The following is a 57,671-nucleotide window of genomic DNA, read 5'->3' on the forward strand; positions in this document are numbered from 1 at the left end:
GGCGGATGAGGGTACGGGCGCAGCCGCATGCACCCGGCTCAGAAGTCGTAGCTCAGCGTCATCCGTGCCGAGCGCGGCGCCTGGTACGCCACGGCCTGGTTCCACAGCGGGTTGACTTCGCCCGGATTCAACTCGGAGAACGGATAGACGTTGACCGCCGTCTGCCGGTTGGTGACGTTGAACACGTCCAGGCTCAGCGCCAACTTGCCGGCGGCGAACTTCGGTTTGTAGCTCACGCCCAGGTCGAGCTGCGCTACCCAGCCCAGGGTGCCGTGCGAGCCCGGCGGCGACGGCTCGCCGGTGCCGGTGCTGGGGTTGTAGCAGAAGTGGTAGGGGCCGCCGGTGACGCTGGGATTGGCGTAGCCGGCCGGATCGCGGTCGCCGGCGTCGTAGTTGTCGCCGTAGTAGTAGCCCAGGCAGGGGCGCGGCGCGCCGGAAATCAGGCTCAGGTTGGCCGAGGTGCCCCACTCCTCGGTCAACTGGTAGAACCCATAGGCCTTCAACTGGTGGCGGCGGTCGTTGGACTGGTTGCCGTTGAAGTGCTCCATCAGCGCCGCATGGTCCCAGCTCTGCGTGGTCGAGGTCGCCGCCTGGCCCTGGTAGCTGCCGAGCGCGCCGCCGGTACGCCACAGGTCCGAGCGCAGTTGGCCCTCGGTGGTGCCATAGCTGTGCGACCACACGTAGCTCATCTTGGTATACCAGCGGCCGTCGAACGGACGTTCCAGGTTGAACTCCAGCGCCGAATAGCGGCGCTTGAATTCGGGATAGCCGCCCTGCTCGCGGGTCACGGTCAGGGCGTGGATCTGGCCGTCCGTGCCGATCACCCGGTAGGTGTTGGTCTTGCCCGGGTTGACCAGCGCCGCGCTGGCGTTCTTGGTCCAGTCGATGTCCACGCCCGCCGCCGCGGCCGCGGCCAGCAGGCCGGCATTGGAGTTGTCGAGGTTGGTGTCGTCGATGCCGTCGTTGAGCCGGCGATGTACGCCGCGCACGCCGAGCACCCAGTCGTGGGGCAGCAGCTTGCTGAAACCGAGGATGAGTTCGTCCTGGTTCTCGCCCTTGATGTCCTCGACGACCGCCGTGCGCACGTCGGCGAGCCGGCCGAAACGCGAGTTGGCCGAGACCGGCGGGGCCAGTTGCCGGGCCAGGATCGGCGTGCCGTCGGCATTGATGCCGCTGTAGGTGTAGTAGGTGCTGGTGGACACCGCCGGGGTGAACAGGCCGGCCGGCGACAGCGGCAGGCCGAGGTAGTAGCGGCCGAGGTTGCCGTAGACCTTGAGGCTGGAATCGCCGTTGACGTCCCAGCTGAAGCCCAGCCGCGGCGCCCACTGGTTCTTCAGCGCGATGTAGGCCTGGCCGAATGGGGTGTAGTTGGTGAAGCTGTCGTTGCGCACGCCCAGCGACAGCAGGAGCGTGTCGGTCGCCTGCCAGTGGTCTTCGATGTAGTAGGCGGTCTGCTTGGCGTCGTAGGAATACAGGTTGGTGGCGATGTCCTTGGTGACGTAGTAGCCGGTGCTGCCGTAGGTGGGATCGGCCAGGCCGGGGCTGGGCACGCCGATGCTGCCGTCCTCGGCGACCGAGCCGCTGACCAGGCCGCCGCTGTTGCGCCCGAACGGATCCGGGGTGTAGCCGTAGGTCCAGGCATAGCCGGGGCCGGAACTGTACGAGCCGATGTTGATCGCCTCGCTCTTCTGGTTGTCGATGCCGATGTCGAGGCTGTGTTCGCCGAGTCGCCAGTTGAGATTCAGGCGCAGGTTGTCCTTCTTGTATTCGCGGCCCGGATCGGTGATCGAGCTGACCGTCTGCGCGTTGCCGATCGGGGTGCCGCCGGTGTAGGCCGGATTCTGGTTGGAGACGCTGTTGAGGAACGGGCCGTTGCCGGCGTCGTAGCCGATGGCGGTGAGCTTGTTGGGCAGGCGCTCCTTGCCGTACAGCGCGGTCAGGGTGACGTTGTCGCCGAAGTAGCCGGTGTACTTGCCCAGGAACAGGGTCGGGCCGAACGTGTTCTTGGCTTCGCGGCCCTTGTAGCTGCCCACCTCGCGGTCGACGTAGTCGTAGCGGTAGATGCTGCCGTTGGTGCGCGCCTTGTCCTCCGCGCCGGTGAATTCCAGCAGGTGGTTGTCGCTGATCTGCCAGTCGATCTTGGCGTAGGCACGGGTCTGCTTGTAGTCGTAGCGGGTCCACGGCGAACCGGAGATGCCACCGGAGGTGACCCGTGCGTCGGCGACGCGGGTGCCGCTGGAATCGACCTGTTCCAGGGCCAGGAAGAAGAACAGGCGATCGCGGAGCAGCGGGCCGCCGAGATAGGCGCTGTAGGTGGTCTGATCGGCGCTGGTCTCGCTCAGCGCCTGGTAGTTGCCGGCGGTGTACTTGGCGTTGCGCGGATCCCAGTAGACGCTGTCCTTGCGGAAGTACAGGTCGCGCTGCCTGGCGCTGAGGCTGTCCGGCAGCCAGATCACCGCCGCGCCGAAGTGCCAGTCGTTGCTGCCGCGCTTGCCGACCTGGCTGATCACGCCGCCGTTGGAGCGGCCGTACTGCGCGCCATAGCCGCCGGTGAAGATTTCCTGCTGGTCGATCGCGCCGTACGGCAGGGTCAGCCCGCCGAGGCTGCTGGCCGGGTCGGTGGTGTTGAAGCCGTTGAGGTAATAGGCGTTCTCGCTGGCCGCCGAGCCGCCGAAGCTGGCCAGCGAACCGCCGAGGGGGCCGTTATCGTAGCCGCCGCTGTTGTTGACCACGCCCGGCGCCAGCAAGGCGATGGCCTCGGCGCTGCGGCCCAGCGGCAGCACCGCCAGCTGCTCGGCGGTGATCACGGTGCGGCTGTCGACGCTGGCCACGTCGATCCGGGCCACGTTGCCTGCCACCACGTTGACCGCGTCCAGCGTCTGCGCCGGGCCGCCGAAGCCGACCTCGGTGCCGGCGCCGACCACCAGGCTGATGTTCTCGCGCGTCTGCACCACCTTGCCGTCGCGCTTGAGCGAAACCGTGTAGGTGCCCAGCGGCAGGTTGCCCTGCGCGTAGCGGCCGCGTTCGTCCACCTTCACCTCGCGGCTGAAGCCGCTGGTGTTGGTGATCAACACGCTGCTCTCGCCCGGCCCCGGCGGCACGCTGCCGACGATGCTGCCGGTGGTGGACTGGGCTTGGACATGGCCGCCGGCAAGCGCCAGCGCGAGCGCCAAGGCGCTCCTGCGGATCGTACGATGCATGCTCTCTCCCGAAGACGAACAGCGTTGGCACGCCAACGCCACTGCAGGCGCACCGCCGGATGGCGATCCCCACGCCTGCGCTGGACACTCCGCCCATCGCATGCCCGATGCCCATCGGCAATCGGGTCATGCGCCCCTGGACGTTCCGATCCTAGGCAGCGGATCGCGGCGCGGCGCCGGCCGCGACGGGTAGGTGGCCCCTGGCCGGGTAGGCGACATGGCGCAGGCCGGCGGCAGCCGCGACAATAGACGGCCTCGCTCCGCGCCCGGCCGGTCGGCCCGGCCAGCATCGCCAAGGATTTCCGCTCATGACCCATTCCCGCTCGCACGCCCTGTTCGCCCAAGCGCAGTCGCTGATTCCCGGCGGCGTCAATTCGCCGGTGCGCGCCTTCAAGTCGGTGGGCGGCGAGCCGTTCTTCGTGCAGCGCGCCGATGGCCCGTACCTGTACGACGTCGACGGCAACCGCTACATCGACTACGTCGGCTCGTGGGGGCCGATGATCGCCGGGCACAACCATCCGGCGGTGCGCGAGGCGGTACAGCGCGCGATCGGCGATGGGCTGTCGTTCGGCGCGCCCTGCCCGGCCGAGGTGACGATGGCGCAGACCATCACCCGGCTGGTGCCGTCCTGCGAGATGGTGCGCATGGTCAACTCCGGCACCGAGGCGACGCTGTCGGCGGTGCGGCTGGCGCGCGGCGCCACCGGGCGCAACCGCATCGTCAAGTTCGAAGGCTGCTACCACGGCCACGGCGATTCGTTCCTGGTCAAGGCCGGCAGCGGCATGCTGACCCTGGGCGTGCCGACTTCGCCGGGCGTGCCGGCAGGCCTGAGCGAACTCACCGCCACCCTGGCCTACAACGATGCCGAGGGCGCCACTGCGCTGTTCGAGGAGATCGGCCATGAGATCGCCGCGGTCATCATCGAGCCGGTGGTCGGCAACGCCAACTGCATCCCGCCGCGTCCGGGCTATCTGCAGCACCTGCGCGACCGGTGCACCCGGCACGGTGCGCTGCTGATCTTCGACGAGGTGATGACCGGCTTCCGCGTCGCCCTGGGCGGCGCGCAGGCGCACTACGGGGTGACCCCGGACCTGACCACCTTCGGCAAGATCATCGGCGGCGGCATGCCGGTGGGGGCCTATGGCGGGCGCGCCGAGCTGATGCGGCAGGTGGCGCCGTCCGGGCCGATCTACCAGGCCGGCACGCTCAGCGGCAATCCGGTGGCGATGGCCGCGGGGCTGGCGATGCTGGAGCTGATCCAGGCACCGGGCTTCCACCAGCGCCTGGACGCGGCCACCGCGCAGCTGTGCGCCGGCCTGGAAGCCGCTGCGGCGGAAGCCGGCGTGGCGGTCACCACCAACCAGGTCGGGGCGATGTTCGGGCTGTTCTTCACCACCGAGAAGGTGGAGACCTATGCGCAGGCCACCGCCTGCGACACCGCCGCGTTCAACCGCTTCTTCCACGCGATGCTGGAGCGCGGCGTGTTCCTGGCACCGTCGGCGTACGAGGCCGGTTTCGTGTCCAGCGCCCACGACGACGCCGTGCTGGAGGCCACGCTGGCCGCGGCGCGCGAGGCGTTCGCGGTGGTCGCCGCCGGCTGAACGCACGCCGGGCCGCGGTGCGCGGCTTTGCTTTTGTGGCGGCGCTGGCATAAGTTCACCAGACAACGCCAGCGGACGGCGCCAGGGTGGGGACCCGTGGAACCTACGCGGCGAAGACCGTTGCGCGCTCCGCGCGGCACGGTGGCGCGCGTGCGGTTCCGTCCCGTCGACCGAACCGCCGGAGGGCGCAAGGGCGACCGCTGCAGACGACACCGCTGGCGACATGCTCAAGCCCGTGACGCTGTTGAACCCGCGCCCTCCCGCGTCCTCGCACGACGGCCCTGCCGTGCCCGACTGGGTGCTGGCCGACAAGCTGGCGCCACCGCGCGCACGCGTGGCCACGGTGCCGCGCGAGGCCTTGCTGCAGCACCTGGACCGCGCCGCCGAACTGCCGCTGACCGTGTTGCTGGCGCCGCCCGGATTCGGCAAGACCACCCTGCTCGGGCAATGGCACCAACGCCTGCGCGAGCGCGGCGATGCCGCGGTGGCGTGGCTGTCGCTGGACGAGGACGATGCCGACCCGGGGCGCTTCCTCGCCTACCTGGCGCTGGCAGCGCGCGAGGCCGGGATCGAACTCGGCGCGCCGCTGCAGGCCGCGCTGCAACAGCAGGGCCAGGACCTGGACGTGGCCGCCACCGTGCCGGGCCTGATCCGTGCGATCCGCGCCGCGCCGCGGCGCCTGCGGGTCATCCTCGACGACTACGACCGCAGCCAGGCCGGCGCGCTCGACGAGGTGGTGACGCGACTGGTCGAACATGCCGGCGGCCAGTTGCACCTGCTGCTGGCGACTCGGCGCGCGCCGGCGCTGCCGCTGGCGCGCTGGGCGCTGCAAGGGCAGTTGGAACGCATCGGCGCGCGCGAGCTGGCCCTGGACGAGGCGGAGACGGCAGCGCTGCTGGGGCCGCAGGTACCGATGACGATGGCCTGCCAGTTGCGCCGCCAGACCGAGGGCTGGGCGGTCGCGCTGCAGTTGGCCGGGCTATGGCTGGGCGGCGACGAGCGCCGCCGCGACGACCTGGGCCGTTTTTCCGGACGCACCGCCGAGCTGGCGGCGTACCTGGCCGAGCAGGTGCTCAACGACCTGGATCCGGCATCGCGCGCGCTGTTGCTGCAGCTCTCGCCGCTGGAACGGTTCAATGCCGCGCTCGCCGATGCGGTGCGCGAGCGCGACGACAGCGGCCGCCTGCTGGAACGGCTGGCGCATTTCCAGGGCCTGCTGGTGGCACTGGACGGCGAGCACGAATGGTTCCGCTTCCATCCGCTGTTCGCCGACTACCTGTCCCAGCAGCTGGAGCGCGAGACGCCCGGGCTGGCACCGCAGCTGCACCGGCGCGCCGCGCAGTGGTTCGACGCGCACGGGCAGTTGCCCGAGGCGGTGCGCCACGCCGTGCGCGGCGGCGCGATCGACAGCGCCGCCGACTGCATCGCCCGCGCCGGCACCTGGCAGTTGCTGCTGCGCCATGGCACCGCACCGGTGCGCGCGCTGCTGCGCCGCTTCCCGCGCCAGTGCATCGGCGAGCGGCCGGCGCTGGCCCTGACCCAGGCCTACCTGCACATGAAGCTGGGCGAGTTCGCGCATGCGCAGACGCTGCTGGAACGGTTCCGCGATTTCCCCGAGCAGGCGCGCGCGCCGTTCGAGCGCGACTACACGGTGGTGGTGGCGTTGCTGCGCGACCTGCTCGACCAGGTCTGCGCCAACCGGCGCGGATTGGCGCAGATCGCCGCACAGGCCGCCGCGCTGGACGAGGACGACAGCCTGGGCCGCGGCACCCTGTGGTGCATCTGCGCCACCACCGCACTGGGCCGCGCCGATTTCGCCGGCGCCGAACGCTATGCGCAGTTGGCCGGTACCGCGATGCACGCCAGCGGCAGCGAGGTCGGCGTCAGCTACGCGCTGACCCACCTGGCGCAAAGCCACTTCTACCGCGGCCAACTGGACCGGGCCGAGGCCACCTGCCGCCAGGCGCTGGCCATCGCCCAGCGCCAGCAGCAGTTCGATCCGACCCTGCAGGCGGTCGGCCAGTGCCTGCTGGCGCAGTTGCAATGCGAACACGGCCGCTACGATGCGGCCGCCGACTGCCTGCAGCCGGCGCTGGAGTTCCTCGAGCAGCACGACGGCTGGCTGGACGTGTATGCCGCCGGCTACGAGACCGCGCTGGTGCTGGCGCGGCAGCACGACCGCAGCGGCCGCGCCGCACTGGACCTGCTCGACCACGTCGACCGGATCGCGCACGCCCGGCACCTGGGCCGGCTCGCCGACCTGGCGCTCGCCTGGCGGCTGCACGTGCTGCTCGACCAACCGCCGTCGCCGGCGCTCGACCTGCTGATCGCGCGCGCCAGCGGCGAGGCGCGCTTCACGCACGCGCTGGCGCAGCCGCAGGATTGGCGCTTCCTGACCGCGCTGGGGTTCGCCCTGGCCCGCTGGCATCGCCTGGGCGGCCGCACCCGCGCCGCGCTGGCGGTGCTGCAGGGCGTCGAAGCGCGCTGCGTGGCCGCCGACAATCAGACGCACCTGGCCCGCGCCCGTGCGCGCATCGCGCTGGTGCTGCACGACCGCGGCGAGTCCGACGCCGCCCTGCCCTACCTGCGCCACGCGCTGCAGCACGTGGCCAGCACCCAGGCCTGGCAGTGCCTGCTGGAGCTGGGCGTGCCGGGCAAGGCGCTGCTGCGCATGGCGCGCCAGCAGGACCCGCAGGCAGCGCCCAACACCACGCTGGCGATGACCATCCAGGCCTTGCTCGACAAACTGCGGCACGACCAGGACAACGGCGCCGAACTGTTCAGCGAGCGCGAACTGGAGGTGCTGGCGCTGCTCGCGCAGGGCGCCGCGAACAAGCAGATCGCGCGGCGCCTGGCGCTGTCGGAGAACACGGTCAAGTTCCACCTGAAGAACCTGTACCGCAAACTGGACGCCGGCACCCGCGAAGCCGCGCTGGCCAGCGCGCTGCAACGCGGCCTGCTGCAGCGCATAACGCCGCCGGATGCCGCATCGGAGTGAGTGCCGCGGTGCGATCCGCACCGTCGTCGTCTTCGTGGATGCCGTCGGCGCTTCCGCAGGCCGCCGCCTGCGGAACCCGCATGCCGGCACGACACCGCAGCGCGATCGCGGGTCGCAGACCGACGCGCGGCGCCGCTCAGCCGAACACGAACTTGCCCTTCATGACCGCCCAGTGCCCCGGGAACGAGCAGAAGAACGTGTAGTCGCCGCCCTTGCTCAACTTGGCGGTGGAGAACCTGACCGTATCCGATTGCCCGGCACCGATCACCTTGGTGTGCGCGATGATCCGCGGATCGTTCTTCGGCAGGTAATTGTCGGCCAGGCTGGAACTGGTGCCGGCATTGGCCACCGCCTGGAAGTCCGCGGTCTTGGTCAGCACCCAGTTGTGGCCCATCACCGCGGCGGCGAGCTTGCCGCTGTGCTTGAGCGTCAGCGCCACTTCGGTGCAGTCGGCGGCCACCTTGATCTGCTGCTGGTCGAAGGACATCTGGTCGGTGCCGGTGATGGTCACCGCACAGGTCTTGGCCCAGGCCGCCGGCGCGAACGCGAGCGCGGCGAGGACCAGCAAGAGAGACAACGGTTTCGCTTTCAAGACGGACTCCTTGGCAATGGGAACGGCACCAGCGCACGCGCCTCGCCAGCATGCGCTGCGCGCGCGGCGGCGCCGCCACGACTGTCTGCCTTTGCGCAAATGGTTGTCAACGACAAGCCCTCGTGCACTGCAACATCCGGCGCAGGCAACCCTAGGGCGTGTCATCAATCCCCGAGCATGCCGCGCCGCGGTTGCGCGTGCTTGTGGCAAGGAAGAGCGAGGAAGTGGACGTGCGTCCATGCCCGAGCGATACGCGGCCACGGGCGCGCACAACCGCGGCCCTTCGGGTTGGGCCTGGCAGGCGCGCTGCCGGCGCCACGCGGCTTGACCTGACGGCCAGTCAGGCGCTGCGCCACGCAACGCCGGCAGCGCGCCTGCCAGACCCAACGCGGCATACTCGGGAATTGGTGACACGCCCTAGGCATTGCGGAAGAATCCGTGCAACGGATCGTGCGCTGCGAGCGGCGGCGGCACCGGCAGCGGTCCGCGCTTACCGGCGGCCACCTGCGCGAACGCCTGCTTGAACCGCGCCATCTCCGCGGCAGTGCCGACGGTGATGCGCGAGCGCTCCGGCCATCGCGCCCAACTGCGGCCGACGAAGACGCCATAGGTCGCCATCGCGTCCATGAACTCTTTCGCCGGGCGCTTCACGTCGACCATGAAGCAGTTGCTTTCCGAGGCGGTGCAGGCGTATCCCTGCGCGTCGAGCCAGCGCACCACGTCGCCGCGGATGGCGCTGTTGAGCGCGCGCCGCTGCGGCACCAGCGCCGGATCGCGCAGGCTGGCCAGGCCGGCGGCGACCGCGGTTACCGGCAGGCTGTTGACGCTGTAGAACTGGAGCCTGGCCAGCAGTTCCGGGCGCGCCACCGCATAGCCCAGGCGGATGCCGGCCATGCCATAGAGCTTGGAGAAGGTGCGCAGCACGATCACGTCGTCGCCGGCGGCGACGCGGTCGACCATGCTGCTGGCGCTGTCGGAGAAATGCAGGTACGCCTCGTCGACCACCAGCACGCTGCCCTTGGGCTTGTGCGCCAGCGCGTAGTCCAGGTCCTTGCGTGGGGTAACCGAGCCGGTGGGATTGTTGGGATTGCAGAGGTAGATCACCCCGGCATGGGCGTCGGCGGCGCACATCGCCTGCACGTCGTGCGCATCGTCCTTGCGCAGCGGCACCTTGATCACCTTGGCGCCGTTGCGTGCAGCGGCGCGCCAGCCGGATTCGTAGGTGGGATCGGCGGTGACCAGCGACGCGCCGGGCGAGGTGAACGCCAGCATGGCGTAGTCCAATGGCTCTGTGGAACCGGCGTAGGCCATCAGGTGGTCCACCCCCACCCCGAGCTGGGTGGCGAGGGTCTGCAGCAACTCCAGTTGCAGCTCGCCCAGGTAGCGGCCGCCGCTGGATGCGATCGCGGCGATCGCGCGCTGCGCTGCCGGCGAGGGACCGCCGGGATACTCGTTGGCGTTGATCAGCACCGGCGCCAGCTCGGTGCCGGCCGCCGGCGCCGCGGTGGGCACGGCCTGCGCCAGCCACGACGTGCCGAGACCGGCCGCGGCGACCAGCGCCGATTGCTGGAGGAACCTGCGGCGCGAGGGCGACGACTGCTGCATGAGGAACTCCTGACAAGAACGTGGCGAAGGCACTACGGACGCACCGCGACCACTTCGATCTCGATGCGATACAGCGGATTGCCCAGCGCGGCGATCTGGAACGCCGAGCGCGCCGGCAGGTTGGGCTGCTCGGGCGTGCCGAAGAACTGCCGGTAGCCCTCCATGAAACCGGCGAAATCCATCTTCCCGCCCAATGCCGGGTCGCCGACCAGGAACGCCTGCATCTTGACCACGTCGCGCATGCCCAGGCCCATGCCTTCCAGTTGCGCCTTGATCTGCGACAGCACGCTGACCGTCTGCGCCTTGGTGTCGCCATAGGCGGCGGGCGTGTCCTTGGGCGCGTCCGGAGCGATCGGCCGCGGCACCGCGCCGCTGAGATAGACCGTGGTCTTGCCGGCCGGGACCTCCACCGCCGCGGAGATCGGGAAATCGCTGTTGGGAATCTTGTGCCGCACGACCTCGGCGGCGCCGGCCAGCGTGGGCAGCCACAGCGCGGCGCACAGGCCGGCACGGAGCGAACGGGAAACGACACGATGGCGCATGCGGAACTCCTTGCGATCGGAACGGAAAGGGAAGCGAGGCGGGCTCAGTGCCGCAGCGCGTGCACGTCCTCGGCGCTGAGCCGGCCGGGATAGTCGTTGCCGAACTGGCTGCGCACGTAGTGCACCACCTCGGCGACCTGCCGGTCGTTGAGCGTGTCGGCGAAGCCGGGCATGCCGCCGCGGCCGTCGAGCACCATCATCGCCACGTAGGGCGCGGCGGCCACCTTGGGATTGCCGGCCAGCGCCGGATACTCGCCACCGCCGCGCGCGCCCTGCCCGCCCGGCATGTGGCAGCTCTGGCAGATCGCCGCGTACACGGTGGCGCCCGAGGTGGTGGTGAACTCGGCCTGCGGATACAGCGGGGTGGCATCGGAACTCTGCGCCACGGCCGGGCCGATCCCCGGCGGCAGCATCAGCGCGACGAGTGCGACGGCGATCGCCGCGGCGAGCATCCAGGAACGATCCGGTTTCATGCGCGGGCTCCGTTGACGACGCGCCGATGCAGGCGCTCGATCGCGTCCAGCGCCGAGGTGATGGCGCCTTCCTGCCAGGCGGGGATGTAGGAGGCGTGCTCGCCGGCGAGGGCGATGCGGCCGTCGATCTTGCACAGGTTCTCGTAGTGCTCGGCGCGCGCGGCATCGCTCCACACGCCGAAGCAGCCGTGGGTGAACGGCACCCGGTGCCAGCCCACGGCGATGCCGTTGTCGAATTCGCGTGGATATTGCGGATGCAGCTGCGTGCCGTACTCCACCGCCTTGGCCACGCGCTGCGGCGGCGTCATCGAGGTGAACTCGAACGCCTCCAGTCCCCACACGTAGGCGCCCAGCAACACGCCCTTGCCGGCGCTCTGGAAGCCGGTGCTCGGATAGCTGATCAGGGTGATCGGCAGGTCGGTGTAGCTGATGCCGCCGTAGATCGCCTCGTCCTCTTCCCAGAAGCGGCGCTTGAACTGCAGCCCGACCTTGACCGAGGCCGCGTAAGGCACCTGGCCGATCGCCGCGGCCATCTTCTCGCCGACCGCGATCGGGATGCGGCTGAGGATCGACAGCGGGATCGTGCACACGCACCAATCCGCCTTGGCCAGCTGTTCGCTGCCATCCGCCTCCTGGTAGGCGACGCTGACCCCGTGCGCGTCCTGGTCGATGCGGGTCACCCGCGCGTTGTAGCGGATCGCATCGCCCAACTGGCGCGCGAAGGCCTTGCCGATCTGGTCCATGCCGCCGACCGGCTGGAACATCGCGGTCTGCATCTCGTAGTTGTTGCCTGCCGCCAGCGTGGTCCACAGTCGCGAGCGCAGGATGTCCTGGGCGGTGAACGGTGTGGAGAACTGCGGCTTGCCGGACAGGCCGCCGCCGGGATACTTGGCGAAGCCGCGGCGCTCGCTGCTCTCGCGGCCCTCGACGTAGCCGAAGTCCTTGTCCAGCGCGCCCCAGTTGCGCAGCGACTCGAGCAGGATCTCCTGATCCTCGCGCTGCAGTTGCGCATCCAGCGCGCCCTGCCTGGTGCTCTTGGCCAGCAGTTCGGCCACGTGCCCCTTGTAGTCGGCGTCGATGTCGCGGAAGCGCTGCGGCCTGCCGCCGAAACCGGTGCGGCTGTGCAGCAGCGCGTTGAAGTTGACCTGCACGAACGGCTCCAGCGCCACCCCGAACTGCTTGCAGTAGGACAGCACCGCCTTGTGGTGGTGCGGGATGCGCCACGGTCCGGGGTTGAGGTACATGCCTTCGTCGAACCCGCACTGCTGGGTGAAGCCCCCCAGTTCGGTGTAGCGGTCGCCGCCGCGCAGCGTCCAGTTGCGGCCGCCCGGGCGCGCGTTGTACTCGAGCACCTGCACGCGGTAGCCGGCCTTGCGCAGTTCGAACGCCGCGGTCAGGCCGGCCAGGCCGGCACCGAGCACCAGCACCGAGGCGCCCCGGGCGTCGCCGTCCAGCCGCGGCACGCCGGTGAAGCGCGATTCGGCGGCCAGTCCCAGGCTGTGCATCGCCTGGTACATCATCGCGCCGCCGCCGGCCAGGCCGATCCTGGCGAGCAACTGGCGGCGGGTCATGGCTCCCTTGGGGGCTGCGTGCATCATGGACATCGCCTCGCGGATGGCGGGTCGACCATAGCCGTCGCGGCGGCGACGCAGGCCGGATGCGGCGGGTAGGCCGCGATGGGGTGGGTAGGTGGGTGGGTGATATCGGGAGGACCGCGGCGGTCGGACCCTCACCCCAACCCCTCTCCCGGCGGGAGAGGGGCTTCAGCGCCGGCGCTCAGAAGCGGTAGGTGAGCTTGGCGTAGTAGCGCGCGCCGAAGTAGCCGATCGGGCTGCCGGTCAGGTACGGCGAGTTGTAGTAGCTCAGGTAGTTCTTCTCGAGGTAGTCGTAGGCCGCCGCCGGGATCTTGTCCGGATACGTGTTGAACACGTTGTCGCCGCCGACGCTGACCGTGAGCCGTTCGGTGGGCCGGTAGGTCAGTTCGACGTTGGTCAGCGCCAGCGTGCCGATCTCCTGCTTGTAGTACGGCGCGCCGTTGACGTCGACCACGTCGAGCTTGCTCAGCACGCTGGCGGGGAAGATCTCGCCGTTCCAGTCGTCGTACGGCGTGACCAGTTGGTATTGCGGCCCGTAGACCGCCTCGGTCACGCGCAGGCTGAACTTGCCGATGTTGAGGGTGGCACCCAGGTTGACCCGGTACTTGGGCGCGTTGTTCTCCAGGTTGATCAGGGTCGCCGCGCTGTACATGGTGGCGCCGCCTAGCACCTGCGGCGCCGGCTTGGCGTCGAGCACCTCGGTCTTGTTGTAGTTGGCCGCCAGGATCCAGTCGATCGAGCCCCAGTCGAACTCGCTGATGTAGTTGGTCACCCAGTCCACGCCGCTGCTGCGGGTCTTGAGCGCGTTGTTGAAGATCGCCACGGAAATGTTCTGGCGTGCGGTGGCGTCGAGCGAGCCGCCCGGCGCGGACGGGTCGATGCCGCCCAGGTAGCCGAAGTCGACCAGGGCCTGGCCCAGCGCGGCGTTGTAGGTCGCGTCGGGGACGCCGTCGCCGTTGGTGTCGCCCGGCTCGCCGGCGCGGGAGTATTCGAAGGTCCCGACGCCGATGCGGTCGGAGATGGTGATGCGGTAGACGTCGAGCGTGCTGTCGAGGTTGGACATCGGCCGGAACACGAAGCCCAGGCTGTAGTTGGTGCTGGTCTCCGGTTTCAGGCTGCCGAAGCCCAGCGCGGCGGCGGCGGCGCTGTTGGGCTGCAGCGTCGGCGTGGCGCTGGTCGGGCCGACCTGCACCGCCGAGTAGTAGCCTTCCTGCAGCGTCGGCGCACGGAAGCCGGTGCTGGCGGTGGCGCGCACCGCGAACGTGTCGCTGAAGTCGAAGCGGGTGGTCAGCTTGCCGACCACCTTGCTGCCGAAGTCGCTGTAGTTCTCGTAGCGCCCGGCCACGTCCAGCAGCCACTTCTCGGTCGGATTGAACACTGCGTCGGCGTAGGCGGCATAGCTGTGGCGGCTGTAGGCGCCGGTGTTGAACAGCGGGTTGTAGCCGGGGAAGGACGAGGCACCGGCGCCGTAGTACGAGGCGGGGTCGCCCGCGTCGATGCCGTAGCGGTCGCGGCGGTACTCGATGCCGGCGTTGAAGGTCAGCGGCTGCGACAGACCGACGTCGAAATCGTGGGTGGCGTTGAGGTTGGTGGTCCACTGGCTGGCCCAGAAGCTGCCGTCGTAGAAATCCTCGGGCGAATAGCCGTCCTCCTGCCACAGGCTGAAGTTCATCGAGTTCAGCGTGTACACGTCCATCGTGTTCTTGCCGTAGCTGCTGGAGACATCCCAGGACCAGTCGGCGAGTACCCCTTTCAGGCCGGCGGTGAGTTCGTAGTCGACCTCGTCGGACGCCTCGGACGGATTGAAGCCCAGCGGATACTTGTGGCTGACCGCGCCGGTCGTCGGATCGACATAGCCGCCATCCTGGCTGGGACGCCGGTAGTTCTCCTCCGACTGCGCGGTCTTCTTGCCGAAGCTGCCGAACGCGTAGAACTCGAGCGCGTCGCCGAGCACCGCGCCGGAGTTGAAGAACAGCGCCTTGCGGTGCACTTCCGGCGGATTGAGCCAGGCGTTGACGTTGGGAAAGCGCGGGTTGAGGGTCATGCCGCGGACGTCGTCGGCGAGGAAGTCGGCCATGCTCGGATTGACCGCCGAGCAGTCGGCGTAGTTGGCCACGCAGTCGGCGTAGCTGTAGGAGCCGAGCCGGTACACGGTCTTGCGGTTCTCGACCTCGGCGCTGAGGCTGAAGTACGCCGCGTCGCTGCCGAAGCCGATGTTGGCGCCCCAGGAATCGGTGCCGCCGCCCCCGTCCTTGTAGCCGGCGTAACCGGCATCCAGCTCGCCGCCGTCGTGGTTCTTCTTCAGGATGATGTTGATGACGCCGGCGATCGCGTCCGAGCCGTATAGCGCCGCGGCGCCGTCGGTCAGCACTTCCACGTGGTCGATGGCCGCGGCCGGGATGAACGACAGATCCGCCGACGCCGCGCCGGTGGTGGTGTTGACGTTGGAGGTGATGTGCCGGCGCTTGCCGTTGACCAGCACCAGCGTGTGGTTGGGCGAGAGGTTGCGCAGACTGGCGGTGAGAGTCTGGCTGGCCATGTCGTTGCCGGTCTGGTTGGCGTTGTAGGACGGCACCTGGTTGGCGATGGCGTTGATCAGGTCCGGCGCGGCCGACTGCTTGAGCATCTCCGCGCTGACCAGTTGGATCGGCGCGGGGCTGTCGGTCACCGCCATGTTGGCTTTGCGCGTGCCGGTCGAGATGACCGTGATCGCATCCAGCGTCTTGGCCTCGCCGTCGGCGTCCTCGGCCAGCGCCGGCAGCGCCTGCGCGGCGGCCAGCAACAGCGCCAGCGTGGCCGTTCCATGGCGATGCCCGGCGTTCCACATCCCTTGGCGCACCGACTCCGCCAGACGATGCGTCTTCAATCGCTTGCTCATGCCCAAGACCCCCTGGATGACGTGGATGTCGCGTGGAAACGCACCGGTCCCCTACCGGCGGCGCCGTGACGCGGCGCGGAGGAACCATAGCCAGCGCGCTGCGGCGAGCGGCCGCACGCGGCGGGTAGGTGGGCCGCGGGCGGGTGGGCGGGGAACCACCGGCAGCGCCGCGCGGGTAGCGGCGGTCGCCGCTGCCGGGGACCTGGGTTACGCTCGGGGGTCCCACCCCGGCCTCCTCGCATGCCCCAGCCCTGCCCTTGCCTGCCATCGCCCGCGCCATGGCCGTGCTGACCCAGCCGCGCCCGCGTCTGCTGCTGCTCGATTTCGACGGCGTGCTGGCCGGCTACACCCGCGCAGTGCGCATCGCAGGCCTGGCCGCGCAGTGCGGCTGCGATCCGGCGCGGGTGCGGCAGGTGCTGTTCGCGTCCGGCCTGGAGACCGCCTACGACGGCGGCGAGCTCGCCACCGCCGACTACCTGGAGCGGCTGGGTGCGGGCCTGGGCAAGCCGGTGCGCGAAGCCGACTGGATCGCCGCGCGCGTCGCCGCCAGCCGCGGCGATCCCGGCGTGATCGCGCGGGTGCTGGTACTGGCCGACCGCGTCGACATCGGCGTGCTGACCAACAACGGCGCACTGATGGCCCAGGCGATCGCGCAGATCGTGCCGGCGCTGTTTCCGTTGCTGCAGGGCCGCGTGCTGTGCAGCGGCACGCTGGGCGGGCGCAAGCCGCAGGCCGAGGTCTATCGGCGGGCGCTCGACCACTTCGGCGTCGCCGCGCGGCACGCCCTGTTCCTCGACGACCTGTTCGTCAACGTGCGCGGCGCCCGTGCCATCGGCATGCGCGCGGAAACCGCCAGCGGCGCGCGCGCGGTGCGCCGCGCGCTGGCGCGGCATGGCCTGGCGTAGGCATCGCGCCTACGCACGCGGCAGACGCGCCCTGCCGCAGCGACAAGGATGGATTAGAGCGGCTTCAGCCGCGACGCGCGATGCGATGGCCTCGCGCGGACCCCGGAGGCCATCGCCCCCCGCATTGCGGCGGTCACCGGTCATCGCGTCGGACTGAAGTCCCTCCCACAGGCGCTTGCCTGCATGTGACGCGTCCGCTGGCGCGATGCCCACCTGTGGGAGCGGCTTCAGCCGCGACGCGCGATGCGATGGCCTCGCGGCCCCCGGAGGCCATCGCTCCCCGCATTGCGGCAGTCACCGGTCATCGCGTCGGGACTGAAGTCCCTCCCACAGGCGCTTGCCTGCACGTGACGCGTCCGCTGGCGCGATGCCCACCTGTGGGAGCGGCTTCAGCCGCGACGCGTGATGCGATGGCCTCGCGCGGGCCCCAGAGGCCATCGCCACCCGCATTGCGGCGGTCACCGGTCATCGCGTCGGGACCGAAGTCCCTCCCACAGGCGCTTGCCTGCAGGTGACGCGTCCGCTGGCGCGATGCCTACCTGTCGGGGTAACTGTCAACGCGTGCCGACGTACTCTCGCAGCGCCGTGCGCAACCGCTGCAGGCCCTCGGCCAGCTCCTGGTCGGTGATGTTCAGCGCAGGCACGAAGCGCAACACGTCCGGCCCGGCCTGCAAGGTCAGTACCCCGTGCGCGGCGGCGTGGTCGAGGATCGTCCCGGCCTGCCCGGCATGCGCCGGGTTCAACACCGCACCGAGCATCAGCCCGCGTCCACGCACCTGCGAGAACAGCCTGAATTCCTCGTCGAGCGCCGCCAGGCCCTTGCGCAGCGCGGCCGACTGCCGCGACACGTTGGCGGCGATCGCCGTCGAGGCCAGCTTGCGCAGCGCCACCCGCGCCACCGCCGCGGCCAGCGGGTTGCCGCCGAAGGTGGTGCCGTGCGCACCGAACTGCATGGTCTCGGCCACCTTCGGCCCGGCCAGCAATGCGCCGATCGGGAAGCCGCCGCCCAGCGCCTTGGCCAGGGTCACGATGTCGGGGACGACCTGGTCCTGCCAGTGCGCGAACAGGGTGCCGGTGCGGCCCATGCCGCACTGGATCTCGTCCAGCACCAGCAGCGCGCCGTGGTGGTCGCACAGCGCCCGCACCTGCGCCAGGAAGCCCGGCGCCGCCGGCATCACCCCGCCCTCGCCCTGCACCGGCTCCAGCATCACCGCAGCCACGTCGCCGGCGGCCATCGCCGTTTCCAGTTGCACGATGTCGTTGAAGTCGACGTAGCGGAAACCGCCGGGCAGCGGCTCGTAGCCCTCCTGGTACTTGGGCTGCGCGGTGGCGGTCACCGCGGCCAGGGTGCGGCCATGGAAGCTGCCGCGGAAGGTGACGATCACCCGCCGCTGCGGCGGACGGCCCTGGGCGGTGGCCCACTTGCGCACCAGCTTGATCGCCGCCTCGTTGGCCTCGGCGCCGGAATTGCACAGGAACGCCTTGTCCGCGAAGCGCGAGGCCAGCACCAGTTCCTCGACCAGCCGCAGCGGCGGCTCGCTGTAGAACACGTTGCTGGTGTGCCACAGCTTGCCGGCCTGTTCGAGCAGCGCCGCCTGCAGGTCCGGATCGTTGTGGCCGAGCCCGCACACGGCGATGCCGGCCGACAGGTCGATGTAGTCGCGTCCCTCGCTGTCCCAGACCCGGGCGCCCTGGCCGCGCTCCAGCACCAGTTGGCGCGGGCGGTAGATCGGCAGGCTGTAGCGTTGACCGAGGGCGATCAGCTCCGCGGCGGAAGAAGCGGTCATCGAGGCAGTCCTGCGGGGAAAGCGCCGATTATAGAGACCACCGGCAGCGCGTGCCCGGGACCGCCGGCTGGCGCCTGGCACCATGGGCTGGCACGCCGTCCGCTGCGGCAGCGCATGCCGGGCGGCACTGCGGCTCGGGTAGCATGGGGCGCATGCGATTTTTCCTCGATTCCCCGCTCGCCCCGGCGACCGAGCACGGCTGGCGGCGCCGCTGGTTCGACATCATCTATCGGCACGACACCACGCCTTCGCGCAACTTCGACCTGTTGCTGGTCGCGGCGATCGTGGCCAGCGTCGCGGTGATCCTGGTCGACAGCGTGCCGGCGCTGCACAGCCGTTACGCCGGCACCCTGTACGTGCTGGAGTGGGGCTTCACCGTGCTGTTCACCGCCGAGTACGCCTTGCGCCTGGCCACGGTGCAGCGGCCGCTGCGCTACGCGCTGAGCTTCTGGGGCGTGATCGACCTGTTGTCGATCCTGCCCACCTACATCTCGTTTCTGCTGCCCGGCGCGCAGACGCTGCTGGTGGTGCGCGTGCTGCGGGTGCTGCGGCTGTTCCGCATCCTCAAGCTGACCCGCTACGTCGAGGAAAGCAGCCTGCTGGTCGATGCGTTGTGGCGCAGCCGGCGCAAGGTGTTTGTGTTCCTGTTCACGGTGATCACCCTGGTGGTGATCTTCGGCGCGCTGATGTACGTGGTCGAAGGCCCGGCCAACGGCTTCACCAGCATCCCCACCGCGATGTACTGGGCGGTGGTGACGATGGCCACGGTCGGCTTCGGCGACATCGCCCCGCTCACCCCGCTGGGCCGCGCCATCACCTCGGTGCTGATCCTGATCGGCTACAGCATCATCGCCGTGCCCACCGGCATCTACACCGCCGAACTGGCCAACAGCCTGCGCGACGCCGACCGCCTTCGCGCGCCGGATCGACGCACCTGCGCACGCTGCGGCCTGCACGGCCACGACCGCAACGCCGGCTATTGCCGGGGCTGCGGCCAGGCGTTGCCCGAGACAGCGCCCTGAGACCTCACCACACGCCGGTGTTGGGCATCGACGCCCACGGCTCGGCCGGGGCCAGCGCATCGCCCTTCTGCAGCAGTTCGATCGAGATCAGGTCGGGCGTGCGCACGAAGGCCATGCGTCCGTCGCGCGGCGGACGGTTGATGGTCACGCCGAGCGACTGCAGGTGCGCGCAGAGAGCGTAGATGTCGTCGACCTCGAAGGCCAGGTGGCCGAAGTTGCGGGCGCTGCCGTAGTCCTCGTCCGAACCCCAGTTGTAGGTCAGCTCGACCTCGGCCTCTGGGTTCTCCGGCGCGCCGAAGTACACCAGGGTGAACTTGCCTGCTTCGTTCTCGATGCGGCGGGTTTCGTGCAGGCCCAGACCTTCGGTGAAGAATTTGCTGGTCTTCTCCAGGTCGTGGACGCGGATCATGGCGTGCAGGTATTTCATCGTGACAGCTCCGAGGGTGGGGGATGGGGCGCGCCGTACCGCGATGGCGCGTGGAGAGGGCGCATAGGGTAGCGCCGGCGGCGTGCAGGCATGGCGACGCCGCGGGGCGGGACCGGTTCAGCGGAAATAGCAGGCTTTCAGCGGCAGCGCCGCCGCACCCACCGCGCTGGCGTCGGCGGTGGCGGCGGCCGGCAGCAGCCGCGGCAACGGCCGCGCCTGGCCGCGGCGCGGCTGGTTGTCGATGCGCACGTGCGGAATCAGCCGCGTGGCCAGTTCGCGCGGCATGCGCCCGCCGAACACCACAGCCTGCGGATCGAAGATCGCCACGATCGCCGAGACGATCAGCGACAGGCCCGGCGCCACCCGCGCGATCCAGCGCTCGATCGCCGGCCACGCCGGATCGTAGGCGGCCAGCAGCGCGCGGATGTCGGGCAGCGCGATGCCGTCCTCGGCCAGCAACTGCCGCAACAGCTCCAGCGTGCCGCGCTCCAGCCCCTGCTGCGGCAGCATGCCGGCGAACTCGCCGGCATTGCCGTGCGCGCCGCGCAGGCAGGTGCCGTCGATCACCACGCCACCGCCCAGGCCGTAGTTGAAGTGCAGATAGGCGAAATCGCGGTACTGGCGGCCGATGCCGAGCAGGCTCTCGCCCGCCGCCGCCACCGTGCCGTCGTTGTCCACCCACACCGGCAGGCCCAGCGCCTCGGCCAGCCAGTCGCCGATCGACAGCTCGCCCAGCGCGCGCAGCGGCTCGGGCGGATTCATGTGCACGCCGTCTTCGACGAAGAAGCCGGTCATCGCCACCCCCGCGCCCAGGCGCGGGCCGAGCCCGGCGCCAGCGGCCGCGGTCAGCGCGGCATCGGCCTCGCGCAATTGCGCCAGCAGCGCGGCCGGCTCGGTCGAACGCAGTGCGTGTTCGGCAGTGGCGCGGATCTGCCCGCTGAAATCCAGCAGCGCCAGCGACAGCGCATCGGTGGCGATCGCGTAGCCGACTGTATGGCCGTAACCGGGATTGAGCGCGATGCCCGCGCCCGGCTTGCCGCGGCCGGCATGCGCCAGCGAGGCGCCGATCGCGACCAGGCCGCGCTCGGCCAGCGCATCGACCAGGCGCACCGCCGACTGCACGGTCAGCCCGGTGCTGCGGCTGAGATCGGCGCGGGTGGCGGTGCCGGCCAGACGCAGGCGGTCGAGCATGTGCCGCTCGTTGTCGCTGAGATCGGCATGGATGGCGTGGCGGGATTCGGGAAGGCGCGGCAGGGCGACGGCGACTGGAGCGGGCATGGGCGGCGGTGGCATCAAGACCCCGGCAGCATAGCCGCGCCGGGTCGTTGCGGCACCGGCCGCGCTCGGATGGAACAGAGCGTTTGTGCAGCGCGCAGCCGCCCGCACACCGTGCGTTTGCGGTCGCGGCCCGTGTGGCCCCAAGCGCCGCGCTGCGTCGCCTCCGGTGCGCCGGCGCCTGGGGGTCTCAGTCCAGGAACAGATCCGGCAGCAGCGGCTGCGAGGGATCCAGCGCATAGCCGGACAGGTCGTGCACCCCGGCCTCGGCCAGCACCGCGTCGTCGATCAGAAACTGACCGTGGAAGCCGGCCGCCGGCCGGGTCAGCACGGCGTGCGCGGCGTCGGCCATGATCTCCGGGCGGCGGCCGTTGCCGGCCTCGACGCCAGGGATCATGTTCAGCGCCTCGGTGGCGATCAGCGTGCGCGGCCACAGCGCATTGACGGCCACGCCCTGCGGGCCGAACTCGCCGGCCAGGCCCAGGGTGACGAAGCTCATGCCCATCTTCGCCAGGGTGTAGCCGGTATGCGGCGCCCACCACTTGGGATCCAGCGATGGGGGCGGCGCCAGGGTCAGGATGTGCGGGTTGGCGCTGCGCAGCAGATGCGGCAGGCAGGCCTGCGCGCACAGGAAGCTGCCGCGCGCATTGACCTGCTGCATCAGGTCGAAGCGCTTCATCGGCGTGTCCAGCGCCCCGCGCAGCCAGATCGCGCTGGCGTTGTTGACCAGGATGTCGATGCCGCCGAACGCCTCCACCGTCGCCGCCACCGCCGCGCGCACCTGCTCCTCTTCGCGGATGTCGCACTTCAGCGCCAGCGCGCGCCCACCGGCCGCCTCCACTGCCGCCGCGGCGCTGTGGATGGTGCCGGGCAGCTTGGGATTGGGCACCGCCGACTTCGCCGCGATCGCCACGTTGGCGCCATCGCGCGCCGCCCGCAGCGCGATCGCCAGCCCGATACCGCGCGAGGCGCCGGTGATTAAGAGGGTTTTACCGTTGAGGGTCATTGGAGTGGGAATGGAGAATGGGGAATCGGGAATGGGAAAAGCTTAGCGCCTTCTCGCTGCGTGCCCGACAGACCAGACGCGCGCGCGGTCCGCTTTTTCCATTCCCCATTCTCCATTCCCCATTCTCCATTCCCCACTCCCGGCCCCTCAGGGCTTCGGCCCCTGCCCCTCGTTGTCTTCCCACTTGAGCAGGCGCCGGGTGACGAAGCGATAGACCGGCTTGCCGCTGGCGAACCACAGTTCGCGCACCCAGGAATGGCGCTTGAGCAGGCGCCGCTCGACCGGAGTCAGGGCGTGCGCGCAGTACATGCGCTTGTGCTTGAGCAGATGGCGCAGATCCTCGCGCGCCAGCAGGCGCATCCAGCGCGAGCGCGGCGCGCCGCGCACGGCGAGCTGGAAGTCGATCAGTGCCGGGCTGCCGTCTTCCAGCACCAGCCAGTTCGCTTCCTTGGCCAGGTCGTTGTGCGCCACGCCGCGCCGGTGCACCTGCTGCAGCAGGCGCCGCGCGGCACGGAAATAGGCCAGGTCGCCGCGCGGCGGCCGCTGGTACATCGCCGCGCCGTCCAGGTAGCTGCGGTCCAGGAAGGTGCCGTCCCAGCCGCGCAATTGCGGCGTCGCCGCCATGCCGTCCAGTTGCCGCAAGGCGAGCGCCTCGCGCCGCGCCAGCCACCACGCCGGCAGCCGCAGCCACCACGGCGAGGCAGTGAGGTCGCGGCGGACGAAACGCGCCTCGCCTTCGCCCAGCAGCAGGATGCGGCCGAAGCTGTCGGCCTTGAGGATCTGGACGGTGCGGGGAGCGGGGGCAGGCATCCGGCCAGTGTAGAGCGTGCGACGCGGTTTGACCGGTCCGCACACACCGCCACCGCCAGGCAGGCGCCAGCTCCAGCGCTGATCAGTTGCGCGTCGCGCCCCACGCCACGGCAGGCCGCACCGCCGGTTCGGTGCGTGGCGCCGGACTGCGGCGGATCAACGCACGGCCCCGCGCTCCACGACGCCGATCTGGACCGGCGCAGCCTGGGATCGCGCCCACAATGCGCTCGCAGCGGACCACGCGCCGGGCAGCCCGGTGCTGCAAGGGCGCTCGCCCGACTCGGCATCGCCAGCGCTAACGGACCGTCATCACGCTCCCTCTATAATCGCCTGATGAATGCCTCATGGACCGATGCCACGCTGGAGTGGATCGCAGCACACCCCATCCTGGCCGGCGCGGTCATCTTCGCCATCGCGTTCTGCGATGCGGTCATCATCCTCGGCACGCTGGTGCCGGCGCTGCCGCTGCTGTTCGCGATCGGCGTGCTGATCGGCCTGGGCCAGATCTCCGGCCCGTATGCGGTGGTCAGCGCCGCGCTCGGCGCGCTGATCGGCGATGCGGTCAGCTATTGGGTCGGCTACCGCTGGGGCCATCAGTTGCGCAACTACTGGCCGTTCAAGCGCTACCCGCAGCTGCTCGACCGCGGCGAGGCGATGTTCCGCCGCAACGCCTTCAAGAGCATCCTGGTGGCGCGCTACGTCGGCGCCATCCGTCCGTTCGTGCCGGCGGTGGCGGGCATGATGAAGATGCCGCTGCGGCGCTACCTGCTGCCCAGCAGCGTGGCCGCGGTGACCTGGGCGCTGCTGTTCCTCGGGCCGGGCTGGCTGCTGGGCCAGGCCTACGACGCGGTGGCCGCGGTCGCCGGGCGCCTGTTCCTGGTGGTGGGCCTGCTGGCGCTGGCGCTGGGCCTGGTGTGGGCGATCGTGCTGTACGGCTACCGCTGGTCGGCCGGGCACATGGACGCACTGCTGGCGCGCGGCCTGGACTGGTCGCGCCGGCATCCGGTGCTGGGCCGCTATTCGATCGCGGTGTTCGATCCGCAGCGGCGCGAGTCGGTGCCGCTGGCGATGCTGGCGGTGATGCTGCTGGCGCTGGGCTGGGGCTGGTTCGCGCTGCTGATGGTGGTGGTGGCGCACGGCGAGCCGCTGCGCCTGGACCTGGCGGTGCACGACCTGATGCTGGCCCTGCGCAACCCGCTGGCCGACTACCCGATGACCGCGCTGGCCTCGCTGGGCGACTGGCAGGTGCTGCTGCCGCCGACCGCGCTGGGCCTGCTCTACCTGGCCTGGCGCCGGCGCTGGATGGCCGCGGCGCACTGGCTGGCGGCACTGGCGTTCGGCCTGGCCCTCACCAAGCTGCTCGGCACCACGGTGCACGTGGTGCGACCGCCGGCGGCCAGCAGCGGTTTCGGCTTCCCGTCGGTGGCGGTGACCATGGCCACGATCAGTTTCGGTTTCTTCGCGGTGCTGATCGCGCGCGAACTGCCGGGGCGGTCGCGGGTGTGGCCGTATCTGCTGTCCGGCGCGGTGGTGACCCTGATCGGCTTCGCCCGCCTGTACCTGGGCGCGCACTGGCTCAGCGACGTGGTCGGCGGCATGCTGTTCGGCATCTTCTGGCTGCTGGTGCTGGGCATCGCCTACCGCCGCCGTTTCAACCGCGGGTTCTGGATGAAGCCGCTGGCCTGGCTGTTCTACGGCGGCTTCGCGATCGCCGCGCTGTGGTATGCGCCGCGCCAGCTGGAACGCAAGCTGGCCAAGTTCGAACCGCCGCCGCCGCAGGTGACGCAGCTGGCGGATGCGGCCTGGTGGCAGCACGACTGGCGGCAATTGCCGTCGCGGCGCAACGAGTTCGACGACGACCAGCGCTGGCCGCTGGACATCCAGGTGGCCGGACCGCTGGCGCCGCTGCAGCGCCAGCTCGAAGCGGCCGGCTGGCGGGTGCAGCCGCAGGCCGGCTGGCAGCAGGCGCTGCAGTTGCTCGACTACAAGGCCACGCCGGCGCAGGTGCCGGTGCTGCCGGCGACGCTGGACACGCGCGTCGAATCGCTGCTGATGCTGCGCCCCGGCCCGAATCCGGACGAGCTGTACGCGCTGCGCCTGTGGCCGGCGCCGGCGCGCCTGCAGCCGGGCAACGTGCCGCTGTGGCTGGGCAGCGCGCAGAGCCTGCGCTACGAGCGCCACTTCAACCTGATCGGCCTGTGGCGGCCGCTGCGCGGTGCCGATCCGGCGCTCAACGCCGTGACCGAGGCGCTGCACGCGCTGCCCACGCGCAAGGACATGCACCGTCGCAGCCAGATCCCGGTGCTGCTGGTGCGCAGCGACAGCGAGGCGCCGTCGTCGCCCTGAGCGGCGTCGGCGCGCTTCGCGCTTCTGAACGATGAGCGCCGCGCCGGCGCAGCGCCGTCCTGCCTGCGACTGCAGGCAGTGGTGCGGCTACTTCACCTCGACCCGGATCGAACGCGAGTCGGTGGCGCGATCTTCCCAGTGCCGGGAGTAGATGAGATCGATCGTGCCGCCACCGTGATCGGTGGCCTTGAAGGTGTAGGTGACAATGCTGGGGCAGCCCATTCGGCCCGTGGCGCAGGCGGTGCCCGGTGCATGCTCGATGTCGAGCAGCGACAGCGGCGCGGGCAGGCTGCGCAAGGCCCAGGCGCTGCCGGTCGAGCCGTTCTCGGTGAGGGTGACGGCGAACAGTTGCCCGCGCTGCAGCGCGAACGGTTTCATCGACGGCGTCAGGCAGGTCCTGGGCGACACCTGATCGGCATTGCCGGTGACCAGGGCGATGGAACCGCGCGGGCAGTCGGCCTGGCCGGCTGCGGCAGCGGCAGCGGGCGCGGGGGAAGTCTCGGCGGCGATGGCGGGCAGGCTCAGGCCGCCGCCAGCGGACAGCAACAACAGCAGGAAGGAACGCTTCATACGAAGTCCTCGATCGTGCGTGGACAGGACATCAGGCCGCCAGGGCGGGATGCCGTTGCCGGCAGCCGGGCGCGGCCGCCGATCGCTGCCAAGCGTGGCCTGCGCCTGCTAGCGGCGCGCTGAATGCCGAATGCCGGGGCACAGGCCGGCGCCCTGGCCGCTGCGCGAGTGCAGCGCGCGGCGATCGTGGTTGCTGGGCACTCGGCCGTGGCTAAGCCGGCCGCCGTGTTCCGCATGCAGACCAGGACGGCGCAGCCGCCCTCGCCTGCCTGGCTCAGGGAATCCAGGCCAGCAACTGATCCAGCCGCGCGTGCGGGTCGTCTTCCTGCAGCAGCGACAGGCGCTGGCGCTCGTCCAGCGGCAGCAGTTCGGCCATGCGCCAGCCGACCCAGGCGGCCAGGTCGAGCTGGCGCGGACCGGCCAGCGGATACACCGCGGCGGCCTGGTCGAGAATGCTGTCGAGTACCGTCGCCAACAGCGCGTGCTGCGGACGCAGTTCGTCGTCGCCATCGGCCTCGCGCCATTCCACGTCGCCGACCACCAGGCCGTTGTCGCGGACCCGGCTGCGCAGCACGTGGAAGCGCCGCGCGCCGCGCAGGCTCAGCACCAGCACGCCGTCGGCGCCGACATCGAAATCGACGATGCGCGCCTCGGTGCCGAACGCCGCCGGCACCGCCGGGGCACCGGTCTCGCTACCGTCCAGGATCAGGCACACGCCGAAGCCGCTGTCGGTGCGCCCGCATTCGCGGACCAGGTCCAGATAGCGGCGCTCGAACACCCGCAGCTTGATCGCGGCGCCGGGCAGCAGCACCGCGTGCAGCGGGAACAGGGGCAGCGTGGTCCGCTGCGGGCTCACGCGCCGGCTCCGCCGTGCCCGGCCGCACTCATTGCAGCGCAGCCAGGAAGCGCCGCGGCGCGCCGTCGAAGCCGCCGTTGGACATGAACACCACATGGTCGCCGGCGCGCGCCTGCGCCTGCAGCGCGGCCAGCAAGCCGTCCACGTCGGCCGCCGCGCAGGCCTCGCCGCGCACCGCGGCGATCACCTTGCCGGCGTCCCAGGCCAACTCCGGCCGCTGCAGGAACACCACCGCGTCGGCGGCGTCCAGCGCCGGCGCCAGCGCGTCGGCATGCGCGCCCAGCCGCATCGAATTGCTGCGCGGCTCCATCGCCACCACGATGCGCGCCGCGCCGACCTTCGCGCGCAGGCCTTCCAGGGTGGTGCGGATGGCGGTGGGATGATGGGCGAAGTCGTCGTACACAGTGATGCCCTGCGCATGGCCGAGCACTTCCAGACGCCGCTTGACGCTGCGGAAGCGCGCCAGCGCCGGCATCACCTGCGCCGGCGCCACGCCCACCGCATGGGCGGCGGCCAGCGCGGCCAGCGCGTTCATCACGTTGTGGCGGCCGAGCAGCGGCCATTCCACCTCGCCCAGTTCGCGGCCCTGGTGCAGCACCGCGAAGCGGCTGCCATCGGCGGCGATCAGGCGCGCGCTCCAGTCGAAGCCGGGATCGAAGCCGAAGCGCTCGACCGGGGTCCAGCAGCCCATCGCCAGCACCTCGCGCAAATGCACGTCCTCGCCGTTGACGATCAACCGGCCGCGGCGCGGCACGGTCCGCACCAGATGGTGGAACTGGCGCTGGATCGCGGCGACGTCGGGGAAGATGTCGGCGTGGTCGTATTCGAGGTTGTTGAGGATCGCCACCAGCGGCCGGTAGTGCACGAACTTGCTGCGCTTGTCGAAGAACGCGGTGTCGTACTCGTCGGCCTCGACGACGAACAGCGGCCGCTCCGCAAGGTCCGGCCCCTGCTGTCCTTCTCCCCCCGGGAGAAGGTGGCGCGCAGCGCCGGCTGCGGGTTCGGTAGCCGCACGCCCCAGCCGCGCGGACACGCCGAAGTCCTCGGCCACACCGCCGATCAGAAAGCCCGGCTCGCGCCCGGCCGCCTGCAGCAGCCAGGTCAGGATGCTGGTGGTGGTGGTCTTGCCGTGGGTGCCGGCCACCGCCAGGGTGTCGCGCCCCGGCAGCACCTGCTCGCTCAACCATTGCGCGCCGGAGGTGTAGGCGCGCCCGGCGTCGAGCACCGCCTCCACCGCCGCGTTGCCGCGCGACAGCGCGTTGCCGACGATCACCTGGTCGCAGTCCGCGGCGATGTGCTCGGGCAGGTAGCCCTGCTTCAGCGCGATGCCCAGGTGTTCCAGCTGCGTGGACATCGGCGGGTAGATCGCCTGGTCGCTGCCTTCGACCGCATGGCCGAGTTCGCGCGCCAGCGCGGCGACACCGCCCATGAACGTACCGGCGATGCCGAGAATATGGATCTTGCTCATGGCCCGATTGTCGCCGATCCCCCGACGCACGCAAACCGGCGATGTGCCGGCCGTTGGCCGTGACAGGCCTCCGCGTGGGACCGCTTAGGGGCAAGCACCTCGCTGCGCCGTCAAGTAGGGAATCCCCCACATCCGCTGAGGAAAGTCCCCGATAGGCAAGTCGGGAGCCGACGCCGAGAATGAACGGGCCAGCCTCGACACCCTGTGGTTCTACTCCCCAAGAGACCATCCCCAAGGGAGCTCATGTCGTGGGGCCCCGAGCAAGCCCGTTCGCTGGCACCTTCTTTTACCAAGCCCGGCCTGATGGCAAGCGGCATGCGCGCCCACGGCCGATCACTCGCTGCGCCGCGGCACCGCGGGACATGTCCTTACCGTCGTGGGAGCGGCTTCAGCCGCGATGCGCATTTCCGGTAAAGCCCGTCGCGGCTGAAGCCGCTCCTACGGGTGCTGCGCGTCGTGACTGGGAGACGCGCAAGCGTCGGGATGCCGCGCCATCTGCACGTCCGGCGCCCGGTTGCGGGCGCCGGCGTGCGTGCCGCCTCAGCGGCCGATCGCCGCCAGGATGCGGGCGAGTACCTCGTCCAGCGAGCCGACGCCATCGACCCGCGCCAGCGTGCCGCGCTTGTCGTAGAAGCCGATCACCGGCGCGGTCGAATCGGTGTAGACCTGCAGGCGCTTGCGCACCGACTCGGGATTGTCGTCCTCGCGGCCTTCGGCCTTGGCGCGGCCGGCGATGCGCTCGACCAGCAGTTCGTTGGCCACGTCCAACTGCACCACCGCGTCCAGCGGCTGGCCGATCTTGGCCAGCAGTTCGTCCAGCGCCGAGGCCTGCGCCAGGTTGCGCGGGTAGCCGTCGAGGATGAAACCGTTGGCGACGTCGTCGCGGCCCAGGCGCGATTCGAGCATGCCCAGCAGGATGTCGTCGGAGACCAGGTCGCCACGCGCCATCACTTCCTTGGCCTGCACGCCCAGCGGGGTGCCGGCGGCGACTTCGGCGCGCAGCAGATCGCCGGTGGAAATGTGCGGGATCTGCAGCTTGTCCTTCAGGCGGGCCGCCTGCGTGCCCTTGCCCGATCCGGGCGGTCCCAACAGAACCAATCGCATCAACCTGACTCCTCGAGGAAAGTACCGTGCGCGGCCGGCGGCGTTAGACTCGGGGCCACGCCTGCGCTGCACCGCTAGATCCCCAGCTTACCGCATCCGGGCAATGTCCCGGCAATGTCCCCACCCCAGGAGCGAACCCCGACCATGGCCCAAGGCACCCTGCTGTACGCCCAGTCCGGCGGCGTCACCGCCGTCATCAACGCCAGCGCCGCCGCCGTCATCGGCGAAGCGCGGGCGCGCAAGGTCAAGGTGCTGGCCGCGCGCAACGGCATCCTCGGCGCGCTGCGCGAGGACCTGATCGACACCTCCAAGGAGTCGGCGGCGGCCATCGCCGCGCTGGCCCACACCCCCGGCGGCGCGTTCGGCTCGTGCCGCTACAAGCTCAAGTCGCTGGAGGCCGACCGCGCCAAGTACGAGCGCCTGCTGCAGGTGCTGCAGGCGCACGACGTGCGCTACTTCCTCTACAACGGCGGCAACGATTCGGCCGACACCGCCTGGAAGGTCTCGCAGCTGGCGCAGGCGTTCGGCTACCCGCTGCACTGCATCGGCGTGCCCAAGACCATCGACAACGACCTGGCGGTCACCGACACCTGCCCGGGCTTCGGCTCGGCGGCCAAGTACACCGCGGTGTCGGTGCGCGAGGCGGCGCTGGACGTGGCGGCGATGGCCGAGACCTCGACCAAGGTATTTGTCTACGAAGCCATGGGCCGCCATGCCGGCTGGCTGGCCGCCGCCGCCGGACTGGCCGCGCAATCGCCGGACGACGCGCCGCAGATCATCCTGTTCCCCGAACGCGCCTACGACGAAGCCGCGTTCCTGGCGCAGGTGCGCAAGGTGGTGGACAAGGTCGGCTGGTGCGTGGTGGTGGCCAGCGAAGGCATCCAGACCGCCGACGGGCGCTTCGTCGCCGATGCCGGCGGCGGCACCGATGCGTTCGGACACAGCCAGCTCGGCGGCGTGGCGTCCTACCTGGCCGGCAAGGTCAAGGCCGAGCTCGGCTACAAGGTGCATTGGACCCTGCCCGACTACCTGCAGCGTTCGGCTCGCCACCTCGGCTCCCGTACCGACTGGGAGCAGGCGCAGGCGGTCGGCAAGGCCGCGGTGCAGTTCGCGCTGAAGGGCATGAACGCGGTGATGCCGGCGATCGTGCGCAGCAGCGATGCGCCCTACCGCTGGAAGATCGAGGCGGCGCCACTGCACAAGGTCGCCAACCACGAGAAGAAGATGCCCGCCGGATTCCTGCGCAAGGACGGCTTCGGCATCACCGAGAAGGCGCGCCGCTATCTGCAGCCGCTGATCCGCGGCGAAGCGCCGCTGCCCTACGGCACGGATGGTCTGCCCAAGTACGTGGCGCTGAAGAACGTGGCGGTGAAGAAGAAGCTGCCGGCCTGGGAGGGCTGACCCGCCCGGCGCGCCGGCCATGGCGACGCATCGGCTCGCGCCGGTGCGCGCGTGGTGCCTGGAGCATGGCATCACCGACCGCGAACGCGTTTGCGAAAGCCGCAGCGAACGCAGCGGGTTCGCTTCTCATCGGGCTTGCCGTCTCCGGCCCCCGCGCGCCGCGCGTCCTCACGACTGCCTAGCGCCGGTCAACGCGGCTGGAATGGATCCAGTCCAACGCGTCGTCGGCCTCAACGCGCGTCGCGTTCCTGCACGGCGTATCGAACCGGCAGCGACGGCAGCATCAACGCTGGAGCTGCGGTTCCCGGCACGACCAGCACCTGGTCCAGCGCGATCGCGTCGTCGCCCTCGCGCGCGACGAAGGCCTGGACCAGGCGGGTGCCGGCGGTCGGCAACAGCGCCTGCGGGATCGGACTCGGCGTGCGGCCCATGCCCGCCAGCCATTGCGGACGCCCGGCGACGAGCGTCGTGCGCGGATGCACGACCTGCAGATCCACCGAACCGGCGAGCAGGCCCACCGTCAGCGGCTTGCCGTGCCGCATCAGGACCACAGATCGGCCGTGCGTCTTGGGTTCGGCGATGGCGTACAGGTCGGCGTCGGGCCGATTCATCGGGATCGGCGACAGACCCGCCTGGTCGATCGTCAGCGGATCGATGCCCGTGGCACGCTTGAGCCGCTGCGCCATCATCTCGACCTTTCCGCCCTCTGCGGCGATCGGCCGTTCGGCGGCATGGTGTTCGCCGGCATAGATCAGGATCTTGCCGGCGGGAGCGTGCTCAAGCGCGCGCCGGATGAGGTTGTCGGCCTGGTCCTGCTCCCGCTGCGCCTGGGCCTGGCCGGGATCGGCGGCGTAGTCCGTGCGCGTGGTTTCGTACGACACCAGACGGTAGCCCAGCGCGAGCGACTGGCGCAGGAAATCGGCGAAGACCGGATCGTGCAGGTAGTAGCCGCTCGTCTGCCGTGGGTAGCCGTCCTTCGAGAGCGCCGCCATCTTGTCGCGCGAGACCGCATCGTCGGCATCGCGCTTCAACGCCTCGGCCGCCAGCACGGTGTAGCCGAGCGGGCGCAAGGCGCGCGCGACCTCCAGCCCGAACGCGCGGCCGCGCGGATCGAGATGGTTCTCGTCGAGGATCACGATGCTGGTGCGGCGCGCGCGGCGCACGATCTCCGCGAGCGCGGCAACGCCGTGCGCGGCGCGCAGGTCGGCGAGCTGTTCTTCGGGCACATGGAAATCGGCCGCCTTCGCCGGATTGAACGTCGGCATGCCGGTCATGCACGACATCACCTGCGCCCATTGGTCGAACACGTCCGCATCCTGGATATCGCCCGCCGAGGCCACGCCGAGATGCGCCAGCAGGCCGAACGAGGCATCCAGATAGCGACCATGCATGGCGTCCTGGACGGACTGGTCGTTGGCGGCCTGGACGCGCGCCGCCGCATCCGGCGCGGGCGCATCCGGCTTGGCCGGCAAGGCCGTGGCGGAAGGCATCGCAGCGGTGCTCGCGGCTGTCGCCGCCGTCAGCAACAACAAGCCGCCGACAATCGATTGAAATCGCATGGATGCTCGGACCTTTTCGCGCGTGCAGTACTATTGCCAGGAGAGCGACGAAAGACAAGACCGCGACCGGCGCGCACGATCGTCAAGGTAACGAGATGAGCTTCGATTGGCACAACGGCCCGATCACACGCGCGACGCCGGTCGACAGGACCTATCGGAATACGCAGGCGGTGCGCCGCTTCCTCAGCGACACATGCGGCGCCGAGTTCAAGTTCGATCGCGGCTTCATGGCGTGGATCAAGGACGGCGTGCCCAAGAGCATGGGCGAGGTTGCCGACGAATGGTTGCGGCGGCGGCGACAAAGGCCGGAAGCGGCGCGCTAGGCCTGCACCGCCTCGGATGCGCCCACGCGCCGAACCGTACACCTGAAACAACAGCAGTGCGCATCGGCCGGGCGCGACAGTCCGAGACAGCCGCCAGCGGCGCTGGACGCGATGAAGCTTGCGAGCATGCGCATCGCACCAGGCGAGGACGCGCGCCGCACCCGCCGATGTCCATGCATGGCATCGGCGGCGGCGCTTAAGCAGGCACGCAGCGGGCGACGTCCCGCAAATCTCGCCCGAACCAATTGGGGATGCCGCGCGCGGCGAAAAGCCGCCACGCGCCGAGACTCAGCGGCAGGCCTTGCCCTCCACGGTCATCTGCGCGGTGAACTGCGGCACCTGCGGGACCTTGCCGGCGGCCGCCTGCTGCTTGGCCTCTTCGAGATAGATGCGCGACTGCCCCTGGCCATCGCGCTCGGTGTTCAGCGCGACCGGCTTGCGCCACACCCGCACCACCGCCTGCTGCGAGGGACAGGCGGCGCTGGGCACGCGGATCAGGTCGTTGAACTTCCAGCCGGTGGCCTCGCTGGGCCTGGCCTGGTCGAACTCGACCAGCTTGGCGCGCGGCTGGCAGGTGGGGCTGCTGCGCACCGCGGAGAACCGGTAGGGCTGCGCCGCATCGCCGGTGTATTCGCCCTCGAAGCGCACGCAGGCCTCGGGGATCTGGCGGATGGTGTGCACCACCCCGACCGCCTGCGGCGCGCTGGCCGGGCGCTGCAGCTCCGGGGTGGGATCGGCGGCCACGGCGGCCAGCGGCGCCAGCGCGCACAGGCCGAGTGCCAGGATCGAAGCGCGTGCGCGCAGCCTTGGGGAAAGCGTCGTGTGCATCGGAGGGCTCCTGGGAAGCGATGCGCCACGCTGCCATGCGCAGACTGAACCGGACGCCAAAACTGCGACGCCCTGCCTGGTCGCTGGCGGCATCACCGAGCCAGGCGCATACTCGCCCACGTCCAGGCCAGATGACATTGCGATACGCACCAGCGGCGCGCGTTGTGGCCGCGGAGTCGTTGCATGCTTCAGCTCCTACGGTGTGATCCCGCGGTACGTCCAACGCTTGGGCGCCATCCACATCCTTGGGAGGGGTCATGCTGGAACGATATGCGGTCACCGTGGCACTGGCGTGCGCGGCTCTGGCGGTGCTGTACGGCATCGTCTCCACGCGCTGGATCCTGGCGCAACCCGCCGGCAACGAACGCATGCGGCAGATCGCCGATGCGATCCAGGAAGGCGCCCGCGCCTACCTCAACCGCCAATACCTGACCATCGCCATCGCCGGCGCGGTGCTGCTGGTACTGGTCGGCGTCTTCCTGAACTGGTACACCGCCGGGGGCTTCGCGATCGGCGCGGTGCTGTCCGGCGTCGCCGGCTACATCGGCATGAACCTGTCGGTGCGGGCCAACGTGCGCACCGCGGAGGCGGCGCGGCGCGGGCTGGCCCCGGCGATGGCCGTGGCGTTCCGCGGCGGCGCGATCACCGGCATGCTGGTGGTGGGGCTGGGCCTGATCGGCGTGGCCGGCTACTACGGCCTGCTGCAGTGGCTGGGCCACAGCGTGGGCGACAGCCTGCATGCGCTGGTCGGCCTGGCCTTCGGCAGTTCGCTGATCTCGATCTTCGCGCGCCTGGGCGGCGGCATCTTCACCAAGGGCGCCGACGTCGGCGCGGACCTGGTCGGCAAGGTCGAGGCCGGCATTCCCGAGGACGACCCGCGCAACCCGGCGGTGATCGCGGACAACGTCGGCGACAACGTCGGCGACTGCGCCGGCATGGCCGCCGACCTGTTCGAGACCTACGCGGTCACGGTGATCGCGACGATGCTGCTGGGCGGGCTGATGGCCGCCGAGGCCGGGCGCAACGCGGTGCTGTATCCGCTGGTGCTGGGCGGGGTGTCGATCGTCGCCTCGATCGTCGGCACCTTCTTCGTGCGCGTGCGCCCGGGCGGTTCGATCATGGGCGCGCTGTACAAGGGCGTGGTGGTCTCGGCGGTGCTGGCGGCGCTGGCGTTCTGGCCGGTGACCCAGCAACTGATGGGCGACACCGCCGCCGGTGCCGGCAAGCTCTACGGCTGCGCGCTGATCGGCCTGGCGCTGACCGGACTGATCGTGTGGATCACCGAGTACTACACCGGCACCCAGTACAAGCCGGTGCAGCACGTGGCGCAGGCCTCGACCACCGGCCACGGCACCAACATCATCGCCGGGCTGGGTATCTCGATGAAGTCCACCGCGCTGCCGGTGATCGCGGTGTGCGCGGCGATCTGGGGCGCGTTCGCGCTGTCGGGCCTGTACGGCATCGCCATCGCCGCCACCGCGATGCTGTCGATGGCCGGCATGATCGTGGCGCTGGACGCCTACGGCCCGATCACCGACAACGCCGGCGGCATCGCCGAGATGGCGGAACTGCCGCCGGAGGTACGCGCGGTCACCGACCCACTGGACGCGGTCGGCAACACCACCAAGGCGGTGACCAAGGGCTATGCGATCGGCTCGGCGGCGCTGGCGGCGCTGGTGCTGTTCGCCGACTACACCCACAACCTGCGCGCCGCGCATCCCACCGAGACCTTCGCCTTCGACCTGTCCGACCACACGGTGATCATCGGCCTGCTGATCGGCGGCCTGATCCCCTACCTGTTCGGCGCGATGGCGATGGAAGCGGTGGGCCGTGCCGCCGGTGCGGTGGTCGAGGAAGTCCGGCGCCAGTTCCGCGAGATCCCCGGCATCATGCAGGGCACCGGCAAGCCGCAGTACGACCGCGCGGTGGACATGCTGACCCGCTCGGCGATCCGCGAAATGATCGTGCCGTCGCTGCTGCCGGTGGCGGTGCCGATCGTGGTCGGCCTGCTGCTGGGCCCGCGCGCGCTCGGCGGCCTGCTGATCGGCACCATCGTCACCGGTTTGTTCGTGGCGATCTCCATGACCACCGGCGGCGGCGCCTGGGACAACGCCAAGAAGTACATCGAGGACGGCCATTTCGGCGGCAAGGGCAGCGAGGCGCACAAGGCCGCGGTGACCGGCGACACGGTTGGCGACCCGTACAAGGACACGGCCGGCCCGGCGATCAACCCGCTGATCAAGATCATCAACATCGTGGCGCTGCTGCTGGTGCCGCTGCTGTAGCCGCAGGGACAGCGGGCGCCGGCGACATGCCTGCGCCCGCTGCACACGGCGCGTCGTGGCGGCCAGCTACAGGCAGTCGATCAACCCGTCGTTGATGCTGCGCTCGCTGTGCGGCAGCGGCGCGAACAGTGACCGCTCGCCCGACAGCGCCGCGTACAGCGCGTGCAACCGGGTCTGCGGTTGCAACGGCGTGGGGCAGTGCCACAGCCGCGCATCGACCACGACCCGACCGGTGTCGGGGTCGATACTGGCCTCGCTGGCGGCGAAGCTCCAGAGGCACTCCCCAACCACCCCGTCGCGCTGGCGCACCGAGCAGCGATAGCGCAGCGGCCGGTAGTCGCTGTAGTCGCCTTCGCAGAAGGTGTCGCCGCAGAGCTGGTCGAAGTCGTGCGCCAGCCGTCGCTCCAGGTCGGCGAACGCCTCCCAGCCCTCGCCGGGCGCCGGGTAGTCCATCGCATCGACATACCTCGGCGCCGCCTGCTGCGCCTGCGCAGCGCCGCAGGCCAGGACCAGCACCGCCAGCAGCGGCCATATCGATCGCCGGATTCCGTTCATCGTCTTGCTCCTTGATGGGGGACAGTGGCCACAGGGTCGCCGCCCCCGAGGACCCGCACCATCGGAATGCGCCCCATGCGGGCCGGTATGGAGTCCGAAACCGCTGTAGGAATCCTCCGAAGCGCCGTGCGCTGCATTGCAACAGCCAACCGACTAGAATGCCTGCCTCTTTAGAAGCCACTCCACTGGAGCTAGCGCATGGGTCTGGAACTGGTCACCTCCGGCAAGAACCTGCCGGAAGAAATCAACGTCGTCATCGAAATCCCCAAGGATTCCGAGCCGGTCAAGTACGAAGTGGACAAGGCCAGCGGCGCCATCTTCGTCGACCGCATCCTCTCCACCCCGATGCGCTACCCCTGCAACTACGGCTACGTGCCCAACACCCTGTGCGGCGACGGCGACCCGGCCGACGTGCTGGTGGTGCTGCCGCTGCCCCTGGTGCCCGGCTGCGTGGTGCGCTGCCGCCCGGTCGGCGTGCTGAAGATGAGCGACGAGGCCGGCAGCGACGAGAAGATCCTGGCGGTGCCGGTGGCCAAGGTGTTCGAGGGCTACGCCCACATCGAGGACATCGCCCAGGTCTCGGGCCACTGGATGGAGCGCATCGGCCACTTCTTCGAGCACTACAAGGACCTGGAGAAGGGCAAGTGGGTCAAGCTCGACGGCTGGGGCAACGCCGAGGAAGCCAAGCGCATCCTGCGCGAGTCCGTGGCCCGTTACGAAGCCGGCGCCTGAGCCGCGCGGCCGTGGCGGGGCGCCTGCCCCGCCGTGGCTGATCCGTTTCACGTTTTGCCGTTGCCGGGGCGCCGCGCTTCGGGGTTTGCGGTACATTGCGTCATGGCATCACCGAGCCCGGTCCGTCCGCGATCCGGCTCTTCTTGGGGGACAGTCTCTTGCGCATCCTGTTCGTCGGCGACGAAGCCAGCCTTCCGTCCGAAGTCACTGAATACATTCGCGATCTGGGCGACGACTGGCAGGTCCAGAGCGTCGCCGACGGCAATGCCGCGATCGCCGCGGCAGCCACCGTGCGCCTGGATGCGGTGATCGCCGCGCCGACGCTGCCGGACCTGACCACCGCCACCCTGCTCGGCCAGATCCGCACGCTGAGCCCGGAAACCATCCGCATCGCGCTGATCGAGGCCGAACAGAGCAACCGTGCGCCGCCGGCGCGGATCATCGGCGTGGCGCACCGGTTCCTGCCGCTGCCGCTGTCGCCGGAGATGCTGCTGGAGGCGGTCACCAGCCTGGAAGAACTGCAGGAACTGCTGGGCAACCCGCGTCTGCGCTCCAGCATCGGCCGCATCGAGAAGCTGCCCTCGCCGCCGCATCTGTACCTGAGCCTGATGCACGCGCTCGAGCAGGACGAAGGCAGCAACGCCGCCGACCTGGCCAAGCTGGTCTCGGCCGACCCGGCGATCGCGGCCAAGGTGCTGCAACTGTGCAATTCGGCGTTCTTCTCCAACGGCCGCACCATTTCCGACCTGCGCACCGCCGTGACCCGCCTGGGTACCGCCACCCTGCGCGACCTGGTGCTGGCCAGCGAAGTGTTCTCGGTGCAGGCGCTGTCCAACGCCGAGCGCAACGCGCTGCAGCAGCGCTCGCTGCTGGCGTCCAAGCTGGCCGCGAAGATGCTGCCGGCGTCCAGCGTCGAACTGGGCTCGACCGCGGCGCTGCTGGCCGACATCGGCCTGTTGCTGCCGGGCGTGCGCGACGAGCGCGAGCCGCCCACCGATGCCGACGACGCCCGCCCGGGCCACGCCGAGGCCGGTGCCTACCTGCTTGGCCTGTGGGGCCTGCCGATGCCGATCATCGAGGCGGTGGCCTTCCATCGCCAGCCGCAGCGCTCCAGCACCCGCAGCTTCTGGGTCACCGGCGCGGTACACGTGGCGATGGCCCTGGCCAGCGGCTCGGAGGTGGACGAGGAGTACCTGTCCAAGACCGGCATGCTGAGCAAGCTGCCGACCTGGCGCGAGCACGCCGAAAACCTGATGGGGCTGACCTCGGCGTAAGACCCACCTTGGCGTGCGCGGGCCGCCTGCTCGCGCGCGAGCGCACGCTCCAGGAAGTCGGCGAAGCTGGCGCCCTCGCGCACCGCGTGCTGCACCAGAGCGGGCCAGTCGCTGCCCAGCCTGGCGAGCTTGATCTGCTCGTACACCTCGGCAATGCGCTCGTGCTGCAGGCCCATCGCGCCATGTCCAGCAAGGCCTCGTACACCGAGAGCGGATGCTGCAGGCGTTGCAGCGGCAGCACGACGCGCTGGTGCACTCGCGCCAACACGTGTCCGCGGCCTGCCCGGTGATGGCATGCCCCGCCAATCGCATAGGTGCGGGCAGCTACAAGTGCAGTTGCCTGATGATGCATTCAAGCCGAGCTTGTCCGCTGGCGCGGCCAAGATGACCTAGTTCAAGCCTTAGGTAAGGCTTCGGTTTGTCGAGGTTGATGTCCGAAAATGGCACGACACTTAGCGCGGCCGATGCCACATTTCGGCCACTCGCCCGCCTAAGGCAACACGTCATGAGCGCACCCGCTTTTTTCAGGTTTTTAGACCTTCATCGCACCAACACCCCCCTGTTAATCGCCAACGCTTGGGATGCCGTCAGCGCAGCACTCTGGCAACGGGCAGGCGCTCCGGCTATCGGCACCAGCAGTGCGGCTCTGGCCTGGGCTTGCGGCTATGCCGATGGCGGTGCACTACCGCTCGATGCACTATTGCATCAGGTACGCGCCATTGCCCGTGTCTCGTCAGTTCCGGTCAGTATCGATCTGGAGGACGGTTATAGCGACGACCCGCACGCCGTGGCGGAGCTGGCGAAGGAAATCGCGGCCATCGGTGCGGTTGGGATCAACCTGGAAGATGGTGCGGGTACGCCCGAGCTGTTGATTGAGAAGATCCGCATGGCCCGTCAGGCTCTCGGCGACACACCGCTGTTCATCAACGCACGCACCGACGTTTACTTGCGCGGCCTCGCTTCCGGGCGTGATGCGGTGGACATGGCGATCCATCGCTTGTCTTGCTACCGGGACGCAGGTGCAGACGGCGGCTTCGTGCCGGGCATCACCGATATCAAGGAAATTGCCGAGATCGCGGCAAAGGTCGCGATGCCGCTCAACGTAATGACGGTTCCCGGGCTACCGTCGCTGCTGGCATTGCGCGAGGCCGGTGTGCGTCGGATCAGCGCCGGCCCGGCGCTGTTCCAGCACGCTTTCGGTGCCGGCGTGAACAGTGTCGAAGACTTCCTGGCCGGCAACTTTTCCAGCGTGCCCCGCGCTGGCATCGAGTACGCCAGCCTCAACCGATTGCTTTGGTAGAACGGTAGCCGCCATGGGCACGGCGACACATTGCCCAGGCGGGCCGCCGCGCTCATACCAGAAATCAAAGATGTCCCTCCCAACACCAGGCAAGACGGCGCGGATCTTGAGGAAAACGTAGGCGCCGTCGCGGCTGTCTCGACAACCCCAACCTTATCGGGTCGGCCGTGTGCCTGTCTCCCCTCAGTTGGGTGAACAAAAAAAGACGGGCCTTGCGGCCCGTCTTCGTGTTACGCGAACAGCTCGATCAGAAGCGCTGGGTGTACTTCATGTACACGTAGCGACCGATGTCGAAGCCGCCGTAGTAGGCGAAGCTGCTGTCCGGGGCCGAGTACATCAGCGGACCGCGGTGGTCGAACACGTTGTTCGCACCGAGGGCGATCGTCGCATCCCACGGCGCCTTCCAGTTGACCTGCAGGTCGTGGAAGGTGTTGGAACCGGTGTGACGCAGCGGATCGGATTCGCCGTTGGCGAAGTGGTCCGGCGCATCGCAGTAGTCCGTGGCCAGCGAGATGCAGCTTTCCTTCATGCCGGAGTAGTAGCGCAGGGTGTAGTTCACACCGAAGTCGCCCAGCGTCCAGTTCACGCCCAGGTTGGAGCGCACGCGGAAGATGCCCGGCTCGCCCACGCGACCGATGGTGATGTTGTCGCCCGCGGCGTTCTGGCCGGCTTCGTCGTACTTGCTGACGTAGCTGGTCTGCCAGTCGATCATGATCTTGCCGAACGCCATTTCCGGCAGACGGTAGCGGATGCCCAGATCGTAGCCTTCGGTCTCCATCTGGCCCAGGTTGGCCACGCCGTAGGTCATCGCCGAGATGTGGCCGTCGGCGGCGCGGGTCACGCCGGCGCAGCGCTCGGCATTGCCCAGCACGTAGCAGTCGCGCAGGATGCGGTCCACGCTATCGGCGATGATCATGTCCTTGATCTCGTAGCGGTACCAATCCAGCGAGATGTCCAGGCCCTGCACCCAGCGCGGGCTCCACACCAGACCGGCGGTCTTGCTGGTGGAGGTTTCCGGCTTCAGGTTCGGGTTGGAGCCGCTGATGAACTCGTCCGGGGTCTGGCACGGATAGGTGGTGCACGGCACGTAGCCCTGGCCCAGCTGGGTGTAGCCGACCGGCACGCCGGCCGCGGAACACGCCGCATTGCCGTTGACGCTGTTCGGCGCGCCGATGCCGCACGGATCGACATACGACTCGAAGCTGCTGCTCAGGCCGCCGTACAGATCGCTGATCGTCGGAGCGCGGAAGCCCTCGGCGTAGGTGCCGCGGACCAGCAGCTCGTCGATCGGCTTCCAGGTGAAGCCGAACTTGGAGTTCACCGTGTCGCCGAAGTTGCTGTAGTCCGAGTAGCGGCTGGCCAGGTTCAGGGTCAGCTGCTTGGCGAACGCCATGTCGGCCAGGATCGGCACGTTCAACTCGAGGTAGAACTCGTCCAGATCGTAGTTGCCGGAGGTGGTCTTGGCGCCCAGGCCGGTGCTCTCACCCGACTGCGCGAAGGCGTCCGGCGAGAAGCGGCCTTCTTCCTTGCGGTGCTCGTAGCCGACCGCAACGCCGAGGTCGCCCGCCGGCAGCGTCGCCAGGGTGCCGCTCAGGTTGGCGGTGTAGCTGGTGGTCTTGGTCAGGCCGGTGTCGGTGAAGTACGGGAACAGGAAGGCCTGGGTGTCCGGATCGGCCAGCGAGCCCGGGCCGGCCACGCCGTACGGCAGCAGCGGGTTCCACGGACGGCAGCTGCTCAGCGACACCGGCGCGGCGGCGGTGCCGCACTGGGCGACGCCGTTGGCGTTGATGAAGGACGAACCCAGCGCCTGGCGCGCCGCGATCAGGCTCATGTCGCCGTGACCGGTCTTGGTGCTCTCGTTGCGGTTCCACAGCGCACCGACGTCCCAGTCCCAGGTCTTGTCGGCGAACTCGAAGGAGCCGCTGATGGTCGGCGCGAAGCGCGTGGTCTTCAGCTTGCTCTCGGTGGTGCGCGGCACTTCCCACAGGCGGCGGCGGAAGTCGATGTCCTGGCCGATCGGGTTGAACGCGCTGTCGGCAGCCAGCGGGGTGCCGAATGCGGCGGACTGGTACGGATAGCCGGCGATCTGCTGATCGGTGGTGCGCTCGTTGTAGAGCACGTCGGCGTTGAAGACGATGGAGTCGGTCAGGTCGTAGTTCGCGTTGGCGAACACCGACTTACGCTCGATGCCGGTCTGCACCATCATCTGCTGGTTGGAGTTGGCGCGCTCGGCCGCCGTCAGCGGGTGATAGTCGGCCGGATTGTTCGGGTTGCCGCCCTGGTTCAGGGTCTGCCACACCGCCACGCTCGGATCGGAGCAATCCACGGTCAGCGGGTTGCACCAGCTGCCGTTCTGGCTGATCGGGCTCCAGCTGCTCGGGGTGGAGTTCGGCCCGCGGCTGCCATCGCGGCTGAACCAACGGTTCTTGGCGAACACCGGATCCTGCTTGGAGTACTCGGCGGTCAGCGCCACGCCACCGCGCTCGCCCTGGGTGCCGATGGTGAAGGAGTACTGCGAGGTCTTGCCGTCGCCTTCGCCGAACTGGCCGAACTCTGCGGAAACCTCGGCGCCGTCGAAGCGCTTGCGGGTGATGATGTTGACCACGCCGGCGATGGCGTCGGAACCGTAGATCGACGAGGCGCCGTCCTTCAGCACTTCGATGCGCTCGATGGCCGCCATCGGCACCTGGCTCAGGTCCTGCAGGCCGGAGGTGGTGGCGCCCAGGCGCTTGCCGTTCAGCAGCACCAGGGTGCGCTCGGCACCGAGGTTGCGCAGGTCGACGTAGTAGCCGCCGACGTTTTCGCCGGACGCCAGCGCGTCGGCGCGCGAGATGGCCGGGGAACCGGCCGAGGTCAGGTTCTGCAGCACGTCGGCGACCGAAGTGTAGCCCTGGCGCTCCAGCGCCTGGCGGTCCAGGGTCAGGATCGGCTGCTGGGTTTCGACGTCGGCGCTGCGGATGCGCGAACCGGTGATTTCGATCCGGTCCAGCGTGGTGGTGGACGAGGCGGCGGCTTCTTGCGCGCCGGCAATCGCCGGCGTCAACGCGATCGCGATGCTGGCGGGCAGCAAGCCCAGCCGCACTGCGGGAGTGCGAAGGTTCATCAATCTCTCCAGGGTAACGTTAGGGGCGTGTTAAGACGCCCTCGGCACGTTACGTTCCGGTGAGCGCGGCTGCTTTGCCGCTGCCGCCTGCAGACTTTGCCGATTCTGGCGGCACGGGACCACCATGACGATATTGCGAGGCGGAGACCCCGAAACGCGCACGGAACGCCCGCGCGAAGCTGCAGCAGTTGTCGAATCCGCTGGCGGCGGCCACCTCGCCGATCATCATCGTGGTGTCGCGCAGCAGGTCCGCCGCACGCTCCAGGCGCAGGCGCGCCGACAGCGCCTGCGGGCTTTCCTCGTACAGGGTCTGGAACGTCTTGGACAGGTACCAGCCGGAGAAGTTGGTCAGTTCCGCCAGTTCGCTGATCCGCACCACGCGGTCGCGATGGCCGTCCAGATACAGCCGCGCGCGCTGCATGCGCCCGAACACCTGGCGCTTGCGCATCCGCGAGCGCCCCGGGCAACGCTGCACGCGGCGCGACAACTCGCCCTGCATGGAAGCCAGGTGCAGCAGCACCGGCCGCATCGCCAAGGCATCGCCGGGCCGCGCCGCCGCCTGCCGCCACAGCCGCAAGGCGGTGCGCGTCTCGCGCAGCGACAGCTCGCCGCGCCCCGCGTACAAGGTCTCGTCGGCCATCCGCCCCAAGGTCTTCAATGCCTCGCCGTCCAGGCTCAGGCCGATGCACAGGCCGTCGCGGTCGGTCTGCAGCAGCGGCCGCGAGTCGCGCTCGAAAGCCAGCCACTGGCCGCGGCGCAGGGCGAAGCGCCCCTCCTTGGCCTCGATCCATGCGCTTCCGCGCAGCTGCAGCCAGACCGTGAAGGCATTCGCCGACGCCTGCACGCTGGCCAGGCGCGCCGCGCCCAGGCAGGCAGGCCCGGCCGGGGCGTCGTCGGCGTCCAGCACCAGTTGTTGTCCATGATCGACCAGGAAAGATTGCCGCATCCGAGCACCCGTTTGACGTAAACCGGTGTGCAGTCTTTGCCGAATGTGGCGACAGGTCAGGAAGTCTTGGCGATAGTTGTCCGAAATCGCCACGATGCCCTTACGAACAACTTACGATGCTTATTTTTCTTTTCGGATCAACCAGTTGTGCGAGATCGTCGAGAACCACTCGGGCTGCTCTCGCATGCGGATGAAGCCGATCTCGCTGCCATCCTCGACCGCCAGGGCGACATAGGCGTCGCCGCTGCGCGGGTCGATGCTGAAGCCGTTGATCGCACTGAAGTGGTCGCGATCCAGGCACACGCTGGCATCGCGGCCCCCGTCGATGCGCGCCATGCGGCTGGCGCATTCGCTGGTCTGGAACAGGTAGTGCACCGCCCCATCGGCGCCCACCGCCCAACTGCGGTAGCGCCACAGCGAGGGCAGGCCGTCGTCCACGGCCCGCACGCTGGCCAGGTCCAGGCTGGCATCGGCACGCCACAGGCCGCTGCGCGCGAGTCGGGTGAACAGGATCTGCCCGTTCGCCGGATCGATGCGGATCTGCGACACGTCCGGCAAGGTGGCCAGGGGCCGCCAGGGCACCGCACGCCGGTCGTACAACTGCAGGCGGGTGCGACCGTTCTCGCCCAGCAGCACCAGCAACTGCCCGGGCTCGGCGGTGTACAACGCCTGCAGCGGCTCGCCGGCGGGCACCGGCAGGGCCGCCACACTGCCGGACTGCGGCCGGACCTCGTAGATCGCCGAGTGCCCCTGCGCGTCGCGGCCGCTGACCAGCAGCGCCTGGCTGTCCGCCGACCACGCCAGCGGCTGCCGGGTCTCCGGCCGCACGCCCTCGATCAGTCGCAACGAGGCCGGCTGGGTCACGTCGCCCCACCACAGCGCGTAGCTGCCGTCGCGGTCGGAGGTGAAGGCGAGTTGGCGCCCGTCGGGCGCGATGCTCGGCTGCCCGTCGCGGCCGGTGGAGGCGAACAACCGCTGGCGTTCGCGCGGCACATCGGTCGCCCGCGCCGGGATGCGGTACAGGGCGAATTGCGGACGCCGGTGCACGAACGCCAGGCTGCCACCATCGCGGGCCAGTCGCGGCGCCTGCGCATCGCTCAGGCCCAGGTCGCGCAGGCGCCGGGTCTGGGTATCCAGCCGATAAAGCCGGGTCTCGCCATCGACCCGACGCCCGAACACGATGCCCTCCCCGTCGCGCGCCCAGTCCCAGCCGCGGATCTCGGCGAACTCATGGGTCAGCGGCTCGGCGATACCGCCGGCGGCCGGCACCCGCCAAAGCCCGCCCATCTGCGGATTGCGCACGAAGGCGATCCATTTGCCGTCCGGCGAGTAGCGCGGCGCGTAATCGAAATCGCCGGCGCCCACCGGATAGTCCAGCGCCGTCCAGCGCCCGCTGTCCAGGTCCAGCACGCGGATGCCGCGTGCGGTCTGGCGGCCGGCCATGCTGCCGAAGATCAGGCCGCGGCCGTCCGGCGTCCAGTCGAAGCTGAGCAACTCGCTGTCGTCGCAGCGCGCGACCTCGCGGGACGGCGCACGGCCGTCGGCCTGGACCAGCATGACCCGGCACTGCCGGTCTGACCCCAGCCGGGCGAAGGCGATCTGTTTGCCATCGGGCGACCAGGCGGGCAGACGGTCGGACGCGCCACGGGCCGGCACCCCGAGCGAGCGCGGAGGGGTGCTGCCGGTGGCACCGCTGGTCGGCTGGATGAGCAACTGCGTGCCGTCGCTGCCGTTGCTGCGTGCGGCATACGCCACCTGCGCACCATCCGGTGACAGCGCCGGCTCCAGCTTGAATCCGGACAGGGCGGTGATGAGCCGATACGGCCGGCTGGGGCTGCCCAGCACGCGCTCCTGCTCGGCGCTGTCGGCAGGCTCGGCCGCGGGGCGCGCGAACCACCACCAGAAGGCCAGCGCCAGCACCAGCATCGCCGCCGCGCCCGCAGCGGCGGCGAGCCATGACGGCGGACGCCGCCGCGCCGCAGGGGCGATGGCGATGGCCGGGGCAACGGGGGCCGCCGTGTCATCGGCGTGGTCCGTGTCCAGCGACGGAGCCGAAACCGCGCCAGCCTCGGCCTCGACATCGGGCAAGGCCTGTACCGGCGCCACCAGGCGGTAGCCAGTCTTGGCCAGGGTCTCGATGTACACCGGCGACTCGCCACGCACGCCGGCGGCGAAGGCCTTGCGCAACTGGGTGACGGCCTGGGTCACCACGTCGTTGGTCGGCTGCGTGTCCGGCCAGACCTGCGCCAACAGCGCCTCGCGTTCCACCACTTGGCCCGGTTGCGCCAGCAACACCCGCAACACGCCCATCGCCTTCGGCGTGAGCCGCTGCGGCCGGCGCGCGCGCGGCGCGTGCACTTCGCGCAACGACAGCAGCACCAGGCAATCGCCGACCTGCATCCGTTGCGGAAGCGTCGGTATGGCGGACGATGGAAAAGACATGTTGGACAACAAGGAAAACGCCGTGACGGAAGTGCCGCAGAAGCGGCGGCAACGCGGCCACGCGTGGCCCCGCGGCGGGAGCCAACGAGCAAACTCGGCAAAACGAGGCAGCGAATGTCGCCAAGCGCGACATGTCACCGGATTCTACTCTAGTCATCGCCGCCGCCAACCGCGACGACGCATTCAGGCTCTCTCTCCGCCGACGAACTCACATAATCGCTCCATGACTGCGCGCCCCTGGGCGCGCTTTTTTTACGCCACGTTCATGTCCTCATGTGACGTGTGACGCTGAGCCCAATCAGCCGCGACACCACCAGGGCGATGTACATCACGCCCGCGAACTGTTCGACCATTACCAGCGCCCGCGCGAACGGCTGCACGGGCACGACGTCGCTCAGGCCCACGCCGGAGAGCACGCTGAAGCTCAAGTACAGCAATTCCATCCAGGTCCGTGGCGAGGACGCGTCCACGGCCGCGGTGAAGCTGCCCGGCAGCCATTGCTGGCACACCGCGAAGACGAACGCGAAGGCCCAGGCCAGCAGTGTGAAGGTGGCACCGGCGGCGTAGAGTTCGTCGCGGGTGACCACATGATCCTGCAGCATGTAGGCGATCAGGCTGCCGGCGGTATAGAAGTACAGCAGGCTTTCCAGCAGCTGCGCCCACGCGGTCATCGCCGGATTGCCGAGCAGGGCCGCGGCGATCGACAGCGCCACCGACGGCAGCGCCAGACAACAGGCGATCCACAGCGCCGTGGGTCCGCGGTTGACCACCCAAAGCGCCAGCGACAGCACCACGATGCCGAACGCACCGAACAGCGCGCGACCGGCGGCCGTGTCCTCCATCCAGGGATACAGCAGCACGCCCAGCAACTGCACGCCGAGCAGCAGCGCGGACGGATGGCGACGCAGCGCGAACGCATAGCGCAGCATGGGACATTCCCTGTGGCGACCAGCGCGCATGATAGACGGGCGTGTGCATGGCGCCGTCGTCACGACCGAAGATGCCGGCCGCACCTGCCGTGCGCGAACGCACGGCAGGCTTGGCGTTGGACCGGCGCGTGCGCACACGCGCCGGCCGCGACAGGTCACTCGGCGCGGTACACCTGCGCGCCGGCCGCCAGGAACTGCGCCGATTTTTCCGCCATGCCGGCGTGCAGCGCGGCCTCGGCGTCGACACCATGTTCGGCGGCGTAGTCGCGCACGTCCTGGGTGATCTTCATAGAACAGAAGTGCGGCCCGCACATCGAACAGAAGTGCGCCAGCTTGTGCGCGTCCTTGGGCAGGGTCTCGTCGTGGAACTCGCGCGCCTTCTCCGGATCCAGGCCGAGATGGAACTGATCGTCCCAGCGGAACTCGAAGCGCGCCTTGGACAGGGCGTTGTCGCGCACCTGCGCACCCGGGTGGCCCTTGGCCAGGTCCGCGGCGTGCGCGGCGATCTTGTAGGCCATGATGCCGTCGCGCACGTCGGCGCGGTTGGGCAGGCCCAGATGCTCCTTCGGCGTGACGTAGCACAGCATCGCGGTGCCGAACCAGCCGATCATCGCCGCGCCGATCGCCGAGGTGATGTGGTCGTAGCCCGGGGCGATGTCGGTGGTCAGCGGCCCCAGCGTGTAGAACGGCGCCTCGCCGCACTCGCGCAGCTGCTTGTCCATGTTCTGCTTGATCAACTGCATCGGCACGTGGCCGGGGCCTTCGATCATGGTCTGCACGTCGTGCTTCCAGGCCACCTTGGTCAACTCGCCCAGCGTCTCCAGTTCGCCGAACTGGGCGGCGTCGTTGGCGTCGGCGATGCAGCCCGGGCGCAGCCCGTCGCCCAGCGAGAAGGCCACGTCGTAGGCCTTCATGATCTCGCAGATCTCCTCGAAGTGGGTGTAGAGGAAGTTCTCGCGATGATGCGCTAGGCACCACTTGGCCAGGATCGAGCCGCCGCGCGAGACGATGCCGGTGACGCGTTTTGCGGTCAGCGGCACGTAGCGCAGCAGCACGCCGGCGTGGATGGTGAAGTAGTCCACGCCCTGTTCGGCCTGCTCGATCAGGGTGTCGCGGAAGATCTCCCAGGTCAGTTCCTCGGCGCGGCCGTCCACCTTCTCCAGCGCCTGGTAGATCGGCACGGTGCCGATCGGCACCGGCGAATTGCGCACGATCCATTCGCGGGTCTCGTGGATGTGCTTGCCGGTGGACAGGTCCATCACCGTGTCCCCGCCCCAGCGGATCGCCCACACCAGTTTCTCCACTTCCTCGGCGATGCCGGAACTGACCGCGCTGTTGCCGATGTTGGCGTTGATCTTGGTCAGGAAGTTGCGGCCGATGATCATCGGCTCGCTTTCCGGATGATTGATGTTGCACGGCAGGATGGCGCGGCCGCGGGCGATCTCGTCGCGCACGAACTCGGGCGTGATCTGCTGCGGGATCGCGGCGCCGAACGCCTCGCCGGGATGCTGCACGCGCAGTTGCGCATCGTGCAGGTCGTGCAGGCGCTGGTTCTCGCGGATCGCCACGAATTCCATTTCCGGGGTGACGATGCCGCGCCGCGCGTAATGCATCTGGGTGACGTTGGCGCCGTCGCGTGCGCGCCGCGGCAGGCGCCGGGCGGGGAAGCGCACCGCCTGCAGGCGCGCGTCGTCCTCGCGCGCGCGGCCGAACTGCGAACTGAGCCCGGCCAGCGCCACGCTGTCGCCGCGCTCGGCGATCCAGGCCGCGCGCAGCGGCGCCAGGCCGGCACCGAGATCGATTCGCGCCTGCGGGTCGGTGTAGGGCCCGGACGTGTCGTAGACGGTGATGGGGGCGTTCTCCTCGCCGCCGAACACGGTAGGCGTGCGGGTCAGCGCGATCTCGCGCATCGGCACCTGCAGGTCGGCGCGCGCGCCCTGCACGAAGATCTTGCGCGAACCGGGGATCGGGCGGGTCACCGCCGCGGACAGGGTGTCGGTCTGCTGCTGCAGCGGGTTGGGTACGGCGTTCATCGGCGTTCGTCCTGGTTGGGTGACCCGCGGGGGAACGCGGGACGGGTGCGAGCGGACTCGCATCTCGGACGAAGCGGCGGCGCGGGCCCGCCACGGACGCGCACGCGCCGGCAGCGGACTTGCGAAGCTTCCCTACGCCGGTATCAGCCGGATCAGGTTCGAAGGGACTGTCTCAACCGCGGCCTGCGCCGCGGTACCCCCGCTTCTGCGGCTATTAGACCCGTTTCCGCCGCCGGCCGCCAACCGGCGCGGGCTGAACGCCAGCACAGCCGCCGCGCCCATGTGTCAGCGCCGCGACACAGATTGCCACCGGCGACAAACCGCGACCACGCGGCCGGCCTAGGCTGGACGGACAAGAATCCACGCTCTCTCTCTCATTGCCGCCGGCACCGCTGGCGGCATTTTTTTGCCGGCGCGCGGGCGATGGCTCATTCCAGCATGTAGGCCACGCGCAGGCCGCCCCAGTGGCGCCCGCGCACATGCACCGGCACCGACAGGTCGAACAGGATCTGCCCGGTATCGCGTCGGTACACCTGCAGCAGATAGGGCGCGGTGTGGCGGCCGACGTTGCGGCCGACCCGGTCGGCGAAGATGCGCTTGGTGCGGTTGCCGACCAGATCGCGCGCGCGGTCGCCGCTGAGCGGCTGGCTGAAGCGCAGATTGTGGGTCGGCACATACCCGTCGACGTTCGCGCAGATCGCGAACACGATCCATGGATGCGCGGCCAGCAACGGCTCCTGCAGCGGCGGCAACAACTCGTCGCACACCGCATCGAACGCAGTGCGGTACTTGGGCGGGTCGATGCCGGGGATCGGCACGTATTCGGTGGAGAACAGCGCGTCCTCGCCGATCCGCCCGCGCGCAAGTGCGGCCTCCAGCGCCAGGCCGACGCTGACCGCCGCCGCCTGCGCCAGATCGCGCACGCGCGCATGCCGTGGCTGCCGCATCGGATCGGCGGGCAGCCGGAACAGGTTCACGCAGTCGTGCAGGGTCTCGCTGCCGGCAGCCAGGTCGGCGCTGCGCTGGAGTACCTGCGCGGCGTGCTGCAGATTGCTGCGGCTGAGCCCGACCACGTGCTCCACGGCGCGGCCGATGCCGCCGATCTCCCCGCTTTGCGTGGCGATGCGGCCGGCCACCGCCTCCATCGCCGTACTGGCGCGACCGAGCAACTCGCCGATGCCGCCCAGCACCTGTTCGGTGCGCTGCGCCGAGGCGGCGCTGTCCTGCAGCGCCGCACCGGTCTCGCCGATGATGCTGCGCACGTCGCGCGCCGCGGTGGCGGCGCGGTCGGCCAGTTGCCGGATCTCGGTGGCGACCACCGCGAACCCGCGCCCGGCCGGGCCGGCATGCACCGCCTCGATGCTGGCGTTGATCGAGAGGATATTGGTCTGGAACGCGACCGCATCGATCACCTCGATGACCTGGTTGGCGCGCGCCGAACGCCGCGCCAGCTCCTGCATCGACTGGCCGAGGCGATGCGCCGCTTCCACGCCCTGGCGGGCGCTGTCGTCGGCACTGGCCGCCACTGCGATCACCGCGCGCAGGTCGCGGTCCATCTCCTGCAGGCTCTGCAGCAACTGCCGGGTGGTGCCCAGAACGGTCTGCAGCGCATCCAGCTGGGTCTGGGACTGCCGCGCCAGTTCGTCGTTCTCGGCGACCACATGCGGCACGTCGGCGGCGATCTGCAGCGACAACGCCACCGCCTGGCGGATCGCCTCGGCCAGGTTGCCGAAGCCGGCCGACAGGCGCCGCCCCGGCATCGCCTCGGTCTCCTGCGCCGACAGCGGCGTCTGCAGCCCCAGATCCAGATCGCAGCCGGTCAGCCGCTCGCCGACCCGATCCAGCAGCGCCTGCGCCACCGCCCCCTCCTGGATCCGCTGCGCCAGCGCCTGCAACGCCGGGCTGGTCGCCCCCTGCGGCTGGCCCTCGCCGAGCAGCGCGACGTCGCGCAACAGTGCCGCGGTTTCCGGATGCGGCAGCGACAGCAGCCAGCCCTGGTCGCCACGATCGCGGTCGCGCTGGTAGCGCACGCGGCGCGCGGGATCGCCCCCCGGCGCCTGCCAACTGCCTTCGCTGTCGACCAGGGCGGCCAGCGGCAAGCCCCAGACGGCCTCGCTGGCAGCGCCGAGCAGGGTTTCGGCCGGGACGCCCAGCAGGTCCAGGGCGGCACGGTTGGCGGCGCTCACGCGCCCATCGGGCTCCAGCCGCAACAGCGCGATCGGGGCATCCGGCAAACCGGCAACGGGCGCGGCGTCGGCATCGGGACTGCGTGAGAACAAGGCCATCGGCATCTTCCTCGGTGCTGCGGCCATGGTATCGGCTCCTGCCCCGCCCTCGCAGCGACATACACCGCAACCGGGATCACCATCATGCAAGGGCGGTGCATCGGCAGACCCGCCGACGACACGACCATGACGTCGTCTTCGCGAACATGCGGCCATCGCAACGCCCGACCGCCCCTGGATTTGGCTCCAAGCGCTCGATATGGCGCGACCGTGCAGTGCACCGGCACTGCGATGCGGCAGGCCACGCGCCATGGGCGCGACGCGACGCCGGTGCAGACCCGCTGCGTCGTCTCCCCGCCCGTTTGCCGTGGGTCGGTCTGGCGGCCGCAGCGCCTCTCATCCGTTCCACTACTGGAGACACACCACCCATGGTGTTCCGCATTTCCATCGCCTTGGTGGCGCTGCTGGTCCTGATCGCCGGCGTTGCCCCCGGCCCCTTCAATGCGGTGGTGCAGACGGCGCTGGCCGACGTGATCCGTAGTGCCGGCTGGCTGTACCTGTTGATCGTGTTCCTGACCCTGAGCTTCCTGCTGTACCTGGCGTTCGGCCGCTTCGGCAACCTGCGCATCGGCGGCGAGGACGCCGAGCCGGATTTCTCGCGCGGGAGTTGGCTGTCGATGTTGTTCGCCGCCGGCATGGGCATCGGCCTGGTGTTCTGGGGCGCGGCCGAGCCGATCTCGCACTTCCTCAAGCCGCCGGAAGGGTTGGCGCCGGAGAGCATGCAGGCGGCGCGCGCCTCCATGCGCTACGCCTTCTTCCACTGGGGCCTGCACCCGTGGGCGGTGTATGCGCTGATCGGCCTGGCGATGGCCTGGTTCCAGTACAACCGCAACGGCCGCGGGTTGATCAGCGACATCCTGCAGCCGGTCATCGGCCGCCATCATCGCGGCTGGATCGGGCAGAGCGTGAACATCGCCGCGGTGGTGGCCACCGTGGTCGGCGTGGCGACCACGCTGGGCTTCGGCACCATCCAGATCGCCGCGGGCGTGCAGCGCGTGTTCGGCGTGCACGCGGGATTGCCTCTGCAACTGACGGTGATCGGCGTGGCCTTCGTGCTGTACATGCTGTCCACCAGCACCGGCGTGGAACGCGGCATCAAGTGGCTATCCAACATCAACCTGGCGCTGGCGGCGCTGTTGCTGATGGCGGTGCTGGTGATCGGCCCCACCGGCTTCATCTTCGACACCTTCACCACCACCTTGGGCGCCTACCTCAATCAACTGGTGACGATGAGCCTGCGCATGTCGCCGTTCTCCGGCGATCGTTGGGTCGCCGACTGGACCATCTTCTATTGGGCCTGGTGGATCGCCTGGGCACCGTTCGTCGGCGCGTTCATCGCCCGCGTGTCGCGCGGCCGCAGCGTGCGCGAATTCGTCGTCGGCGTGGTGCTGGCGCCGACCCTGCTCGGCTTCCTGTGGTTCTCGGTGTTCGGCGGTACCGCGCTGTGGTCGCAGCTGTTCGGCCACGTCGACATGCTGCAGGCGCTGCACAACGGCTACGAGACGGTGCTGTTCACGCTGTTCGACAGCCTGCCGGGATCGCTGCTGCTGTCGAGCGTGGCGTTGTTGCTGCTGATGATCTTCTTCGTCAGTTCCGCCGATTCGGCGGTGCTGGTGCTGGCCAGCATGTCCACCGACGAGGCCGGCGACCCGCCGCTGGCGCGCAAGGTGGTGTGGGGCGTGGCGGTGGCGCTGATCGCCGCGGTGCTGCTGCTGGCCGGCGGCCTGGATGCGCTGCAGGGCGTCATCACCATCGCCGCGCTGCCGTTCGCGCTGCTGATGGTGCTGGTGATCGTGTCGCTGTACCGCGTGCTCGATGCCGAGTCCAACCGCCAACACCGCCAGGCGCAACGCGCCCGGCACATGATCGAGGCCTGGATCGCGCGCGAACAGGCGGCGCGTGACGAGGCAGACGCGGCGGCGCCCCGCGAACAGGAATGAACGCCGCCGCGCGCGGCGTCCCTCAATAACCGGCGGCCTGCCCGTCCTTGCGGCTCTCCGACGCGCCGTAGTACACGCCGCTGTCCGGGTCGCGCGCGATCGCCTGGTAGCCGCCATACGGGCCGTCGGCGAAGATCACCCGGTGGCCCTTGCGCATCAGCGCGCGGATCGTCTCGTAGGAAAAGCCGGTCTCCAGGTTCAGCTCGCCGCCGTCGCGCATCGCGGTGGCCTGCCCGGTCGGCTCGGTGGAGCCGTCGTGCTGGATCCGCGGCGCGTCGCCGGCCTCCTGCAGGTTCATGTGGAAATCGATCAGGTTCATCAGGATCTGCACGTGGCCCTGCGGCTGCATCGCCCCGCCCATCACGCCGAAGCTCAGCCACGGCTTGCCGTCCTTGGTCACGAACGCGGGGATGATGGTCTGGAACGGACGCTTGCCCGGCGCATAGCCGTTGGGATGGTCTTTCTGCAGCACGAACATCTCGCCGCGGTCCTGCAGGATGAAGCCCAGCCCCGGCGGTGCCATGCCGCTGCCCATGCCGCGGTAGTTGGACTGGATCAGCGACACCATCATGCCGTCGGCATCGGCCACGGTCAGGTAGATGGTGTCGCCCTCCTCCAGTTGCTTCGGCGTGCCCGGCTGCACTTCCTTCAGCGCGCGGTCCATCGAGATCAGCGCGCGCCGTTGCGCGGCGTAGTCCTTGGAGATCAGCCGCGCCAGCGGCGCCGGCTGGAACGCCGGGTCGGCATAGAAGCGCGCGCGGTCGGCGAAGGCCAGCTTCTTGGCCTCGGTGAACAGGTGCACGTGCTCGGCCGAGCCGAACGGGATCCTGGAAAAGTCGTAGCCCTCCAGGATGTTGAGCATCTGCAGCGCGGCGATGCCCTGGCTGTTGGGCGGCAGTTCCCACACGTCGTAGCCGCGGTAGTTGGTGGACACCGGCTCGACCCATTCGCCATGGTGGCTGGCCAGGTCCTCGTAGCGCAGGAAGCCACCGTTGGCCTTGAAGTAGGCATCGATGGTGCGCGCGATCGGCCCCTTGTAGAACGCGTCGCGGCCGCCGTCGGCGATCTGCTGCAGGGTGTTGGCCAGGTTCGGGTTCTTCCACAGCTCGCCCTTGCGCGGGGCGCGGCCGTCAATGGTGAACTGCTCCTTGAAGCCGGGGTACTGCGACAGCCGCGGCACCGAAAGGCCCCAGTAGTAGGCGATGGTCTCGGCCACCGGATGGCCGTCGCGGGCGTAGCGGATCGCCGGCGCCAGGTTCTGCGCCATCGTCCTGCGCCCGAAGCGCTCGTGCAGCGCGAACCAGCCGTCGACCGCGCCGGGCACCGAGACCGGCAGCGGGCCGGTGGCCGGGATCTCCTTCAGCCCGCGGCGCTGGAACTCGGCCAGGGTCAGTGCCTTGGGTGAGCGGCCGGAGCCGTTGTAGCCGTACAGCTTCTGCGTCTTCGGATCCCAGACGATGGCGAACAGGTCGCCGCCGACGCCGTTGCCGGTCGGCTCCATCAGCCCCAGCGCGGCGTTGGCGGCAATTGCCGCATCGACCGCCGAGCCACCCTCACGCATGGTCTCCAGTGCGATCTGCGTGGCCAGCGGCTGTGAGGTGGCGGCCATGGCGTGCGGGGCGATCACTTCCGAGCGGGTGGCGAACGACTGGCCGGTGATGCGGTCGGCGGCCTGCGCCGGCACCGACGTGGCCAGCGCCAGGGCCAGCGCCAGGCGCGCCATGGAAGGAAGCGATACGGACATGCGCGGCTCTCCGGAAACAGGGACGCCCACCGTACCCGAGTGCGGCGGGCGGCGCCGCGCACGCGTACACATCGCGCCCTTGGCAATCGCCGGATTTCCGCGCAATTGGCGCCATTCGCCGCCTGCGCCGCCTCCGTTTCATGCGTAACCATGCAGTGCTGGCGCGGCTTTCGGCACATTCGTGCAGAAGGGCCCGCGACACAGTTGACAGTCGCGCAAAGCCCATGTTTATCTCGCTGCATGTTGCAGCGCCACACTCGCCCGAAGCCGACCCACCAGCCCGCCGCATTGCGCGCGGACGCTGCCGCGTCGCTCCTCGTACTCGTGCTTATTACCTCGCCCACAAGTGCGGGACGAACCGGCGTGTAAGCGACAAGCAGCCAGGATTCGATCAGACCCCGCACCGGCAACGGCGCGGGGTTTTTCGTTTCAGTGACCATGAATGCAAGACCCCTCTCCACTCCAACACCGTTCAAGGACATCCGCCCCATGACCAGTTCCGCCCAGCCCACCACCAAGATCGCCATCGTCGGTTACGGCAGCCAGGGCCGCGCGCACGCGCTGAACCTGCGCGAGTCCGGCTTCGACGTCACCATCGGCCTGCGTGCCGGCGGCCCGACCGAAGCCAAGGCGCAGGCCGACGGCTTCGTGGTGAAGAGCCCCGCCGAGGCGGTCAAGGACGCCGACCTGGTCGCGGTGCTGACCCCGGACATGGTGCAGAAGAAGCTGTACGAGGAGGTGCTGGCGCCGAACATGAAGCAGGGCGCCTGCCTGCTGTTCGCGCATGGCCTGAACGTGCACTTCGACATGATCAAGCCGCGCGCCGACCTGGACGTGGTGCTGGTCGCGCCGAAGGGCCCGGGCGCGCTGGTGCGCCGCGAGTACGAGATCGGCCGCGGCGTGCCGTGCATCTGGGCGGTGTACCAGGACAAGAGCGGCAAGGCCGAACAGTTCGCGCTGGAATACGCCGCCGGCCTGGGCGGCGCGCGCGCCAACCTGATCAAGACCACCTTCAAGGAAGAGACCGAGACCGACCTGTTCGGCGAGCAGGCGGTGCTGTGCGGCGGCGCCTCGTCGCTGGTGCAGGCCGGCTTCGAGGTGCTGGTGGAAGCCGGCTACCAGCCGGAGATCGCCTACTACGAAGTGCTGCACGAACTGAAGCTGATCGTCGACCTGTTCTACGAAGGCGGCATCACCCGCATGCTCGAGTTCGTCTCCGAGACCGCGCAGTACGGCGACTACGTCAGCGGCCCGCGGGTGATCGACGCGGCCACCAAGGAGCGCATGCGCGACGTGCTGACCGACATCCAGAACGGCACCTTCACCAAGAACTGGGTGGCCGAGTACGACGCCGGCCTGCCGAACTACAAGAAGTTCAAGCAGGCCGACCTGGACCACCCGATCGAAACGGTCGGCAAGCAGCTGCGCGCCAAGATGGTGTGGCTCAACGGCGACGCCGCTGCCGCGCCGGCCGCCGGCGGCACCAAGGCCGCGTAACCCGCGGCTCCCCCACCCGCTTCCACCGAAAGGTCGCCACCGTATGAACTCCTCCGCTCACGGCACGCCCCGCAACGGCGCGCGCTGGCTGACGCAGGCCCTGGAAGCCGAAGGCGTGGACACGCTGTTCGGCTATCCGGGCGGCACCATCATGCCGTTCTACGACGCGCTGGTAGACAGCCAGCTCAAGCACATCCTGGTCCGCCACGAACAGGGCGCGGCGCTGGCCGCCAACGGCTACGCCCGCGCCAGCGGACGGGTCGGCGTGTGCGTCGCCACGTCCGGCCCGGGCGCGTCCAACTTGGTCACCGGCATCGCCGATGCGATGCTCGACTCGGTGCCGATGATCTGCCTGACCGGGCAGGTCGCCACGCCGCTGCTGGGCACCGACGCGTTCCAGGAACTGGACGTGTTCGGGCTGACCCTGCCGATCGTCAAGCACAGCTTCCTGGTGCGGCACGTGGACGACCTGCCGCAGGTGCTGCGCGACGCGTTCCGCATCGCCCGCGAGGGGCGGCCGGGGCCGGTGCTGATCGACCTGCCCAAGGACGTGCAACTGGCCGATGCCTCGCATCTGCCGGCGCACGTGCCGGCGGAAGTGCCGACCCCGCCGGCGCCGCAGAACGCGGTGCTGGCCGAGGCGCTGGCGGCGATCGCCGGCGCCGAGAAGCCGGTGATCTACGGCGGCGGCGGCATCGCCCTGGGCGATGCGGTGGAAGCGTTCCGCCAGTTCGTCGAGGCCACCCGCATCCCCACCGTGCTGACCCTGCGCGGCCTGGGCGCATTGCCGCACGCGCACCCGCACTACCTGGGCATGCTCGGCATGCACGGCACCCGCGCCGCCAACATGGCGGTGCAGGAGTCGGACCTGCTGATCGTGGTCGGCGCGCGCTTCGACGACCGCGCCACCGGCAAGCTGGCCGAGTTCGCGCCGTTCGCCCGGGTCATCCACCTGGACGCCGACGCCTGCGAGATCTCCAAGCTGCGCCAGGCCGATATCGCCGTGCCCGGCGACGTGGCGCAATCGCTGCGCGCGCTGGCCGCGGCCACCAGCACCTGCGAGCCCTGGCACGCGCGCTGCGTCGCCCACCGCGAGAAGTTCGGCGCGCGCTACGACGCGCCTGGGCAGGACATCTACGCGCCCGGCCTGCTGAAGCGGCTGAGCGAACTGGCCCCGGCCGACACCGTGATCGCCTGCGACGTCGGCCAGCACCAGATGTGGGTCGCCCAGCATTGCCGCTTCAACCACCCGCGCAATCACCTGACCAGCGGCGCGCTGGGCACCATGGGCTTCGGCCTGCCGGCGGCGATGGGCGCGCAATTCGCCTGCCCCGACCGCACCGTGGTGCTGGTCAGCGGCGACGGCAGCTTCATGATGAACGTGCAGGAGCTGGTCACCATCGCCCGCTGCAAGCTGCCGGTGAAGATCGTGCTG

40 protein-coding genes and 1 riboswitch (1 of these 41 only partly in view) are annotated in these 57,671 nt (G+C 69.7%); of the genes, 14 read left to right on the forward strand and 26 right to left on the reverse strand.

What is annotated here, in order from left to right; all coding sequences use genetic code 11:
- Nucleotides 1–38: 38 nt before the first annotated feature.
- Nucleotides 39–3,200 carry a TonB-dependent receptor gene (locus J7357_RS09735; protein ID WP_209246019.1) on the reverse strand — a complete coding sequence of 1,054 codons (3,162 nt, stop codon included), beginning with the start codon at nucleotides 3,198–3,200 and terminating at the stop codon, nucleotides 39–41.
- 308 nt (nucleotides 3,201–3,508) lie between these two features.
- Between J7357_RS09735 and hemL the strand changes: the two genes are divergently transcribed.
- Nucleotides 3,509–4,801, forward strand: coding sequence for a glutamate-1-semialdehyde 2,1-aminomutase (gene hemL, locus J7357_RS09740; protein WP_209246021.1), 1,293 nt, complete (start codon nucleotides 3,509–3,511; stop codon nucleotides 4,799–4,801).
- A 223-nt stretch (nucleotides 4,802–5,024) separates the two neighbouring features.
- On the forward strand, nucleotides 5,025–7,799 hold the full coding sequence (locus J7357_RS09745) for a LuxR C-terminal-related transcriptional regulator (RefSeq protein WP_209246023.1): 2,775 nt from the start codon (nucleotides 5,025–5,027) through the stop codon (nucleotides 7,797–7,799).
- A 136-nt stretch (nucleotides 7,800–7,935) separates the two neighbouring features.
- On the opposite strand, the gene azu is transcribed toward J7357_RS09745, so the two are convergent.
- The 6 genes from azu to J7357_RS09775 form a co-directional block, all read right to left on the reverse strand.
- On the reverse strand, nucleotides 7,936–8,376 hold the full coding sequence (gene azu, locus J7357_RS09750) for an azurin (RefSeq protein ID WP_209246278.1): 441 nt from the start codon (nucleotides 8,374–8,376) through the stop codon (nucleotides 7,936–7,938).
- Nucleotides 8,377–8,808: 432 nt separating this feature from the next.
- The gene (locus J7357_RS09755) at nucleotides 8,809–9,996 is read right to left on the reverse strand and encodes a pyridoxal phosphate-dependent aminotransferase (RefSeq protein ID WP_209246024.1); all 1,188 of its coding nucleotides are present in this window, start codon (nucleotides 9,994–9,996) and stop codon (nucleotides 8,809–8,811) included.
- Nucleotides 9,997–10,028: 32 nt separating this feature from the next.
- Nucleotides 10,029–10,538 (reverse strand): RidA family protein, encoded by a 510-nt coding sequence (locus tag J7357_RS09760; protein ID WP_209246026.1) that lies wholly within the window; start codon nucleotides 10,536–10,538, stop codon nucleotides 10,029–10,031.
- A 44-nt stretch (nucleotides 10,539–10,582) separates the two neighbouring features.
- A complete protein-coding gene (locus J7357_RS09765; protein ID WP_029562063.1) occupies nucleotides 10,583–10,990 on the reverse strand; it encodes a cytochrome c in 408 nt (135 codons plus the stop codon).
- 17 nt (nucleotides 10,991–11,007) lie between these two features.
- Complete coding sequence (locus tag J7357_RS09770; RefSeq protein WP_209246280.1) at nucleotides 11,008–12,582, reverse strand: flavin monoamine oxidase family protein; 1,575 nt, start codon at nucleotides 12,580–12,582, stop codon at nucleotides 11,008–11,010.
- A 205-nt stretch (nucleotides 12,583–12,787) separates the two neighbouring features.
- Complete coding sequence (locus tag J7357_RS09775) at nucleotides 12,788–15,484, reverse strand: TonB-dependent receptor (RefSeq protein ID WP_244667414.1); 2,697 nt, start codon at nucleotides 15,482–15,484, stop codon at nucleotides 12,788–12,790.
- Nucleotides 15,485–15,771: 287 nt separating this feature from the next.
- Here J7357_RS09775 and J7357_RS09780 point away from each other — a divergent pair, with 287 nt between their 5' ends.
- Nucleotides 15,772–16,389, forward strand: coding sequence for an HAD-IA family hydrolase (locus J7357_RS09780; RefSeq protein WP_209246284.1), 618 nt, complete (start codon nucleotides 15,772–15,774; stop codon nucleotides 16,387–16,389).
- A 554-nt stretch (nucleotides 16,390–16,943) separates the two neighbouring features.
- Here J7357_RS09780 and J7357_RS09785 read toward each other — a convergent pair.
- Nucleotides 16,944–18,176, reverse strand: a complete 1,233-nt coding sequence (locus tag J7357_RS09785) for an acetylornithine transaminase (RefSeq protein ID WP_209246028.1) — start codon at nucleotides 18,174–18,176, stop codon at nucleotides 16,944–16,946.
- Between the two features lie 152 nt (nucleotides 18,177–18,328).
- Between J7357_RS09785 and J7357_RS09790 the strand changes: the two genes are divergently transcribed.
- Entirely contained in the window at nucleotides 18,329–19,198 is an 870-nt protein-coding gene (locus J7357_RS09790) for an ion transporter (protein WP_209246030.1), read from the forward strand.
- Between the two features lie 4 nt (nucleotides 19,199–19,202).
- Here J7357_RS09790 and J7357_RS09795 read toward each other — a convergent pair whose 3' ends face one another.
- The 4 genes from J7357_RS09795 to J7357_RS09810 all read right to left on the reverse strand — a co-directional run bounded on the left by J7357_RS09795 (nucleotide 19,203) and on the right by J7357_RS09810 (nucleotide 22,716).
- On the reverse strand, nucleotides 19,203–19,625 hold the full coding sequence (locus tag J7357_RS09795) for a VOC family protein (protein WP_010343362.1): 423 nt from the start codon (nucleotides 19,623–19,625) through the stop codon (nucleotides 19,203–19,205).
- Between the two features lie 117 nt (nucleotides 19,626–19,742).
- Nucleotides 19,743–20,903 (reverse strand): ROK family transcriptional regulator, encoded by a 1,161-nt coding sequence (locus J7357_RS09800; RefSeq protein WP_209246032.1) that lies wholly within the window; start codon nucleotides 20,901–20,903, stop codon nucleotides 19,743–19,745.
- 187 nt (nucleotides 20,904–21,090) lie between these two features.
- Nucleotides 21,091–21,906, reverse strand: coding sequence for an NAD(P)-dependent oxidoreductase (locus J7357_RS09805; RefSeq protein WP_209246034.1), 816 nt, complete (start codon nucleotides 21,904–21,906; stop codon nucleotides 21,091–21,093).
- A 147-nt stretch (nucleotides 21,907–22,053) separates the two neighbouring features.
- Complete coding sequence (locus J7357_RS09810; RefSeq protein ID WP_209246036.1) at nucleotides 22,054–22,716, reverse strand: serine/threonine-protein kinase; 663 nt, start codon at nucleotides 22,714–22,716, stop codon at nucleotides 22,054–22,056.
- Between the two features lie 333 nt (nucleotides 22,717–23,049).
- Between J7357_RS09810 and J7357_RS09815 the strand changes: the two genes are divergently transcribed.
- Nucleotides 23,050–25,062, forward strand: a complete 2,013-nt coding sequence (locus J7357_RS09815) for a bifunctional DedA family/phosphatase PAP2 family protein (protein ID WP_209246038.1) — start codon at nucleotides 23,050–23,052, stop codon at nucleotides 25,060–25,062.
- Between the two features lie 87 nt (nucleotides 25,063–25,149).
- On the opposite strand, the gene J7357_RS09820 is transcribed toward J7357_RS09815, so the two are convergent.
- The 4 genes from J7357_RS09820 to J7357_RS09835 all read right to left on the reverse strand — a co-directional run bounded on the left by J7357_RS09820 (nucleotide 25,150) and on the right by J7357_RS09835 (nucleotide 29,060).
- Nucleotides 25,150–25,632: a protease inhibitor I42 family protein gene (locus J7357_RS09820; RefSeq protein WP_209246040.1), complete on the reverse strand. Its 483-nt coding sequence runs from the start codon at nucleotides 25,630–25,632 to the stop codon at nucleotides 25,150–25,152.
- A gap of 274 nt (nucleotides 25,633–25,906) precedes the next feature.
- Nucleotides 25,907–26,488: an LON peptidase substrate-binding domain-containing protein gene (locus tag J7357_RS09825; RefSeq protein WP_209246042.1), complete on the reverse strand. Its 582-nt coding sequence runs from the start codon at nucleotides 26,486–26,488 to the stop codon at nucleotides 25,907–25,909.
- Nucleotides 26,489–26,516: 28 nt separating this feature from the next.
- On the reverse strand, nucleotides 26,517–27,956 hold the full coding sequence (gene mpl, locus J7357_RS09830) for a UDP-N-acetylmuramate:L-alanyl-gamma-D-glutamyl-meso-diaminopimelate ligase (protein ID WP_209246044.1): 1,440 nt from the start codon (nucleotides 27,954–27,956) through the stop codon (nucleotides 26,517–26,519).
- A 540-nt stretch (nucleotides 27,957–28,496) separates the two neighbouring features.
- Nucleotides 28,497–29,060, reverse strand: a complete 564-nt coding sequence (locus tag J7357_RS09835) for an adenylate kinase (RefSeq protein ID WP_209246046.1) — start codon at nucleotides 29,058–29,060, stop codon at nucleotides 28,497–28,499.
- Between the two features lie 144 nt (nucleotides 29,061–29,204).
- On the opposite strand from J7357_RS09835, the gene J7357_RS09840 reads away from it, so the two are divergent.
- Nucleotides 29,205–30,461 (forward strand): 6-phosphofructokinase, encoded by a 1,257-nt coding sequence (locus J7357_RS09840; protein WP_209246048.1) that lies wholly within the window; start codon nucleotides 29,205–29,207, stop codon nucleotides 30,459–30,461.
- Between the two features lie 230 nt (nucleotides 30,462–30,691).
- Here the strand turns inward: J7357_RS09840 and J7357_RS09845 are convergent, their stop codons facing one another.
- Nucleotides 30,692–32,020, reverse strand: a complete 1,329-nt coding sequence (locus tag J7357_RS09845; protein ID WP_209246050.1) for a hypothetical protein — start codon at nucleotides 32,018–32,020, stop codon at nucleotides 30,692–30,694.
- 2 nt (nucleotides 32,021–32,022) lie between these two features.
- Here J7357_RS09845 and J7357_RS09850 point away from each other — a divergent pair, with 2 nt between their 5' ends.
- The gene (locus J7357_RS09850) at nucleotides 32,023–32,343 is read left to right on the forward strand and encodes a DUF6434 domain-containing protein (RefSeq protein ID WP_244667415.1); all 321 of its coding nucleotides are present in this window, start codon (nucleotides 32,023–32,025) and stop codon (nucleotides 32,341–32,343) included.
- 288 nt (nucleotides 32,344–32,631) lie between these two features.
- Here J7357_RS09850 and J7357_RS09855 read toward each other — a convergent pair whose 3' ends face one another.
- Complete coding sequence (locus tag J7357_RS09855) at nucleotides 32,632–33,171, reverse strand: hypothetical protein (protein WP_244667416.1); 540 nt, start codon at nucleotides 33,169–33,171, stop codon at nucleotides 32,632–32,634.
- A 257-nt stretch (nucleotides 33,172–33,428) separates the two neighbouring features.
- Here J7357_RS09855 and J7357_RS09860 point away from each other — a divergent pair, with 257 nt between their 5' ends.
- Entirely contained in the window at nucleotides 33,429–35,456 is a 2,028-nt protein-coding gene (locus tag J7357_RS09860; protein ID WP_209246052.1) for a sodium-translocating pyrophosphatase, read from the forward strand.
- 66 nt (nucleotides 35,457–35,522) lie between these two features.
- Here the strand turns inward: J7357_RS09860 and J7357_RS09865 are convergent, their stop codons facing one another.
- Nucleotides 35,523–36,011: a hypothetical protein gene (locus J7357_RS09865; RefSeq protein ID WP_209246054.1), complete on the reverse strand. Its 489-nt coding sequence runs from the start codon at nucleotides 36,009–36,011 to the stop codon at nucleotides 35,523–35,525.
- Nucleotides 36,012–36,209: 198 nt separating this feature from the next.
- On the opposite strand from J7357_RS09865, the gene ppa reads away from it, so the two are divergent.
- From ppa to J7357_RS09885, 3 genes are all read left to right on the forward strand, one after another.
- Nucleotides 36,210–36,743: an inorganic diphosphatase gene (gene ppa / locus J7357_RS09870; protein ID WP_017910506.1), complete on the forward strand. Its 534-nt coding sequence runs from the start codon at nucleotides 36,210–36,212 to the stop codon at nucleotides 36,741–36,743.
- Between the two features lie 158 nt (nucleotides 36,744–36,901).
- On the forward strand, nucleotides 36,902–38,017 hold the full coding sequence (locus J7357_RS09875; RefSeq protein WP_209246056.1) for an HDOD domain-containing protein: 1,116 nt from the start codon (nucleotides 36,902–36,904) through the stop codon (nucleotides 38,015–38,017).
- Between the two features lie 505 nt (nucleotides 38,018–38,522).
- Nucleotides 38,523–39,317 (forward strand): isocitrate lyase/phosphoenolpyruvate mutase family protein, encoded by a 795-nt coding sequence (locus J7357_RS09885; protein ID WP_209246058.1) that lies wholly within the window; start codon nucleotides 38,523–38,525, stop codon nucleotides 39,315–39,317.
- Nucleotides 39,318–39,564: 247 nt separating this feature from the next.
- Here the strand turns inward: J7357_RS09885 and J7357_RS09890 are convergent, their stop codons facing one another.
- From J7357_RS09890 to J7357_RS09915, 6 genes are all read right to left on the reverse strand, one after another.
- Nucleotides 39,565–42,420, reverse strand: a complete 2,856-nt coding sequence (locus tag J7357_RS09890) for a TonB-dependent receptor (RefSeq protein ID WP_209246060.1) — start codon at nucleotides 42,418–42,420, stop codon at nucleotides 39,565–39,567.
- A 49-nt stretch (nucleotides 42,421–42,469) separates the two neighbouring features.
- Nucleotides 42,470–43,366, reverse strand: coding sequence for a helix-turn-helix transcriptional regulator (locus J7357_RS09895; protein ID WP_209246062.1), 897 nt, complete (start codon nucleotides 43,364–43,366; stop codon nucleotides 42,470–42,472).
- 120 nt (nucleotides 43,367–43,486) lie between these two features.
- On the reverse strand, nucleotides 43,487–45,766 hold the full coding sequence (locus J7357_RS09900) for a winged helix-turn-helix domain-containing protein (RefSeq protein WP_209246064.1): 2,280 nt from the start codon (nucleotides 45,764–45,766) through the stop codon (nucleotides 43,487–43,489).
- Between the two features lie 305 nt (nucleotides 45,767–46,071).
- Entirely contained in the window at nucleotides 46,072–46,737 is a 666-nt protein-coding gene (locus J7357_RS09905) for a two pore domain potassium channel family protein (RefSeq protein WP_209246066.1), read from the reverse strand.
- 155 nt (nucleotides 46,738–46,892) lie between these two features.
- Complete coding sequence (thiC, locus tag J7357_RS09910; RefSeq protein ID WP_209246068.1) at nucleotides 46,893–48,770, reverse strand: phosphomethylpyrimidine synthase ThiC; 1,878 nt, start codon at nucleotides 48,768–48,770, stop codon at nucleotides 46,893–46,895.
- A gap of 111 nt (nucleotides 48,771–48,881) precedes the next feature.
- Nucleotides 48,882–48,981, reverse strand: a riboswitch (TPP riboswitch).
- 217 nt (nucleotides 48,982–49,198) lie between these two features.
- Entirely contained in the window at nucleotides 49,199–51,055 is a 1,857-nt protein-coding gene (locus J7357_RS09915; protein WP_209246070.1) for a methyl-accepting chemotaxis protein, read from the reverse strand.
- 368 nt (nucleotides 51,056–51,423) lie between these two features.
- On the opposite strand from J7357_RS09915, the gene J7357_RS09920 reads away from it, so the two are divergent.
- Nucleotides 51,424–52,995, forward strand: a complete 1,572-nt coding sequence (locus tag J7357_RS09920; RefSeq protein WP_209246072.1) for a BCCT family transporter — start codon at nucleotides 51,424–51,426, stop codon at nucleotides 52,993–52,995.
- 22 nt (nucleotides 52,996–53,017) lie between these two features.
- On the opposite strand, the gene ggt is transcribed toward J7357_RS09920, so the two are convergent.
- A complete protein-coding gene (gene ggt, locus J7357_RS09925) occupies nucleotides 53,018–54,718 on the reverse strand; it encodes a gamma-glutamyltransferase (RefSeq protein ID WP_209246290.1) in 1,701 nt (566 codons plus the stop codon).
- Between the two features lie 510 nt (nucleotides 54,719–55,228).
- On the opposite strand from ggt, the gene ilvC reads away from it, so the two are divergent.
- The gene (gene ilvC, locus J7357_RS09930) at nucleotides 55,229–56,236 is read left to right on the forward strand and encodes a ketol-acid reductoisomerase (protein ID WP_010343386.1); all 1,008 of its coding nucleotides are present in this window, start codon (nucleotides 55,229–55,231) and stop codon (nucleotides 56,234–56,236) included.
- Nucleotides 56,237–56,279: 43 nt separating this feature from the next.
- Nucleotides 56,280–57,671, forward strand: partial view of an acetolactate synthase 2 catalytic subunit gene (gene ilvG / locus J7357_RS09935; RefSeq protein WP_209246074.1) — the 5' portion only. Its footprint extends 330 nt past the window's final position; 1,392 of the gene's 1,722 nt are visible here — the first part of the coding sequence; the start codon lies at nucleotides 56,280–56,282; its stop codon lies off the right edge, out of view.

It is taken from the genome of Xanthomonas sp. D-109, assembly GCF_017746095.1.
Classification (GTDB): Bacteria; Pseudomonadota; Gammaproteobacteria; order Xanthomonadales; family Xanthomonadaceae; genus Xanthomonas_A; species Xanthomonas_A sacchari.

Coding starts and splice junctions, on each gene's coding strand:
- J7357_RS09735 (WP_209246019.1), bottom strand. CDS start 3,200: ATGCATCGTACGATCCGCAGGAGCGCCTTGGCGCTCGCGCTGGCGCTT.
- hemL (WP_209246021.1), top strand. CDS start 3,509: ATGACCCATTCCCGCTCGCACGCCCTGTTCGCCCAAGCGCAGTCGCTG.
- J7357_RS09745 (WP_209246023.1), top strand. CDS start 5,025: ATGCTCAAGCCCGTGACGCTGTTGAACCCGCGCCCTCCCGCGTCCTCG.
- J7357_RS09755 (WP_209246024.1), bottom strand. CDS start 9,996: ATGCAGCAGTCGTCGCCCTCGCGCCGCAGGTTCCTCCAGCAATCGGCG.
- J7357_RS09760 (WP_209246026.1), bottom strand. CDS start 10,538: ATGCGCCATCGTGTCGTTTCCCGTTCGCTCCGTGCCGGCCTGTGCGCC.
- J7357_RS09765 (WP_029562063.1), bottom strand. CDS start 10,990: ATGCTCGCCGCGGCGATCGCCGTCGCACTCGTCGCGCTGATGCTGCCG.
- J7357_RS09770 (WP_209246280.1), bottom strand. CDS start 12,582: ATGACCCGCCGCCAGTTGCTCGCCAGGATCGGCCTGGCCGGCGGCGGC.
- J7357_RS09775 (WP_244667414.1), bottom strand. CDS start 15,484: ATGAGCAAGCGATTGAAGACGCATCGTCTGGCGGAGTCGGTGCGCCAA.
- J7357_RS09785 (WP_209246028.1), bottom strand. CDS start 18,176: ATGACCGCTTCTTCCGCCGCGGAGCTGATCGCCCTCGGTCAACGCTAC.
- J7357_RS09790 (WP_209246030.1), top strand. CDS start 18,329: ATGCGATTTTTCCTCGATTCCCCGCTCGCCCCGGCGACCGAGCACGGC.
- J7357_RS09795 (WP_010343362.1), bottom strand. CDS start 19,625: ATGAAATACCTGCACGCCATGATCCGCGTCCACGACCTGGAGAAGACC.
- J7357_RS09800 (WP_209246032.1), bottom strand. CDS start 20,903: ATGCCCGCTCCAGTCGCCGTCGCCCTGCCGCGCCTTCCCGAATCCCGC.
- J7357_RS09805 (WP_209246034.1), bottom strand. CDS start 21,906: ATGACCCTCAACGGTAAAACCCTCTTAATCACCGGCGCCTCGCGCGGT.
- J7357_RS09810 (WP_209246036.1), bottom strand. CDS start 22,716: ATGCCTGCCCCCGCTCCCCGCACCGTCCAGATCCTCAAGGCCGACAGC.
- J7357_RS09815 (WP_209246038.1), top strand. CDS start 23,050: ATGAATGCCTCATGGACCGATGCCACGCTGGAGTGGATCGCAGCACAC.
- J7357_RS09820 (WP_209246040.1), bottom strand. CDS start 25,632: ATGAAGCGTTCCTTCCTGCTGTTGTTGCTGTCCGCTGGCGGCGGCCTG.
- mpl (WP_209246044.1), bottom strand. CDS start 27,956: ATGAGCAAGATCCATATTCTCGGCATCGCCGGTACGTTCATGGGCGGT.
- J7357_RS09835 (WP_209246046.1), bottom strand. CDS start 29,060: ATGCGATTGGTTCTGTTGGGACCGCCCGGATCGGGCAAGGGCACGCAG.
- J7357_RS09840 (WP_209246048.1), top strand. CDS start 29,205: ATGGCCCAAGGCACCCTGCTGTACGCCCAGTCCGGCGGCGTCACCGCC.
- J7357_RS09845 (WP_209246050.1), bottom strand. CDS start 32,020: ATGCGATTTCAATCGATTGTCGGCGGCTTGTTGTTGCTGACGGCGGCG.
- J7357_RS09850 (WP_244667415.1), top strand. CDS start 32,023: ATGCTCGGACCTTTTCGCGCGTGCAGTACTATTGCCAGGAGAGCGACG.
- J7357_RS09855 (WP_244667416.1), bottom strand. CDS start 33,171: ATGCACACGACGCTTTCCCCAAGGCTGCGCGCACGCGCTTCGATCCTG.
- J7357_RS09860 (WP_209246052.1), top strand. CDS start 33,429: ATGCTGGAACGATATGCGGTCACCGTGGCACTGGCGTGCGCGGCTCTG.
- J7357_RS09865 (WP_209246054.1), bottom strand. CDS start 36,011: ATGAACGGAATCCGGCGATCGATATGGCCGCTGCTGGCGGTGCTGGTC.
- ppa (WP_017910506.1), top strand. CDS start 36,210: ATGGGTCTGGAACTGGTCACCTCCGGCAAGAACCTGCCGGAAGAAATC.
- J7357_RS09885 (WP_209246058.1), top strand. CDS start 38,523: ATGAGCGCACCCGCTTTTTTCAGGTTTTTAGACCTTCATCGCACCAAC.
- J7357_RS09890 (WP_209246060.1), bottom strand. CDS start 42,420: ATGAACCTTCGCACTCCCGCAGTGCGGCTGGGCTTGCTGCCCGCCAGC.
- J7357_RS09895 (WP_209246062.1), bottom strand. CDS start 43,366: ATGCGGCAATCTTTCCTGGTCGATCATGGACAACAACTGGTGCTGGAC.
- J7357_RS09900 (WP_209246064.1), bottom strand. CDS start 45,766: ATGCAGGTCGGCGATTGCCTGGTGCTGCTGTCGTTGCGCGAAGTGCAC.
- J7357_RS09905 (WP_209246066.1), bottom strand. CDS start 46,737: ATGCTGCGCTATGCGTTCGCGCTGCGTCGCCATCCGTCCGCGCTGCTG.
- thiC (WP_209246068.1), bottom strand. CDS start 48,770: ATGAACGCCGTACCCAACCCGCTGCAGCAGCAGACCGACACCCTGTCC.
- J7357_RS09915 (WP_209246070.1), bottom strand. CDS start 51,055: ATGGCCTTGTTCTCACGCAGTCCCGATGCCGACGCCGCGCCCGTTGCC.
- J7357_RS09920 (WP_209246072.1), top strand. CDS start 51,424: ATGGTGTTCCGCATTTCCATCGCCTTGGTGGCGCTGCTGGTCCTGATC.
- ggt (WP_209246290.1), bottom strand. CDS start 54,718: ATGGCGCGCCTGGCGCTGGCCCTGGCGCTGGCCACGTCGGTGCCGGCG.
- ilvC (WP_010343386.1), top strand. CDS start 55,229: ATGACCAGTTCCGCCCAGCCCACCACCAAGATCGCCATCGTCGGTTAC.